Consider the following 56,120-nt stretch of genomic DNA (forward strand, 5'->3'; position numbering starts at 1 on the left):
CTCACCCGGTAGTCCAGATGCAGGCTGCTGCTGACATAGCCGATGTGCTTTTTGATATCCCAGATGGTTTCCCCGCTGCCGCGGCGACGGCCGAACAGGGTGAGATCGTTGCTGTATCCCTGCGGGTGATCCCCGGTGATCAGGCTCAGCAGCGTGGATTTACCCGCTCCGTTGGGGCCGACGATCTGCCAGTGCTCACCAGGATTAACCGTCCAGCTGAGGTGATTAAGAATAGGGCGATCGTCGTAAGCAACCACCCCATCGCGCAGCACAATGCGCGGCTGGTCAGGGTCCAGCCCGTGGCGTGCTGAAGGCGCATCCGGCTCCGGCAGGGCAATACCGTCCAGTTTCTCGCTGTGCGCCAGCTGCGCAATCAGCGCCTGCCGAAGCAGTACGGCTTTCTCGCCGGTTTCGGTCAGGCTACAGTCCGCCAGCACGCCCGCATACTGTACGAAATCCGGAATCTCATCAAAGCGGTTAAGAACCAGCACAAGCGTGTATCCCTGCTGGTTAAGCGACGCCAGCAACGCTGCCAGCTGCGCGCGGGACTGCACATCCAGTCCGTCAAACGGTTCATCCAGGATCAGGAGTTCCGGCTCGCTCATCAGCGCCTGACACAGCAGCGTTTTGCGCGTTTCACCGGTTGAAAGGTATTTAAAGCGGCGATTAAGCAGGGCGGTAATGCCAAATTGCTCCGCCAGCTGCTGACAGCGGGCAGGATCTTTTATCTCATCCTGGATAATTTCCGCCGTCGTGCGGCCAGTATCTTCTTCGCCGGGGCTGAGCAAATCGGTATTGTTACGCTGCCACTCATCGCTGACCAGCTTTTGCAGCTGTTCGAAGGAAAGGCGCGTCACCCGGGTAAAAGTGCACCGACGTTCACCCTTCAGTTGGGTTAATTCGCCTGCCAGAGCGCGGGCCAGCGCGGATTTTCCGCTGCCATTCGTGCCCACAAACGCCCAGCTTTCTCCGGCGCGAAGGGTTAACTCTGGCAGCGATAAGGTACGGGTATCGCTAAGACGAAACGTGCCTTGCGAAATATGCAATGATGACATGTGTTATCCCATTTTTTGCAGCAACAGATGTCAGGGATACTCAGTGTAAGCAGGGTTGTCAATGCGCTTAGCACAATGTGGCGATAATTACCCTGTCTGCATTGAAATATGCGGTCACCACAGCACCTTCGTCTAATTCGGTCGCGTCGTTCACCGGAACGGTGGCGCAGAGCAACTGTCCATCCGGCAGGGTCATCAGCACTTCACATTGTTCTGCGCCGCGCTCGATGTGGCTGATACACCCGCGTAGCTGGTTGTCGGCCTCTGCGGCCTGCTCAGGGTTGAGTGCGATGCTGATCCAGGGCGCTTTGAGTAATACCAGCACCTCCTGACCTTCGTTCAGCCCAAGGCGTTGACCACTTTGCGCGGTGATGGCGGCTTTCAGACGCGTCGTACCGTCCGCGAGCAGGATCTCTATATGCTCCTGCACCTGCGAATGATCGCGCCCCGTCACCGTACCAAACCACTGGTTGCGGGCGCTGGTCTGCAAAGAGAAACGGGAGATGGCGCCCAGCAGGCTGTCAAGCGGCAGGTTGTCGTCATCGCTCAGCACATCAAATGCTTTTTGCTGGATCTGCGCCAGTAAATCGTAGAGCTGGATCAGACGTTGCCCGTAACGCGTCAACACGGCGCCGCCGCCGCCTTTCCCGCCGGTGGCGCGCTCAACCAGCGTGTGTTCGCTCAGGGTGTTCATGTCGTTAATCGCATCCCAGGCGCTTTTATAGCTTATGCCGGCGTTTTTGGCTCCCTGGCTAATCGAGCCAGTTTGTTCTATTTGTTTTAACAGGGCGATGCGTCGCGGATCGGCGAAAAGCTTCTGCTGAAGTCGTAGGGTGAGGAGAATTTCGGCCTGCATAACAGTGTCCCGGTAAAAAGGCTATTGTGACCCAAATGCCCGGGGGCGGAAAGCGCACCGCACAAAAGGGGATGTTTTTCTTACTTTTCAGGGTAGAATAAGCCGTTCACAAGATCTGGAGAAAACCATGTTAGAGTTGTTGAAAAGTCTGGTATTCGCGGTAATCATGGTGCCAGTAGTGATGGCTATCATCCTCGGTGCCATCTACGGCCTGGGTGAAGTGTTCAATGTCTTTTCGAACATTGGTCATCGTCGTGACCAGCCTAAAAAGCAGCAATGATTTCCTCCAAAACGCCCGGCCAGCCCGGGCGTTTTGCTCTCAAGTTTATTCCTTTCCCGCCGATATCTTTTACAACGTTCCTTGAGTTTACGCATTAATGGGTACGATTTAGCGCTAGGAACGCCTGCGATATGTCGTTATATTTATTTGTATATAACGACACGCACAGGAGCTTCAAATGGCACGTTCATGGGTACGCCTTTTCGCAGGGGCAACGCTGACTCTCTCACTCACCGCCCACGCACTGGCGGATGAAGGAAAAATCACGGTCTTTGCGGCGGCGTCGCTGACTAACGCGATGCAGGATATTGCTGCGGTATACAAAAAAGAGAAAAACGTCGAGGTGGTCTCGTCGTTTGCCTCCTCGTCCACGCTGGCCCGCCAGATTGAAGCGGGGGCACCCGCGGATCTGTTCATCTCTGCCGATCAGAAATGGATGGATTACGCGGTGGAGAAAAAATCTGTTGATACGGCTACCCGCGAAACGCTGCTGGGAAATAGCCTGGTGGTGGTCGCGCCCACAAACAGCAAGCAGGACGACATCGCCATCAACAAACAGACGGACTGGACCCGTCTGCTCAACGGTGGCCGTCTGGCGGTAGGCGATCCGGAGCATGTTCCTGCCGGGATTTATGCGAAAGAAGCGCTACAAAAACTGGGTGCATGGGAGACCTTATCGCCGAAGCTGGCTCCCGCAGAAGATGTGCGTGGCGCGCTGGCGCTGGTGGAGCGTAACGAAGCACCACTCGGGATCGTTTACGGCTCCGATGCCGTCGCCAGTAAAGGTGTGAAGGTGGTGGGCACCTTCCCGGAAGACTCGCATAAGAAAGTAGAATATCCTGTGGCGATAGTTGATGGACATAAAAATGCGACCGTGACGGCCTTTGTTGACTACCTGAAGGGGCCGGAAGCGTCCGCGATCTTTAAACGTTACGGATTTACGACTCACGAATGATATTGACCGAACCTGAATGGCAGGCCGTGCTGCTGAGCCTGAAAGTCTCTTCCCTGGCGGTTGCGCTGAGTTTGCCCTTTGGGGTGTTCTTTGCCTGGTTACTGGTTCGCGTGAAGTTTCCAGGCAAAGCCCTGCTCGACAGTGTTCTCCATCTTCCGCTTGTCTTACCGCCTGTGGTGGTCGGATATCTGCTGCTGATCTCCATGGGGCGGCGCGGTTTTATCGGCGAATGGCTGTACGACTGGTTCGGACTGACCTTTGCTTTCAGCTGGCGCGGCGCGGTTCTGGCCGCGGCAGTAATGTCCTTCCCGCTGATGGTGCGCGCTATCCGCCTGGCGCTGGAAGGGGTGGATATCCGGTTAGAACAGGCCGCCCGCACGCTGGGCGCAGGCCGCTGGCGGGTATTCCTGACCATTACGCTTCCGCTCACGTTACCGGGCATTATCGTCGGTACGGTGTTAGCCTTCGCCCGCTCGTTGGGTGAGTTTGGCGCGACCATCACCTTTGTGTCGAACATTCCCGGCGAGACGCGGACCATCCCGTCGGCCATGTATACCCTGATTCAGACCCCGGGCGGCGAAGGTGCGGCGGCCCGGCTGTGTATTATTTCGATTGTGCTCGCTCTGGTCTCGCTGCTGGTGTCTGAGTGGCTGGCGCGCCTCAGCCGTGAACGGATGGGGAAATCGTGATGCTGGAACTCAACTTTACGCAAACCCTGGGCAGCCACACCCTGACGCTGAACGAAACGCTGCCTGCCAGCGGTATCACCGCCATTTTTGGCGTGTCCGGGGCGGGGAAAACGTCGCTGATTAATGCGATTAGCGGCCTGACGCGTCCCCAGTCTGGCCGTATTGTGTTAAATAACCGCGTCTTGAATGACGCGGAGAAGAAGGTCTGCCTGTCACCGGACAAACGCCGTATCGGCTATGTGTTTCAGGATGCGCGCCTGTTTCCGCACTACAGCGTTCGCGGGAACCTGCGTTACGGCATGGCAAAAAACATGGCCGGACAGTTCGATAAGCTAGTGGCGCTGCTGGGCATCGAACCGCTGCTGGATCGTCTGCCGTCGTCGCTGTCGGGTGGTGAAAAACAGCGCGTGGCGATTGGCCGCGCCCTGTTAACCGCGCCGGAACTGTTGCTGCTGGATGAGCCGCTGGCCTCGCTGGATATTCCGCGCAAGCGCGAGCTGCTGCCGTATCTGCAACGTCTGGCGCGGGAAATCAATGTGCCAATGCTCTACGTCAGCCATTCGCTGGATGAGATTTTACATCTGGCCGACAAAGTGCTGGTGCTGGAAGCGGGCAGGGTGAAGGCATTCGGCAATCTGGAGGAGGTGTGGGGCAGCAGCGTTATGCATCCATGGCTGCCAAAGGAGCAGCAGAGCAGCATTCTGAAGGTGAGCGTGCTGGAGCACCATCCGCACTACGCGATGACCGCGCTGGCGCTGGGCGATCAGCATTTGTGGGTGAATAAAATCGATACCCCGATTCAGTCCACGTTACGGATCCGCATTCAGGCGTCGGATGTCTCCCTGGTCCTGCAACCGCCGCTGCAAACCAGTATCCGCAATATTTTGCGCGCAAAAGTGGCGCAGTGTTTTGATGATAATGGCCAGGTGGAAGTGCAGCTGGAAGTAGGCAACAGAACGCTGTGGGCGCGCATCAGCCCGTGGGCCAGGGATGAGCTGGGCATCAAGCCTGGCCTGTGGCTTTACGCGCAAATCAAGAGCGTTTCCATAACCGCCTGATTACAGCAGGTGGGTATAAATATACTGCGCGATGCTGTCGGTGGTGTTATCGCCAATCACCACGTCAGCGCGCGCTTTCACCGCGTCATCGGCATTACCCATCGCCACGCCCGTTCCGGACGCTTCCAGCATGCTGATGTCGTTATAGTTATCGCCGAAGGCAATTACGTCCTGCATTGATCCGCCCTGCGATTCGACGAACTGGGTCAGACGCTTTCCTTTGCTGTTGCCTTTGCGGGCGATATCCACCTGATCGTGCCAGGACCATTCACATTCCAGACCCAGCGTATGCTCGACATGTTTTGCGAAGGTATTCAGTTTGGCGGTGTCTTCATCGGTCAGGGCAAATTTCCAGATTGCGTCGACGTCTTCCGCCGCCTGGCGCAGGGAGGAAACCTGAGTGAACACCGGACGCTGCGCTTCCGGCAGAGACAGAGCCCAGTTGCTGGTGCGGATCACATGGCCGGTTGGGCGTTCATACACCATGGCGTTGTCCACATACATCAGGCCGTGAATGGCATGCTCATCCAGTAAATCAATCAATTGCAGCGCCTGCGTAACGGGAAGCGGATCGGAGGCTAAAACCTTTTTTGCCTGATAATCATACAAATAGGTGCCATTACAACAAATTGCAGGTGTATCTAAGCCCAGTGCCTGATAAAAAGGATGAATGGCTACGTGATGTCGACCCGTTACGATGAGAAGTTGATACCCCGCTTCCTGGGCTCGTTTGAGGGCCTCAAGAGAAGAGGGGAGCAGGGTTTTCTGAGGGGTAAGCAGTGTTCCGTCTAAATCCAGGGCAATCACTCGCGAGGTCATTTTTTCTTCCGGGTTAATGTTGAATTTAAGGTCTGTCGGGATGGTACACCGAGAGCGAAACCCTGCAAAATCCCGGACTACAATTCAGCATTCACCGTTAAAAATAATCAGGAGTATTCATGAAACAAACCGTTTATACCGCCAGTCCTGAAAGTCAGCAGATCCATGTCTGGCGTTTGAATACAGAAGGTTCGCTTACGCTGGTTCAGGTTGTTGATGTGCCAGGCCAGGTGCAGCCGATGGTCGTCAGCCCGGATAAACGTTTTCTTTATGTCGGCGTACGCCCGGAATTCCGCGTACTGGCATACCGTATCTCCCCGGATGACGGCGCGCTGACCTATACCGCAGAAGCCCCGCTGCCGGGCAGCCCGACCCATATTTCCACTGACCATAAAGGCAACTTTATCTTCAGCGGCTCCTACAATGCAGGCTGCGTGAGCGTCACCCGCCTGGAAGACGGTATTCCCGTTGAAACCGTCGACGTGGTAGAAGGGCTAGAAGGTTGCCACTCCGCCAACATTTCGCCGGATAACCGCACGCTGTGGGTGCCAGCGCTTAAGCAGGACCGCATCTGCCTGTTCACCCTGAGCGATGACGGCCATCTGGTCGCGCAGAGCCCGGCGGAAGTCACCACCGTGGAAGGCGCAGGCCCGCGCCACATGGTCTTCCACCCGAATCAGCAGTATGCCTATGTCGTTAACGAGCTGAACAGCTCGGTAGACGTGTGGGAGCTGAACGATCCTAACGGGCAGATCGAGTGCGTACAGACGCTGGACATGATGCCATCTGATTTCTCCGACACACGCTGGGCGGCAGACATTCACATTACGCCGGATGGCCGTCACCTGTATGCCTGTGACCGTACCTCCAGTCTGATCACCATCTTCAGCGTCTCTGAAGACGGCAGCGTTCTGGCAGTTGAAGGCTTCCAGCCGACAGAAACCCAGCCGCGCGGCTTTAATGTCGATCACAGCGGCAAATACCTGATTGCGGCGGGGCAGAAATCCCACCACATTGCGCTCTATGAAATCCAGGGCGTGCAGGGTCTACTGGAAGAGAAAGGACGCTATGCGGTCGGACAAGGGCCGATGTGGGTTGTGATTAACGCTCATTGATCCGTAGACGAAAAAAAACCTCGCAAATGCGAGGTTTTTTTATGCGCGGTTAATGCATGAGGTAGGCCGGGTAAGGCGCAGCCGCCACCCGGCAGCAGGCATTTTACTGCTTCGGCTCAGCAACCACTTTGCTACCCAGACCGCGGTTGTTGTATTCCCACATGCGGTTAAAGTTAGCGTCGTTCAGGTTACGCTGCACGTTGTCTTTATCATCCATCGTGCCGGTGTTGCCGGAGAAAGGACGTTTCGAGATCGCCGCATCCGCCCACGGTTTCGCCATGTTAAAGCCTTCGTTAATCACGCTGTCGCGGATCACGACCTGGCCGTTAGTGGCGGAGTCCACGTCCAGAGAGCGACCAAGCTGCGCCACGCCATCGCCAGCAGCAGTAAAGCGGCTATTCACGGCCAGGAAGCCATAGAACAGGTTAGACTGCGTGGCCGGTGCAAAGACGTAACCTTCCTGCTGCGTACGTGAATTCACCACGCGGAAGTCGGTGTTATCAAATACCACCGCGCCGCGGCCGGAGACCATATCCACGTCGCCTTCAATGTAGCTGTTGGTGACCAGAGTACGCGTCAGACGGTTGTTCTGAAGGGTATTCTGCACGCCGCTGTTGGTCACGAAGAAGGTGTTCTGGCGGCCCAGGATATTGACGTTGTTAATCTGTACCTTGTCGCCATCGCTACGCAGCGCCACGGCCTGATGATTACCTGCGTCAACGCTGTCGCCCAGGGTGTTCTGAATGGTCAGGTTCTGCAATTGCAGGCCATTGTTCTGTGACCAGAATACCGCCGAACACATCACGCCAATGGTGGCGGCACGCTTGCGCTGGCAGTTATCAAACATATACCACGCCGGTTTACCTGGCATGTATTTACCGGCCGGGTTCACCAGATGGCGCCAGGTGGTGCTGTCGATCTCTGAATCAATCGCCAGGCCAATTTTTACGTCGACCGCTTTTTCGCCCAGGCCGTAAAGCGTAATGCTTCCCGGTGCCGCCGGAACATAAACGGTTCCTTCGTATTCACCCGGCAGGATGGCAATGTACTGACGAGATGCGCTGTGTTTGGTAATTGCGGCATCAACGGCTGCCTGAATAGAGGTGTGTGTAACGCCCTCTGCCCCGGCCGGGCCGACAACGAAGTCTGGCTGTTTCGGCAGGTTAATAGAAGAAGGCGTCCACGGGGCTGCATTGGGATCCATAGCCGAGAAATAGTGCGCACGGGTGAAGTTCTTCGCTTCAGCCGCTGACAGGATCGGACGGGAAGCGGTGCCCGGAGCAACCTGCTCAGAAGGTTGCTGATCCGGTGGTGTTGAACTGCAAGCGGATAAAGTCACGCCAAAGGCGAGTGCCAACGCCAGACGGGAAATCCTGGAAATATTCAAGGTAATGCTCCTGGGTATGCAAGTCTTATCTGGATAGACGAAATAGCCTGCTTTTTTATACTAAGTTGAGCGAAACGGGAAGATAAAAACCGGAAAAGTTGCATTTTTGCCCGCAGGCGACGGGAAAGTCATCACAAATAAATAACATTTTCCCCCAATGCGGTTGACAGCAGGCGGCAGATGAAAATAAATGTCTATACAACCCATGACAAGTGGAAGGCACATGCAGCAGCTTCATCCCGATGATGTGATATGGCGAAATGCGCGACTGGCAACCCTGGCGACAGGTGAGGCGGAGCCCTACGGCCTGACAGAACAACATGCCCTCGTTGTGCGCGGCCAGACGATTCTGGCCATTATTCCTGAATCCGAGATCCCCTCCGGGCATCGTCAGTGTGTCGATCTCGACGGGCGTCTGGTTACCCCCGGCCTGATCGATTGCCACACCCATCTGGTGTTCGGCGGCGATCGCGCAGCGGAATGGGAGCAACGGCTTAACGGCGTGTCATATCAGACCATTAGCGCGCAGGGCGGCGGAATTAACGCCACGGTCACGGCCACCCGCAACAGTTCGCCGGAAACGCTCCTGACGGTGGCGCAGCAGCGACTCCAGCGGCTGATGAATGAAGGCGTAACGACAGTTGAAATCAAATCAGGATACGGACTGAATGCCGAAGCCGAAGAGAAAATGCTGCTGGTTGCCCGCCAGCTCAGCCTGAATAATCTGGTCGATATCAGCCCGACGCTGCTGGCCGCGCACGCCGTTCCTGCCGAGTACCGACAGGATCCGGATGCCTATCTGGCGCTGGTCTGTGAGCAGATCATGCCCACGCTGTGGCAAAAAGAGTTATTTGAAGCGGTGGACGTGTTTTGTGAAAACGTCGGCTTTACCCCGGCGCAAACCGAGCGCCTGTTCCGGGCCGCCGCCGCGCTCGGGATCCCGGTAAAAGGGCATGTAGAACAACTGTCGAATCTCGGCGGCGCGGCGCTGGTCAGCCAGTATAAAGGGCTGTCGGCCGATCATATTGAGTATCTCGATGATGCAGGTATTCAGGCGATGGCGCAAAGCGGCACGGTGGCGGTATTGCTCCCCGGCGCGTTCTATTTTCTTCAGGAGCGCCAGCGTCCACCGGTGGCGCAGCTGAGAGAGCAGGGCGTGCCGATGGCGGTGGCTACCGACTACAATCCGGGCACCAGCCCGTTTGCCAGCCTGCATCTGGCAATGAACATGGCCTGCGTCCAGTTTGGCCTCACGCCGGAAGAGGCCTGGGCTGGCGTGACGCGGCATGCGGCGCAGGCGCTAGGACGTGGTGCGACGCACGGGCAGTTAAAGCCCGGTTATGTGGCTGATTTCGTCGTCTGGGAGGCGAATCATCCGGTTGAGATGGTTTACGAGCCGGGGCGGAATCCTTTGTATCAACGCGTGTTTCGGGGGCAGGTAGCATGAAACTGTGGCATCCCGTTTCTCCGCAGGTCTGGCAGGGTCGTGACGACAGCGCCGAGTCCAGCACCGCGAAACGTCTCTTCCAGACCATACAGCAGCGCGAACACTTTTCTCCCGCGCCGTCAGGCATCGCCCTGCTGGGCTTTGAATGTGATGAAGGGGTTAAGCGTAACCAGGGCAGGCCCGGTGCTGCACAGGCGCCCGATGTGTTGCGTGGCGCGCTGGCGAATATGGCGAGCCATCAGGGGCATGCGCGCCTCGTGGATATGGGCGCTATTTATGTTGAAGGCCACGCGCTGGAGGCGGCACAGCAGGCGCTGAGCGAGGCCATAACCGCGTGCCAGCAATCCGGGATGCGTACTCTGGTTTTCGGTGGTGGACATGAAACCGCCTGGGCGCACGGGCGCGGCGTGCTGGACGCCTTTCCGAACGATCGCCTTGCGGTGATCAACCTGGATGCGCACCTCGATTTACGCAAGGCCGAACGGGCAACGTCCGGCACGCCGTTCCGCCAGCTGGCGCACTACTGCGCGTCTCAGTCGCGGGTGTTTCACTACGCCTGCCTGGGGGTAAGCCGTGCGGCGAATACTCAGGCGCTGTGGGAGGAAGCTGAGCGGTTGAACGTGACGCTGGTTGAAGATCTCGATTTTCGCCGGGATGCGCTATCCGTGCTGGATAGCGTGCTTGCGCAGGCAGACCGGGTTTATCTCACCGTTGACCTTGATGTGCTGCCTGCCGCAGAAATGCCCGCCGTGTCCGCCCCTGCGGCGTTGGGGATCCCGGCGCTGGATCTGTTCCCGGTGATTGAGCGTATCTGCCGAAGCGGTAAACTACAGGCGGCGGATCTGGTGGAATTCAATCCGCACTACGATCGGGACGGACAGGGCGCTAAGCTCGCCGCCCGACTGGCCTGGCAAATTGCTCACTGGTGGGCATAACAACATTCAAGGAGTCATGATGTTTTCACGCTCGCCCCTGCCGCAGCCGAGCCCTCCCGCGCCTTTTTACGAAAAGGTGAAGCAGGCGATCAGCGAAAAAATCGCCGCCGGCGTCTGGCGCCCGCATGACCGCATTCCGTCCGAGGCCGAGCTGGTGGCGCAGTTTGGCTTTAGCCGAATGACCATCAACCGCGCACTGCGTGAACTGACCGATGAAGGGTTGCTGGTGCGTTTGCAGGGTGTCGGAACCTTTGTCGCCGAGCCAAAAGGACAGTCGGCGCTGTTTGAAATCCGCAGCATTGCCGATGAAATTGCCGCCCGCAACCATCAGCACCACTGCGAGGTGTTGGTGCTTGAAGAGACGCAGGCCAGCGCCGAACAGGCCATCGAGCTGAACGTTACCGAGGGCACCCGGATTTTCCATTCGGTGATGGTGCATTATGAGAACGACATTCCGGTCCAGATTGAAGATCGCTGCGTCAACGCGGAGCGGATACCGGATTACCTGAGCCAGGATTACACCCAAACCACACCGCATGCGTATCTCTCGCTCGTCGCCCCGCTGACGGAAGGGGAGCATATCGTGGAAGCCGTGCGCGCCACGCCGCAGGAGTGCGAGCTGTTGCGTATTAAAGAGCACGATCCCTGTCTGCTGATCCGCCGTCGTACCTGGTCGTCCTCGCAAATTGTGTCGCATGCGAAGCTGCTATTCCCGGGGAATCGCTACCGGTTGCAGGGCCACTTTATGTCATAAGTTTTATAAGCGTGATCGCTAACGCAATATAGCAAAATTGTATCTTTTTTGTTAAATCCGACCTTGTGTGTGCTTGTCTATACAAGTATATCTAAATGCATCACCTGTCCCTTATGAGGAACACACAATGTCGTCAGATAAATACCGCAAGCAGGATGTCCGCGCCGCGCGCGGCACCACGCTCACCGCAAAAAGCTGGCTCACCGAAGCACCGCTGCGCATGTTGATGAACAACCTTGATCCTGAGGTAGCAGAAAATCCCCACGAGCTGGTGGTCTACGGCGGCATTGGCCGCGCCGCGCGCAACTGGGCGTGCTATGACGCGATTGTCGAGTCTTTGACGAATCTCGAAAACGACGAAACGCTGCTGGTGCAATCCGGCAAACCGGTTGGCGTATTCAAAACCCATAAAAATGCGCCCCGCGTGCTGATTGCCAACTCCAACCTGGTGCCGCACTGGGCGACGTGGGAACACTTCAACGAGCTGGACGCAAAAGGGCTGGCCATGTACGGCCAGATGACCGCGGGTAGCTGGATCTACATCGGCAGCCAGGGGATTGTGCAGGGCACGTATGAAACCTTCGTGGAAGCGGGCCGTCAGCACTATAACGGATCACTGAAAGGCCGCTGGGTGCTCACCGCCGGACTGGGCGGCATGGGCGGCGCGCAGCCGCTGGCCGCGACGCTGGCGGGCGCGTGCTCCCTGAACATTGAGTGCCAGCAGAGCCGCATCGATTTCCGTCTGCGTACCCGCTATGTCGATGAACAGGCCGACAACCTCGATGACGCGCTGGCGCGCATCAAAAAGTACACCGCTGAAGGCAAAGCCGTGTCGGTTGCCCTGTGCGGCAACGCGGCGGATATTCTGCCGGAACTGGTGGCGCGCGGCGTGCGTCCGGATCTGGTCACCGACCAGACCAGCGCTCACGATCCGCTCCACGGCTATCTGCCAAAAGGCTGGACGTGGGAAGACTACCAGCAAAAAGCGGAAACCGATCCAGAGGGCACGGTACTGGCGGCTAAACGCGCCATGGCGGAACACGTCTCCGCGATGCTGGCCTTCAGTAAGATGGGTATTCCGACCTTTGATTACGGGAATAACATCCGCCAGATGGCGAAAGAGATGGGGGTGACTAACGCCTTTGACTTCCCCGGCTTCGTGCCCGCCTATATTCGTCCTCTGTTCTGCCGCGGCATTGGGCCGTTCCGCTGGGTTGCCCTGTCCGGCGACCCGGAGGATATCTACAAAACTGACGCCAGAGTGAAAGAGATTGTTGCCGACGACGAACACCTGCATCGCTGGCTGGATATGGCGCGCGAACGCATTAACTTCCAGGGCCTGCCGGCGCGTATCTGCTGGGTCGGGCTGGAGTGGCGGCAAAAACTCGGCCTCGCCTTTAACGAAATGGTGCGCAGCGGCGAAGTCTCCGCGCCGATCGTCATTGGCCGCGACCACCTGGATTCCGGCTCTGTCGCCAGTCCGAACCGTGAAACCGAAGCCATGCGCGACGGCTCGGATGCGGTCTCCGACTGGCCGCTGCTGAATGCCCTGCTGAACACCGCCAGCGGCGCGACCTGGGTGTCGCTGCACCACGGCGGCGGCGTCGGGATGGGCTTCTCCCAGCACTCCGGGATGGTCATCGTCTGTGACGGAACTGATGAAGCGGCCGCGCGTATCGCTCGCGTGCTGCACAACGACCCGGCAACCGGCGTGATGCGTCACGCGGATGCGGGTTACGAGATTGCCATTGATTGTGCCAAAGAGCAGGGCCTGAACCTGCCGATGATCCCCGCCACACAAGGAAAGCCTGCATGAACGCGTTAACACTTACTCCCGGCTCGCTGACGCTCAAACAGCTGCGTCACGTCTGGCGTCATCCGGTGACACTCTCCCTTGATGAAAGCGCCCACCGTGCCATTAACGACAGCGTGGCCTGCGTGGAGGCGATTGTGGCGGAAGGGCGCACCGCCTACGGCATCAACACCGGGTTTGGCCTGCTGGCGCAGACCCGCATCGCCACGCACGATCTGGAGAATTTACAGCGTTCGCTGGTGCTGTCGCACGCGGCGGGGGTTGGCCAGCCGCTGGACGATGAGATCGTCCGCCTGATGATGGTGTTGAAAATCAACAGCCTGGCGCGTGGGTTTTCCGGCATTCGTCTGAGCGTGATCCAGGCGCTGATGGCGCTGGTCAATGCGGAAGTTTATCCGTGGATCCCGGCGAAGGGCTCCATCGGCGCCTCCGGCGATCTGGCGCCGCTGGCGCATATGTCGCTGCTCCTGCTGGGTGAAGGCCAGGCGCGCTGGCAAGGGGAGTGGCTGCCTGCGAAAGAGGCGCTGAAAAAAGCTGGCTTAACGCCGATCACCCTCGCGGCAAAAGAGGGGCTGGCGCTGCTCAACGGCACGCAGGCGTCGACCGCTTTCGCGCTGCGCGGTCTGTTTGAAGCGGAAGATCTGTTCGCCTCGGCGGTGGTGTGCGGTGCACTGACCACTGAGGCGGTGCTCGGCTCGCGTCGTCCGTTCGATGCCCGCATCCACGAGGTGCGCGGCCAGCGCGGGCAGATTGATGCCGCTGCGATGTACCGCCACGTACTTACCGATACCAGCGACATTGCCGATTCGCATCACAACTGTGAGAAGGTGCAGGATCCGTATTCCCTGCGCTGCCAGCCGCAGGTGATGGGCGCATGCCTGACGCAGCTGCGCCAGGCGGCAGAAGTGCTGCTGGTGGAGGCCAATGCGGTGTCCGATAACCCACTGGTATTTGCTCAGGAAAACGAGGTGGTTTCTGGCGGTAACTTCCACGCCGAGCCGGTGGCGATGGCCGCAGATAATATCGCCCTGGCGATTGCCGAAATCGGGGCGCTGTCTGAGCGTCGAATCGCGCTGATGATGGATAAGCACATGTCCCAGTTGCCACCGTTCCTGGTGCGTAACGGCGGCGTGAACTCGGGCTTCATGATAGCCCAGGTCACCGCCGCGGCACTGGCAAGCGAGAACAAAGCCCTGTCGCATCCGCACAGCGTGGACAGCCTGCCAACCTCAGCCAACCAGGAAGATCACGTTTCGATGGCCCCGGCTGCCGGGCGTCGTCTGTGGGAGATGGCCTCTAACACCCGCGGCGTGCTGGCGGTGGAGTGGCTGGCGGCGTGTCAGGGTATTGATTTGCGCGAAGGGCTAACATCCAGCCCGCTACTGGAGCAGGCGCGCCAGGAACTGCGCGAGCACGTTACGCACTACGATGACGACCGCTTCTTTGCGCCGGATATTGATAAGGCGATGCAGCTTCTGGAAGAAGGGCGGCTGGTGGGGCTGTTACCTTCGGTACTGTGATTTTTACCCTCACCCTAACCCTCTCCCACAGGGAGAGGGAATTGTTAGGTTTTCTCCCTCTCCCTGTGGGAGAGGGCCGGGGTGAGGGCATCAGCCCGCACGATTACGAATACATCGCCGTAATCGACGCGCTGCCCAGCGAATGGAAATGCACGTTAAAGCCTACCATCGCGCCGCTCGCCCCTTCGTCGACCTCAATCTTGTCCACATCCAGCGCGTGCACGGTGAAGATATAGCGGTGCGTTTCCCCTTTTGGCGGCGCCGCGCCGCCGTAGCCCGCTTTGCCAAAGTCAGTGCGCGTCTGAATCGCACCGTCAGGCAGAGCAACCAGATCGGAACCGGAGCCCTGCGGCAGCACGCGCGTGTCGGCGGGCAGGTTTGCCACGATCCAGTGCCACCAGCCCGACCCGGTTGGCGCATCCGGATCGTAGCAGGTCACGACAAAACTTTTGGTTCCCGCTGGCACATCGTCCCACGCCAGATGGGGAGAGATATTATCCCCCTGATAACCCATCCCGTTAAACACGTGACGTTCCGGCAGCTTTTCGCCGTCGCGCAAATCTTTACTGATGATTTTCATCCGATTTCCCTCGTTACTCACTCATTCAGAAAGTGTAACGCATGGGGTTAAATCGCGAAATGCGCTGAAGTGTTAACGGCTTCAACCACTGCCCCGGTCAGCTTGCGGAGCTGATCCGCAGAAATGGTGTACGGCGGCATGAGGTAAATCAGCTTACCGAAAGGTCGCACCCACACGCCCTGGTCAACGAAGAAGCGCTGCAACGCGGCCATGTTCACCGGATGCGTTGTCTCGATTACCCCGATGGCGCCCAGTACGCGGACGTCCGCGACGTATTCCGCCTCCGCCGCCGCGCTTAACTGCTGCTTCAGCTGCGCCTCAATCGCCGCCACCTGCGTCTGCCATGCGCCGCTTTCCAGAATGGCGAGGCTTTCGCTTGCCACGGCGCAGGCCAGCGGGTTGCCCATAAACGTCGGGCCGTGCATAAAGCAGCCCGCGTCGCCGTCGCTGATGGTATCGGCAACCTGGCGGGTGGTAAGCGTGGCGGAGAGAGTCATGGTGCCGCCGGTGAGCGCTTTCCCCAGGCACAGAATATCCGGCGCGATCCCCGCATGCTCGCAGGCGAACAATTTCCCGGTGCGGCCAAAGCCGGTGGCGATCTCATCGGCAATCAACAGGATCCCTTCGCGGTCGCACATCTTCCGAATGCGCTTCAGCCACTCGGGATGGTACATCCGCATTCCGCCCGCGCCCTGCACAATCGGTTCGAGAATAACGGCGGCAATCTCGTGGCGATGGGCCGCCATCAGCCGCGCGAAGCCCACCATGTCCATCTCGTTCCATTCGCCGTCGAAGCGGCTCTGCGGGGCTGGCGCAAACAGGTTTTCCGGCAGATAGCCTTTCCACAGGCTGTGCATGGAGTTGTCCGGATCACATACCGACATCGCGCCGAAAGTGTCGCCGTGATAGCCGTTGCGGAAGGTAAGGAACCGCTGGCGCGTTTCGCCCTTCGCATGCCAGTACTGCAACGCCATTTTCATCGCCACTTCCACGGCCACCGAGCCGGAGTCGGCCAGGAAAACGCACTCCAGCGATTCAGGCGTCATCGCTACCAGGCGACGGCATAAATCCACCGCGGGCTGATGCGTGATCCCGCCAAACATCACGTGTGACATCTGGTCAATCTGCGCTTTCATCGCCGCGTTCAGTCGCGGGTGGTTGTAGCCATGGATCGCCGCCCACCAGGAGGACATCCCGTCAACAAGCCGCTCGCCGCTGGCAAGATGCAGCTCGCAGCCGTGGGCCGAGGCTACCGGATAGACGGGAAGGGGGCGGGTCGTGGAGGTGTAAGGGTGCCAGATATGCTGCTTGTCGAAGGCGAGATCGTCCTGGGTCATAATCGACTTGTAAACCATTTTGAAAAGTTTTAGGTTTACAAGTATAAACCGAACCGACAATTAACAAAACCCTTTGGAGAAGCCCGATGGCTCACCACGCACGCTGGACGATGTCGCAAGTCACTGAATTATTCAACAAACCTTTCCTGGAGCTGATGTTTGAGGCGCAACAGGTGCACCGCCAGCACTTCGATCCGCGTCATGTTCAGGTCAGCACGCTGCTGTCGATCAAAACCGGGGCTTGCCCGGAAGACTGCAAATATTGCCCGCAAAGCGCGCGCTATAAAACCGGTCTCGAATCCGAGCGCCTGATGGAAGTCGAGCAGGTGCTCGACTCCGCGCGCAAGGCCAAAAACGCTGGCTCGACCCGCTTCTGCATGGGCGCGGCGTGGAAAAATCCGCATGACCGCGACATGCCCTATCTGGAGCAGATGGTGAAGGGGGTGAAGGAGATGGGGCTTGAAGCCTGCATGACCCTTGGTACGCTGAACGAAGAGCAGGCGCAGCGTCTCTCGGCGGCGGGGCTGGATTACTATAACCACAACCTCGATACCTCGCCGGAATTCTACGGCAACATCATCACCACGCGCACCTATCAGGAGCGTCTGGACACGCTGGATAAAGTGCGTGATGCGGGGATCAAGGTCTGTTCCGGCGGGATCGTGGGACTGGGAGAGACGGTAAAAGATCGTGCCGGCCTGCTGTTACAGCTGGCAAACCTGCCGACCCCGCCGGAAAGCGTGCCCATCAACATGCTGGTGAAGGTAAAAGGGACGCCGCTGGCGGATAACGAGGACGTGGATGCCTTCGATTTCATCCGCACCATCGCGGTGGCGCGCATCATGATGCCGACCTCTTACGTTCGCCTCTCTGCCGGTCGCGAGCAGATGAGCGAGCAGACCCAGGCGATGTGCTTCATGGCCGGGGCCAACTCCATCTTCTACGGCTGCAAACTGCTGACCACGCCAAACCCGGAAGAGGACAAAGATGTCCAGCTGTTCCGCAAGCTGGGGCTGAACCCACACCAGACCGAGGTACAGGCGGGGGATAACGAGCAACAGCAGCAGCTGGAGCAGCAGATTTTTAACGCCGACACCGACCAGTTCTACAACGCGGCAGCCGTATGACCTGGCAGGCACGTATCAGGACCGCGCTCGACGAGCGGCGGGCGGCGGATGCGTTTCGGGTGCGCAGGGTAGTGGAAAACGGTGCAGGCCGTTTTCTCTCCCGGGAAGGAGAGCGGTTCTGTAATTTCTCCAGCAACGATTATCTGGGCCTGAGCCAGCACCCGCAGATCGTTCGCGCCTGGCAGCAGGGCGCGGATCGTTACGGCGTGGGCAGCGGTGGCTCCGGGCACGTCAGCGGCTACACCACGGCGCATCAGGCGCTGGAGGAAGAGCTGGCCGACTGGCTGGGCTACCCGCGGGCGCTGCTGTTTATCTCCGGTTTTGCCGCGAATCAGGCGGTGATTGCCGCCCTGATGGGCAAAGACGACCGCATCATCGCGGACCGCCTGAGCCACGCGTCCCTGCTTGAAGCGGCCAGTCTCAGCCCGGCGCAGCTGCGGCGTTTTGCCCATAACGATGCCTCTCAGCTGAACGTCCTGCTGGGTAAACCCTGTTCTGGGCTTCAGCTGGCGGTGACGGAAGGGGTATTCAGCATGGACGGCGACAGCGCGCCCCTTGCCACTTTGCATGACGTCGCAAAACAGCAGAACGCCTGGCTGCTGGTCGACGATGCCCACGGCATTGGCGTCACCGGCGAGGAGGGGCGCGGAAGCGCGCACCAGCAACGCGTCAGGCCGGAACTGCTGGTGGTCACCTTCGGCAAAGGCTTTGGCGTCAGCGGCGCCGCGGTGTTGTGCAGCGAGCCGGTGGCCGATTACCTGGTGCAGTTCGCCCGGCACCTGATCTACAGCACCAGCATGCCCCCGGCGCAGGCCGTGGCGCTCTCTGCGTCGCTTGCGGTGATCCGCGGCGAAGACGGCGCTGAACGCCGGGCGCGCCTGGCCGACCATATTCAGCGTTTTCGCCGGGGGGTAAGCGCACTGCCTTACCGGCTTACCGACTCGCACAGCGCCATTCAACCCGTGATTGTGGGTGAAAACCATCGGGCGCTGATGCTGGCACAGGCGCTACGAGAACGCGGGCAGTGGGTCACGGCGATCCGCCCACCCACCGTGCCGCCAGGCACCGCGCGCTTGCGTCTGACGCTCACGGCAGCGCACGAGCCGCAGGATATCGATACGCTTCTGGAGGCACTGTATGTCTCCTGTCAATAAACAGGCCGTTGCCGCCGCGTTTGGCCGGGCAGCGCAAAGCTATTCACAGCACGATGAGCTGCAACGCCTGAGCGCCCGCGGGCTGCTGGCCGCGCTTGGTGAGGGGCGTTTTGCGCAGGTGCTCGACGCTGGCTGCGGGCCTGGCGGCAATAGCCGCTACTGGCGCGCAACGGGTAGCCACGTCACGGCGCTGGATTTATCCGCGCAGATGCTGGATGAGGCCCGCCAGCAGCAGTCAGCAGACCGTTATCTGGTGGCCGATATCGAGGCCATCCCGCTGGAGGATGCGCTGTTTGACCTTGTCTGGAGCCATCTGGCGGTGCAGTGGTGCGCCAGCCTGCCGCAGGCCCTACGCGAGCTATACCGCGTGGCGCGGCCCGGCGGAGCGGTGGCCTTTACCACCTTGCTGGAAAGTTCGTTGCCAGAGCTGAATCAGGCGTGGAGGGCAGTGGATGCGCAGCCGCACGCCAACCGGTTTCTCTCGCACCAACAGGTCACTCAGGCGCTGGCAGGCTGGCGCTATCGCAGCGTGGTCCAGACCGTCACCCTCGAATTTAGCGATGCGTTAAGCGCCATGCGATCGCTTAAGGGCATAGGCGCGACGCACCTGCACGCCGGACGGGAGAAGAAACCCCTTACCCGCGGCCAACTCCAGCGTCTCGAGCTGGCCTGGCCGCAGGAGCGGGGCCGGTTCCCGCTCTCTTATCATCTTTTTCATGGGATTATTGAACGTGACTGAACGTTATTTTGTTACCGGCACGGACACTGAAGTCGGTAAAACGGTTGCCAGCGCCGCGCTGTTGCAGGCGGCGCGTCTGCTGGGGAAAACAACGGCCGGGTATAAGCCCGTAGCCTCCGGCAGCGAGATGACGCCGGAAGGCTTACGTAATACCGATGCGCTGGCGCTACAGCGTAACAGCAGCCTTACGCTGGCCTATTCTGCGGTGAACCCCTATACCTTTGCTGAACCCACCTCGCCGCACATCGTCAGCGTCGATGAAGATCGTCCGATTGATTTTTCGGTGCTCTCTTCCGGGTTACGCGTCCTGGAAACGCAGGCCGACTGGGTGCTGGTGGAGGGGGCTGGCGGCTGGTTTACCCCGCTGTCCGACGAGCAGACATTTGCTGACTGGGTGCAGGCCGAGCAGCTTCCGGTCATTCTGGTGGTCGGCGTGAAGCTTGGCTGTATCAATCACGCCATGCTGACCGCCCAGGCCGTGCAGCAGGCCGGGTTGCGTCTGGCAGGGTGGATTGCCAATGACGTGGTAGCGCCGGGTAAACGTCATGCCGAGTATCTGGCGACGCTGAAGCGGGGGCTGCCTGCGCCGTGCCTCGGCGAGATCCCGTGGCTTGCCGACGGTGCAGAGCAGGCGGAAACCGGACGCTATCTCGACCTCAGCGCCTTATGTCCCGCGCCATCCAGTGCGCAATAAGGTCGTCATCCAGCTCGTTAACGTGGCCCTGTGCCACGTTACGTCCGCGATAGAGCATGCAGAAACGATCCGCTACCCGGCGGATAAACGACAGCTGTTGCTCCGCTAACAGCACCGTCATTCCCAGCTCCCGATTCAACCGCACCAGCAACTGCCCCAGCCTGCGCGCGAAACCGTGCCCTGCGCCATGCATGGGCTCATCCAGAATCAACACGCGCGGACGATTAACCAGCGCACTGGCGAGGGCCAGCTGATACTGGTCGTCAGGGGACAGCGCAGAGGCACGGCTCTGTCGCAGCGGATAGAGCTCCGGAAACAGGGCATACACGTCACTTTTTGATGCCGGGTCGGGTTTCCCCGTCGCCCGCATAGCGATATGCAGATTTTCATCGACGGTGAGCTGGGAAAATATTCGCCGATCCTGCGGGACGTAGCCTATCGTCGGCGGCGCCGGGAATGCTGACGCAGGGTTGAGCAAGTTATGCGGCGGCGCGCCAGCCTCATGCCAGATGATGGTGCCGCTCTCGACGGGCACCTTTCCGGTAATGCAGTTCATAAGCGTGGATTTGCCCATGCCAGGCAGGCCAACAATGCCCGTACAGATGCCTTGCGGGAAATCGATATTCACGTTCCATAGCGTATGTTGGCTTCCGTAAAACTGATTTACAGCACGCAGACTCAACATCTTTCTCTCCTTAAAAATGTGTGGGGTGATGCACAGAGTGATGTCTGCAAAACGCCTGCCAGGAACTTCATAATGATTAAAAAAAGGTCATTTTTAGGAATAACTCACTTTCAAAAGCTGAACGTTTATACGAATTGCACACTCCCGGTGCTGCGTATGTCGAATTGTGGTGCAGGAGAAATGACAGAATTGTGATTAAGATCTCGCCAGTCGCTTATGAAAAAATGAACGTTTTCCAGGCAAAAAAGAGTGATAAAAATTTTTTACTGCCGCTTCGTGGGAAAAACCGGGAATTTGCTGGAGTGCATGCTGTACGGGCTGGAGGCAGTTATCCACTATTCCTGTGGATAACCTTGTGCATTAGAGTTAGAAAACCCGCGATAAGCGAGAGAATACGCGGGTTACAACCAAATTGATGCGAAACGCGGCTTAATAAATTAGTCTTTATTTTTTAACGAATTAGATAAAAGCAATTCCCTCAACGCCAGCGAGACCTGTTGCCATAAAACTTTCATAACCGCCCTTGACAAATGTTAAAAAAGTAATAGTTCTGGGGATAACCCCCTGAGGCTGGTGTTTTATTTTGTCACAGTCGAAATTTGGCTCGCGAACGCACTAATCCTCTCTGCGCTACGCTAAATATCCTGACACGCTACTGGTTTTTCATCCAGTGTTTTTTACTGGCAATCCTGGCCACAACGAGTAAAATTACTCACCTGCCGCTTATTCTGTCATCAGGTCGTCGCCCATGAGTAAACCGTTTAAACTGAATTCTGCTTTCCGTCCTTCCGGGGATCAGCCCGAGGCTATTCGTCGCCTGGAAGAGGGACTGGAGGACGGGCTGGCGCACCAGACCCTGCTGGGGGTTACCGGTTCGGGCAAAACCTTCACCATTGCCAACGTCATTGCCGATCTCCAGCGTCCGACGATGGTTCTCGCGCCGAACAAAACGCTGGCGGCGCAGCTGTATGGTGAGATGAAAGAGTTCTTCCCGGAAAACGCGGTGGAGTATTTCGTCTCCTACTACGACTACTACCAGCCGGAAGCCTACGTTCCCAGCTCCGACACGTTTATCGAGAAAGATGCCTCGGTGAACGAACATATCGAGCAGATGCGTTTGTCGGCGACCAAGGCGCTGCTGGAGCGTCGTGATGTGGTGGTGGTGGCCTCGGTGTCGGCGATCTACGGCCTGGGCGATCCGGATCTCTATCTCAAGATGATGCTGCACCTGACGCAGGGGATGATCATCGATCAGCGTGCGATTTTGCGCCGTCTGGCGGAGTTGCAGTACACCCGTAACGATCAGGCGTTCCAGCGCGGGACCTTCCGCGTGCGCGGCGAGGTGATTGATATCTTCCCGGCGGAGTCGGACGATATGGCGCTGCGCGTGGAGCTGTTCGACGAAGAGGTTGAACGCCTGTCGCTGTTCGATCCGTTGACCGGTCACGTCGAGTCGGTGATCCAGCGCTTCACCATCTACCCAAAAACGCACTATGTAACGCCGCGCGAGCGTATTGTGCAGGCGATGGAAGAGATCAAAACCGAGCTGGCGGACCGCCGCAAGGTGCTGCTGGCGAACAATAAGCTGCTGGAAGAGCAGCGCCTGAGCCAGCGTACCCAGTTCGATCTGGAGATGATGAACGAGCTGGGCTACTGCTCCGGCATCGAAAACTACTCGCGCTACCTCTCCGGGCGCGGGCCGGGCGAAGCGCCGCCGACGCTGTTTGACTACCTTCCGGCGGACGGCCTGCTGGTGATCGATGAATCCCACGTTACGATCCCGCAGATCGGCGGGATGTACCGCGGTGACCGCGCGCGTAAAGAGACGCTGGTGGAGTACGGGTTCCGACTGCCGTCAGCGCTGGACAACCGTCCGATGAAGTTTGAAGAATTTGAGGCGCTTGCTCCGCAGACCATCTACGTATCGGCGACGCCGGGCAACTACGAGCTGGAAAAATCCGGTGATGACGTGGTGGACCAGGTGGTGCGTCCGACCGGGCTGCTGGATCCGATTATCGAGGTGCGTCCGGTGGCGACGCAGGTGGACGATCTGCTCTCGGAAATACGTGCCCGCTCCGCCATCAACGAGCGCGTGCTGGTTACCACGCTCACCAAACGTATGGCGGAAGATTTGACGGAGTATCTGGAAGAACACGGTGAGAAGGTGCGGTATCTGCACTCGGATATCGATACCGTGGAGCGTATGGAGATCATCCGCGATCTGCGTCTGGGCGAGTTCGACGTGCTGGTCGGTATTAACCTTCTGCGAGAAGGGCTGGATATGCCTGAGGTGTCGCTGGTGGCGATTCTGGACGCGGACAAAGAGGGCTTCCTGCGTTCCGAGCGCTCGCTGATCCAGACCATTGGCCGCGCCGCGCGTAACGTCAACGGGAAGGCGATCCTGTACGGGGATAAAATCACCCCGTCGATGGCCAAAGCGATTGGCGAAACGGAACGTCGTCGCGAGAAGCAGCAGCGCTACAACGAAGAGCACGGCATCACGCCGCAGGGGTTGAACAAGAAGGTGGTGGATATCCTGGCGCTGGGTCAGAACATTGCGAAGACCAAAGCGAAAGGCCGCGGCAAGGCCCGTTCAGTGGTGGAAGAGGATACTGTCGCGCTGACGCCGAAAGCGTTGCAGCAGAAGATCCACGAGCTGGAAGGGCAGATGATGCAGCATGCGCAGAACCTGGAGTTCGAAGAGGCCGCGCAAATCCGCGATCAGCTGCATCAGCTGCGGGATCTGTTTATTGCGGCATCGTAGTTTTTTGCCCGGTGGCGTTTTCTCCCTCTCCCTGTGGGAGAGGGTTCCCCAGTAATTTGAAAGCAAAAGCGATAACGTTGCCTCAGAAAAACTGAGGGCTTTTAGCGATGCCTCGGTCCGGCTGTAAACCGCTGAGGCGTTTCCTGTAGGCCGGGGCGAGGCGCAGGGATGCGCCGAGAGGGCGGGCTTTACAGGGATGTTACCTCCGCCCGTCCCCGATAAGCCGGAAGGAATAAGCCGAAGGCACCGCGAAGCGGCGATTTCCCGCCGGAAGCCCGGGTCGCCAGGGTGGCGGCGACTGAGCCACCCTGGCACGTTCACCGGCCATGTCGTGACAGAGTAGCAAGGAACATAAAGTGAACGGAATGACCACCAGAGCTGTATGTTCCCCCTCACCCCAGCCCTCTTCCTTAAGGGAGAGGGGGCCGTCTGTGCAGGCATTATTTTGTGGGGAACCCTCAGCCCTGTGGGAGAGGGCCGGGGTGAGGGCATCAGGCCGCACAAAACGAACCTAACCTAATGCCTGAATCGCCTTTTCCAGCGCCTCGCGCAGCAAATGGCGGTCGTGGCGATATTTAATATCGCTGGCTTCCAGCGGCTCCTGCACCACCACGCGATCGCCAATCCCCGATACATCCACTTTCGGCCCGACCACGACACCATCGATAATTTTCTTACCAACGTACTGTTCCATCAGGTCCAGCTTATCCGCCAGCGACAGGCTTGCCGCCGCCGGGCTGAGTTCGCGGCCTAAATTACCGATATAGACCATGGGCGCAGGCGTTCTGCGCAGCGCCTGCGCCAGCTCTTTCACCAGCAGGATCGGCATCAGGCTGGTATAAAAACTTCCCGGCCCAATCAGGATCAGATCGGCCTCGCCAATCGCTTCTACCGCTTCACGCGTTGCGGGTACGCTGGGGTAGGTCATCAGCTCTTTTGGCGGAAGAAGAAGCTGGTCGATATTCACTTCACCATACACTTCGTGATCGTCGGCATCGATCGCCATTAAATCCACCGGCTGTTCGGACATCGGGATCAGGAATGCATCCACCTTTAACAGGTTACGAATTAAATTGATCGCTTCCAGAGGGCGCACGCTCAGGTGATCCAGCGCCTTTAACATCAGATTTCCAAGGTTATGGCCTGAAAGTTCACCATTCCCGCCAAAACGGTACTCAAACATCGCCGAGGCCACGCTAGGCTCCGTGATAAGCTGGTTGAGGCAATTGCGCATGTCACCCCAGGCAATCCCGCCTTCAGCGCGTCGGATCCGCCCGGTTGAGCCGCCGTTGTCCGTTGTTGTCACGATGCCCGTCAGGCGCGAGCCCAGTGACGATAACGACGACATCACTCGTCCCAGACCGTGACCTCCGCCAAGAGCGACCACGCGGTCCAGATCCGCAAAAGTGCGATTGCGCATACCAATTCCTTATCCTGTTAAGCTTGCGTCACAGTAACGCAACTACTCCCAAAAGACGATGCCTCTCACAAACCATAATGACGTATATCAATGCGAAAGCGCTGTTTTTGCGTATTCTGTAGTGAAAATGCACGATAACATCGTTATATATAAATTTATATAGCGAAAAGCGACAATGGCGAAGTGGCGATTTCCACGCTACTATCGCCATAACCACGTTTTCAAAACTGAAAACATACACTCTAGCCCTGGCGCCTGTGTCGAGAGATATGGCGCCCTGGCCGTGGCGGATTTGCCACCAGGGTACAGAAAGAAATGACTGTGCCTCCCGATCTGGAAAGGTGTACATGGCTTCACAACTTACTGATGCTTTCGCGCGTAAGTTTTTCTACTTACGTTTGTCGATTACCGACGTGTGTAACTTCCGTTGCACCTACTGCCTGCCCGATGGCTACAAGCCGGGCAGCGTCACCAATAATGGCTTTCTCTCCGTGGATGAAGTACGCCGCGTCACGCGCGCGTTTTCTGAACTTGGCACGGAAAAAGTGCGTCTTACCGGGGGAGAGCCCTCCCTGCGCCGTGATTTCCCTGACATCATTGCCGCCGTGCGTGAAAACGAACGTATCCGCCAGATTGCGGTGACCACCAACGGTTACCGCATGGCGCGTGACGTGGCGAACTGGCGCGATGCGGGGCTGACGGCGATCAACGTCAGCGTCGATAGCCTGGACGCCCGTCAGTTCCACGCCATTACCGGCCAGGACAAGTTCCAGCAGGTGATGGACGGCATCGATGCCGCGTTCACCGCCGGTTTCGACAAGGTCAAAGTCAATACCGTGTTGATGCGTGATGTGAACCACCATCAGCTGGACACTTTCCTGGCGTGGATCAAACCGCGCCGCATTCAACTGCGTTTTATTGAGCTGATGGAGACCGGGGAGGGTAGCGAGCTGTTCCGTCGCCATCATATCTCCGGCATGGTTCTGCGCGACGAACTGCTGAAACGCGGCTGGATCCACCAGATCCGCCAGCGCAGCGATGGCCCGGCGCAGGTCTTTTGTCATCCGGATTATGAAGGCGAAATCGGCCTGATCATGCCCTATGAAAAAGACTTCTGTGCCAGCTGCAACCGCCTGCGCGTCTCCTCCGTCGGCAAGCTCCATCTTTGCCTGTTCGGGGATGGCGGCGTCGATCTGCGCGATTTGCTGGAAGATGACGCCCAGCAGGACGCGCTTGAAGCACGTATTTCCGAGGCGCTGACGCACAAAAAGCAGACCCATTTCCTGCATCAGGGCAACACCGGCATTACTCAGAACCTGTCCTATATCGGCGGGTAATCAGGCTTTAGAAGGAACCAGAAGATGAGTCAGGTAAGCGCGGAATTTATCCCGACACGCATTGCTATTCTTACCGTTTCCGAACGTCGTGGTGAAGAGGATGATACCTCCGGCCACTGGCTGCGCGAGGCGGCACATGAAGCCGGACACCAGATTGTTGATAAAGCGATCGTCAAAGAAAACCGTTACGCCATTCGCGCTCAGGTCTCACAGTGGATTGCGGGTGATGACGTCCAGGTTGTGCTGATCACTGGCGGCACCGGCTTTACCGCAGGCGACCAGGCACCGGAAGCGCTGCTCCCGCTGTTCGATCGCGAAGTGGAAGGCTTCGGCGAAGTGTTCCGCATGCTCTCCTTTGAAGAGATTGGCACCTCTACGCTTCAGTCCCGTGCCGTCGCGGGGGTGGCGAATAAGACGCTGATCTTCGCCATGCCGGGGTCGACCAAAGCCTGCCGCACCGCGTGGGAAAACATTATTGCCCCGCAGCTGGATGCCCGTACCCGTCCGTGTAATTTCCATCCCCATTTAAAGAAATAAGCTATGTCACAACTGACCCACATTAACGCCGCTGGCGAAGCGCATATGGTGGATGTCTCCGCCAAAACCGAAACGGTGCGCGAGGCGCGTGCTGAAGCGTTCGTCTCCATGCTGCCGGAGACGCTGGCGATGATTATCGACGGTAGTCATCACAAGGGTGATGTGTTTGCCACCGCCCGCATCGCCGGTATTCAGGCCGCTAAACGTACCTGGGACCTCATCCCGCTCTGCCATCCGCTGATGCTCAGCAAAGTGGAGGTAAATTTGCAGGCGCAGCCGGAGCATAACCGCGTGCGTATCGAGTCCCTGTGCCGCTTAACCGGGAAAACCGGCGTGGAGATGGAGGCGTTGACGGCGGCCTCCGTGGCGGCGCTGACCATCTACGACATGTGTAAAGCGGTGCAGAAAGATATGGTGATTGGCCCGGTGCGTCTGCTGGCAAAAAGCGGCGGCAAATCCGGTGATTTTAAGGTGGAAAGCCATGATTAAGGTGCTCTTTTTTGCCCAGGTCCGTGAGCTGGTCAATACCGACAGTCTGACGCTGGACGGCTCTTTCGAAAATGTCGCCGCCCTGCGTGCGCATCTGGCGGCGCAAGGCGACCGCTGGGCGCTGGCGCTGGACGAAGGCAAACTGCTGGCCGCCGTGAACCAGACGCTGGTGGAGTTGACCCACCCGCTGGCCGATGGGGACGAAGTGGCCTTCTTCCCGCCGGTCACAGGGGGTTAAGATGACGGAAACCCGAATCCTGGTCGGCCATGAGCGTTTTAACGTGGGCACGGAATATGACTGGCTGGCCGGGCGCGACGAAGACGGCGCGGTCGTGACGTTTACCGGGAAAGTGCGTAATCATAATCTCGGCGACAGCGTAAAAGCGCTGACGCTGGAGCACTATCCGGGAATGACCGAAAAATCGCTGGCGGCCATTGTCGAAGAGGCGCGAGACCGCTGGCCGCTGGGGCGCGTTACGGTTATCCATCGCATCGGCGAAATGTGGCCCGGCGAAGAGATTGTGTTTGTCGGCGTCACCAGCGCCCATCGCGGGAGTGCTTTTGCGGCGGGGGAGTTCATCATGGATTACCTTAAAACCAAAGCGCCGTTCTGGAAGCGTGAAGCGACGCCGGAAGGTGAGCGCTGGGTGGAATCACGCGACAGCGATAAGCATGCCGCCAGCCGTTGGTAGTTGGTTTACGCGGATGTGTTACTCTTAACGTGTGTGTTTACTTAATCAGGAGTGAATCATGGACCGATTTCCGCGTTCCGATTCGATAGTTCAGCAGACCCGTAGCGGGCTGCAAACCTACATGGCTCAGGTGTATGGCTGGATGACGGTTGGCCTGCTGCTTACCGCGTTTATCGCGTGGTATGCGGCAAACACGCCTGAACTGATGATGTTTATCTTCTCAAGCAAAATCACCTTCTTTGGGCTGATTATTGCGCAACTGGCGCTGGTGTTCGTGCTCTCCGGGCTGGTGCACAAGCTCAGCGCGGGTATGGCGACCACGCTGTTTATGCTCTATTCGGCGCTGACCGGGCTGACGCTTTCCAGTATTTTCATCGTTTACACCTACTCTTCCATCGCCAGCACGTTTGTGGTGACCGGCGGGATGTTCGGTGTGATGAGCCTGTACGGGTACACCACCAAACGTGACCTGAGCGGCTTCGGCAACATGCTGTTTATGGGGCTGATTGGGATTGTGCTGGCGTCGCTGGTGAACCTGTGGCTGAAGAGTGACGCGCTGATGTGGGCGGTGACCTATATCGGGGTGGTGATCTTCGTGGGCTTAACCGCTTACGACACCCAGAAGCTGAAAAACATCGGTGAACAAATTGATGTTCGCGACAGTTCAAACCTGCGCAAATACTCGATTCTGGGCGCGCTGACGCTTTATCTGGACTTCATCAACCTGTTCCTGATGCTGCTGCGTATCTTCGGCAACCGTCGCTAGTTATTTCCCCCTCACCCTAACCCTCTCCCTCAGGGAGAGGGGATTGCACGGTGCGGGCTTTTCTCCCTCTCCCCGTGGGAGAGGGCCGGGGTGAGGGCATCAGACCGCAGCGCTACCCGACACAACTCACTTCGCCAACATCCTCTCGTTCTTCGCGCGCAGCTTCTTCGCCCGACTCTCCAGCACCAGATAACAGACCGTTGCCAGCGCCAGCGGGAGGAAGTAGTAGATCATGCGGTACGCGAGCAGGGCGGCGATAATCGTCCCGTGAGACACATGCTCCCCCGCAAGCAGCGCGATAAACACCGCCTCCAGTACGCCAATACCCGCCGGAATATGCACAATCACCCCGGCAATACTGCTTACCAGCAGCACGCCCAGCACGAAGAAGTAGTTCACATCTTCGCCAATCAACAGCCAGATAATGGCCCCCATCGCCATCCAGTTGGCGCTGGAAACCACCATTTGCAGGACGGCAAACTTCCATGACGGCAGCACCAGCTTCTGGCCTTTAATGGTCATGTGACGACGTTTGGCAAAGGCGCAGGCCCACAGGTAGGCGGCGATGATCAGCAGCAGTACGATGCCCAGGATGCGCAGGGTAGCCTCATCGATGTACCAGTGCGCAGGCAGCTGCACCACGCCGATGGTGAAAATCACCCCGCCCAGCAGGATATACCCCAGCCAGTTGGTGGTGATGCTTAAGGAGAAAATACGCGTGATGGTGCCGCCCGGTAAGCCAAGGCGGGAGTACAGGCGATAGCGCATACCAATCCCGCCCACCCAGGTGCTCAGCGTCAGGTTAAAGGCGTAGCAGATGAATGACACCAGCATAACCTGCCGTTTGGCAAGCTTATGTCCGCAGTAGGCACGTCCCAGCAGGTCATAGCAGCCGTACATCAGGTAGCTCACAATCACCAGCCCAACGGCCCCCAGCAGGACTGTCCGGTTGTAGTTGCGAATAACTTTCCACACCTCTTCCCAGTCCACCTTCTGGGCATACACCACCAGCAGGACCGCGACGGCAATGAAGAACAGCCAGGTCAGGATTTTTTTCGCCAGCCGCCAGCGAGGATGAGATTTCGACATCAGGTTTTCCCTCCATCTTCCGCCTCTACGCGGTCCTGGGTTTCCATTTCGGGTTGCACAGGCGGATCCACCAGCGCCAGTTTCGGCGTATGCGCGGGCAGCCAGCCCACCATGGCCGGGAAGTGGCGCAGGAAGTGGAACACCACCACGCCGATGCCCACGTTCCACCAGCTCCGTTTCGGCACCATGGACTCATCCACACGCACGCAGTCTTTATTGATAAGACCCTGAAGGTTATCGCGCAGGGTCTGATTAAACTGGCGATCGTGGATGATCAGGTTCGCTTCCAGATTGAGCGATAAGCTCAGCGGATCAAGGTTGCTGGAGCCGACGGTCGCCCAGTGGTCATCCATCACGGCGACTTTACCGTGCAGCGGGCGGCGGCGATATTCATAGATCTGCACGCCGCTTTTGACCAGATAGCGATAGAGCAGACGCGCGCCGACCTTCACAATCGGCATATCAGGCTCACCCTGCACGATGAGCTTCACGCTCACGCCGCGTCGGGCCGCGTTGCGCATGGCGTGCAAAATCCGGTAACCGGGGAAGAAATAGGCGTTGGCGATAATCACCTCGCGCTTCGCGTTCGCCAGCATCTTCAGGTAATGACGCTCGATATCGTCCCGGTGCTCCTCGTTATCCCGCCAGACGAACAGCGCCTGCGCCTCGCCGGGCTTGCGGTTCTCTTCCGGGCGATGACGGCGTCGCCACCAGCGGCGAGCGGCCTCTTTGCCGGGTAAGTTTTCCAGCACGAACAGCTGGATGTCCTGAACCACCGGTCCTTCGATACGGATCGCGTAGTCCTGTTTAGCTTCGGGACCGTAATCCGACATATGCTCGGCGGAGTAGTTAATGCCGCCAACGAAGGCCACCGTTTCATCCACCACCACAATTTTGCGGTGCATTCGACGGAACAGGTTGGTGCGCATGCCGAACAGACGCGGGCCGGGATCGTAATAGCGGAACACCACCCCTGCGGCGGTGAGCTCGTTAACAAATTCGTCGCTGAGATCCGGCGAACCATATCCGTCGAGCAGAACCTCGATTTTTACACCGCGACGGGCGGCATGCAGCAGTGCGCTGTGCAACTGCCTGCCCACGTCGTCTTCAAACCAGATAAACGTTTCGAGAAAGACTTTCTGCTGTGCGTGGCTAATCGCCTCAAAAACCGCCGGATAAAAGTTATCGCCATTTTCCAGCAGCGTAATACGGTTACCTTCCTGCCATGTGCATTTCATAAGTGGATCTCCGCGCTGAGTGGGGCATGGTCGGAGAGATGTCGCCAGTTGAGTAAAGCCAGCGCCGTCGGGCTGCTGGCGTGGGCATTTTTTACGTAGATGCGGTCAAGGCGCAGCAGGGGGAAGCGCACCGGAAACGTCCGCGCGGGACGACCGCGTGAGCGGGTAAAGATCTCCTCCAGCCCCGCCTTCACCTTCAGCGGATGGTTGGCCCGCTGTCGCCAGTCGTTGAAATCACCGGCCACCACTACGGGCTCGCCCTCCGGCAGCGCATTGGTCCAGTCTGCCAGCATCTGTAGCTGGGCCTGACGGTGGGCTTCACGTAGGCCAAGATGAACACAGCCCACATGAATGGGAAAATCGAGCGCCGGGGGGGTGATACGACAGTATAACAGCCCGCGTTTTTCGCTCTCGCCAACGGAGACGTCGCGGTTCTCATAATGCTCGATAGGAAAACGCGACAGCACCGCGTTACCGTGATGCCCCTCCGGGTAGACCGCATTGCGCCCGTAGGCGTAATCGCTCCACATGGTATCCGCCAGAAACTCGTAGTGGGGCGTGTCGGGCCAGTTTTCGAAATGCATAGGGTGCACTTCGTGCGCGCCCATGACCTCCTGGAGGCAGACAATATCCGCGCTGACGGTGCGTACTGCGTCGCGCAGCTCCGGTAAAATGAAGCGGCGGTTAAATGCTGTGAAGCCCTTATGAATGTTTATCGTCAGCACCTTAAGCGAGAAATGCTGCGTTTTTTTGCTCATAAACACCTTCCTGGGTGACTATCCCGATGAAAATAAAGTGTAGTAGGCGTCACAAAAAGATGCGGCGTTACGGAATTTTCCGTAAAGTGCGGTAGTCTGAATTAGCAGAGAAAAATCCTTCAGGAGAGAAGCCATGAAGTGGCAACAACGCGTTCGTGTCGCAACCGGTTTGAGTTGCTGGCAGATAATGTTGCATTTACTGGTCGTGGCCGTACTGGTGATGGGCTGGATGAGCGGCACGCTGGTGCGTGTCGGCTTAGGGTTATGCGTGGTTTACGGCGTGACCGTGCTGTCGATGCTGTTTCTACAGCGTCACCACGACGCGCGCTGGCGTGAAGTGGGTGATGTGCTCGAAGAGCTCACCACCACCTGGTATTTTGGTGCGGCAATGATCGTCCTGTGGCTGTTGTCACGCGTGCTGCAAAACAACCTGCTGCTGGCCCTGGCGGGTCTGGCTATCCTCGCAGGGCCTGCGGTGGTGTCATTGCTCACCAAAGAGAAAAAACTACGCGATGTTTCGTCTAAACATCGCATAGGCCACTGAGCCCGTTGTGGCCGCGATGACCAGTAGCGGCCACAAACTTCCCCACACAATATCCAGACTCGCATCCTTCAGATAGATTTGCTTGGTGATATCCGTGAAGTGACGAATCGGGTTTATCCACGTCAAATCCTGTAACCACACCGGCATGTTCTCCACTGGCGAAACGTACCCTGAAAGCAAGATCGCCGGCATCATAAAGACAAACACCCCGATAAACGCCTGCTGCTGCGTTGAGCAGAGCGCGGAAATCAGCAGCCCAAACCCCACCAGCGACAGGCCGTAAATTACCATCGTGAAGTAAAACAGCGCCAGCGATCCGGCAAACGGGATCTGGTACGCCCATATTCCCACCCCCAGCACGATGGTGGCCTGGAACGTCGCGACAATCAGTGCCGGCACCGCCTTGCCGACAAATATCTGCCAGGTGGCGAGCGGTGAGACCAGCAGCTGATCCAGCGTACCTTGCTCACGTTCGCGCGCCACGGACAGCGAGGTGACAATCATCACGCCAATGGTGGTGATCATGGCGATCAGCGACGGCACCACAAACCATTTGTAGTCCAGGTTCGGGTTGTACCAGTTGCGCACCACCAGCTCGCTGTTGTTGGGTTTGGGTTTGCCCGCCATCAGCTCCTGCTGGTAATCCTTCACCACCTGTTGCAAATAGTTCGCCGCAATCTGGGCGCTGTTGGAGTTACGTCCGTCGAGGATCAGCTGCATCGGCGCGGTCTGGAATGTGTCCAGGTTGCGGGAGAAGTCCGCCGGGAAGCGCACCAGCAATAATGCTTTCTGCGTGTCGATGGTGGGCTGGATCGCCTGCGGGCTTTCCAGAAGCAGGACATGGGTAAAGGCTTTGGCGCGGGCGAAACGCTGCGTCAACTCGACGGAATGCTTGCCGTTGTCTTCGTTGTAAACGGCGATGGTGGCGTTGGTGACCTCCAGCGTGGCGGCAAACGGAAACAGTACAACCTGAAGCAGCACCGGCAGCACCAGAATGGCACGGGTCTGCGGCTCGCGCAGCAAGGATTGCAGCTCTTTGCGGATCAATGTCCATAAACGGTGAAACATCGCGTCGTCCTCCTGTCGGGTGGCGCTTGCGCTTACCCGACCTACAAAATCCGATGGCTAATCTAATCTTCTTTTCGTTTTCATCCACGTCAGCCCGATAAACATCACCGCCGACGCCAGCAAAAACAGGGTGTTGATAATCAGCACCACCGGAATATTTCCTGCCAGGAACAGGCTTTGCAGGGTGCTCACAAAGTAGCGCGCCGGAATGATGTACGTCACGGCGCGGATCACCGCCGGCATACTGTCTATCTGGAAGATAAAGCCGGAGAGCATAATCGACGGCAGGAAGGCGGCATTAAGCGCCACCTGCGCGGCGTTAAACTGGTTGCGGGTGATGGTGGAAATTAACAGTCCCATCCCCAGCGTGCTGAGCAAAAACAGGCTGGTAATAAAGAACAGCAGCACCAGCGAGCCGCGGTACGGCACGCCAAGAATAAATACCGAGACCAGCATACACAGCAGCATCGCCAGCATGCCGAGGAAGTAGTAGGGGATCAGCTTGCAGAGCAGCAGCTCGACGCGCGTCACTTCGGTCGAGAGCAGCGCCTCCATGGTGCCGCGCTCCCACTCGCGGGCGATCACCAGCGAGGTCAAAATCGCGCCGATTACCGTCATGATGATGGTCACCGCGCCCGGAATAATAAAGTGCTGGCTGATGGCGGCGGGGTTAAACCAGTAGCGCGTCTGCACGTCAATCAGCGGTTCAAACTTCTCCCCCCGGTCTTCGGCGCGCTGCATCTGCCAGAGCTGCCAGATCCCCTCCGCGTAGCCCTGCACGAAGTTCGCGGTGTTCGGCTCGCTGCCGTCGGTGATCACCTGAATCGGCGCATCGGTTTCAGCGCGCGCCATATTGGCGGCGAAATCGACCGGAATGACGATCAGACCGCGAATTTTCCCGGCCTGCATTTTCTGGATCAATTCCTGCCGGTTGTCGCTGATGGTGGCGTCAATGTAGGGCGAACCGGTCATGGCGTGAGTGAAGTCCAGCGCCTCTTCGCTCTGCTGCTCCAGCAAAATCCCGACCCGCAGCTTGCTGGAGTCGAGGTTAATCCCGTAGCCGAAAATAAACAGCAGCAGCAGGGGGATCACCACCGCAATCAGCCAGCTGCTGGGGTCACGCACAATCTGCCGCGTCTCTTTGACGCACAGGGCGCGCACCCGGCGCCAGGAAAGGACGTTACTGCGCATGAGTATTCTCCTTATCCCAGTCGTGGATGAGGGTAATAAACGCCTGCTCCATGGTCGGGTCTGGCTGCGCGTCGTCGGCGGCCTGCGCTTTCAGGTCATCCGGGGTGCCGTGGGCAATCAGCTTGCCGCGATAGACCAGCCCGATGCGGTCGCAATACTCTGCCTCGTCCATAAAGTGGGTGGTGACCATCACGGTCACGCCTTTTTCCACCATGCTATTGATATGCAACCAGAATTCGCGGCGGGTGAGGGGATCCACGCCTGACGTAGGTTCATCAAGAAACAGGATATCCGGCTCGTGCATCAGTGAGCAGGCCAGCGCCAGCCGCTGTTTGAAGCCAAGTGGCAGCGCGTCGGTAGCGTATGAGGCGATATCGGTCAGGCCGAAGGCGTCGCACATGCGGCCGATCTTCTCATTCTGTGCCCGTCCCCGCAGGCCGTAGACGCCGGAGAAAAAGCGCAGATTTTGCTCCACCGTCAGGTTGCCGTAGAGCGAAAACTTCTGCGCCATATAGCCCAGGTGCTGGCGCGCCTTGCCGGAGCTGACTTTGAGATCCATGTTCAGCACCAGCGCTTTGCCGGAGGTCGGTACCAGCAGGCCGCACATCATTTTAAAGGTGGTGGATTTCCCCGCGCCGTTCGGCCCGAGCAGGCCAAATATCTCGCCGCGCTTCACGGCAAAATTGACGTTATCGGTGGCGGCGAAATCGCCGAATTTTTTGGTGAGCGATTTTGCTTCAATGACCGTTTCGCCCGCCGTGCCTTCCACCGTGTGCAGGATGGCGCCAAGCGGTGATTCTGAGGTTCCCGCCCCGCCCAGCAGATCGATAAACGCATCTTCAAAGCGCGGCGCGGTCTCTGTCATGTCGATCTCAGGCATACCCTGCGCACGGCGGATATCGTCGGCGGTAGTCTCTTTTTTGAGGATCACGCGCACCGAACGGCCCTGAATCATCCCGTCGCTCACCTGCGGCAGCTTCAGTACCCGTTGCAGCAGCTTGCGGTTGGACTCCTGCGCGCTGTGCAGCAGAAAACTGCGCCCGGCCATGGTTTGCGTCAGCTCGGTGGGTTCGCCCTGATAGAGCAGTTCGCCTTCATTCATCAGCAGCACGTCGCGGCACTGCTCTGCTTCATCAAGGTAAGAGGTACTCCAGAGGATCAGCATGCCGTCACCCGCCAGCTCGTGCACCATCTGCCACAGCTCGCGGCGGGAAATCGGGTCCACGCCCACGCCGGGTTCATCCAGCAATAGCACCTTCGGTTCGCCCACCAGCGTGCAGGCCAGCCCCAGCTTCTGCTTCATCCCGCCGGAAAGTTTGCCCGCCAGCCGGTCGGTGAACGGGCCGAGGGAGGTAAACGCCAGCAGACGCTGGAAGGTTTTCTGCCGGGTTTCGCCGGTAACGCTGCGCAGATCGGCATACAGGTTGAGGTTTTCCATTACCGTCAGATCTTCGTACAGACCAAACTTCTGCGGCATATAGCCGAGCATGCCGTGGAGCGCCGCGTCGTCTTTGATCGGATCGAGGCCAAGCACGCTGGCACTGCCTTCATCCGGCTTCAGCAATCCCGCCAGCATCCGCATCAGCGTGGTTTTACCCGCGCCGTCCGGCCCCACCAGCCCGGTCACATAGCCTTTCTGAATCGTACAATTCAGCGGCGCGACCGCCGGTTTAGCCATTCCCGGGAAGCGTTTGACCAGATTGTTGAGCTGGATAACCGCATCATTCATGTCGTTCCCCGTCGTTTAAGGTCACGGTAACAGGCATGCCCTGACGCAGCGCGTCGTCCGCATCGGTGACGATGATGCGCAGGCGATACACCAGGTCGGTACGCAGGTCCGGGGTTTCAACGGTTTTTGGCGTGAACTCGGCGGTAGGGGAGACGAAGCCCACTTTGCCGTGATACGGCTTGTCCGGGCGACCGTCGGTATAGAGCAGCAGTTCGCGGCCCGGCTGCATCTGGCCAAGATTTGGCTCATCAATGTAAGCGCGCACCCACACCGGACGGGTTAAGGAGAGCGTTAACACGGTGCTGCCCGCGCTGAGCATGCTGCCCGGCTCCACGGCGCGGGTCATCAACGTGCCGTCAGACGGGGCGACTAACGTGGTGTCGTGCAGATCCAGCTCCGCCTGGGCTAACTGCGCCTGCGCCTGCTCAAGGCTGGCCTTCGCCTGGGCAATGTCCTGCGCACGGTTACCGGTGCGGTACTGGCTTAACTTATCCTGGGCAGATTTCAGCGTCGCCTGTGCCTGGTCGCGGGATGAGCGCGCGTTTTCCAGGTCGTTGGCGGAAATAGTACGGCTTTTCCATAAGCCTTGCTGACGGTTATAGAAATTCTGCGCATAGTCATAGGCGGCTTTTGCCTGCTTAACGGCAGCGGCCGCCTGGGAGATCTCTTCGTCACGGTAGCCCGCCAGCATCAGGTCGTATTGCGCCTGTGCGACGGAGACGCCTGCTTTTGCCTGCATCAGCGCGTTCTCAAACGGGGCTTTGTCCAGCATTCCCAGCGTCTGCCCGGCTTTGATGGCATCGCCTTCGTCAACGTTCAGCGAGGCCAGCCGTCCGCCGACGCGGAAGCTCATGTTCACGGTGCGGATATCCACGTTGCCGTACAGCGTCAGGCCACGATCCTGCTGGCTCTGATACCACAGCCAGCCACCGATTCCCGCAGCAAGTAACACAACAACCACCAGAATGATGGCGACAGGTTTTTTCATGACTTCTGGCTCCTTTGCGTTAAGCCTTGCAGGATCAGATCAACGTGACGGGTAATGACCTGGCTAATTTGCGCGGCTTTATCCTCATCGAATTGTGTCCAGCCCGTACGTAACAGGATGGTCTCACGCCCCAGACGGAAGGCGAGCACTTCGCCCAGCAGGGCGTGGGTATGCAAAATGGTGTCGGTATCGCTGGCGTCCCGTCCGGTATAGGCGGCGATCAGCCGGGTCAGATGGCTGTGCATCGGGGCGATCACCTGATCGTGCACCAGCTGGTACGCGGTAGTGGGGGAGAGCTGCTCGCGGGAGATAAATTTGCTCAGGTTCAGCGTATCGTCGTGCGTCAGCAGGCGGATCATGTTGTGACAGGCGTTAAGGATCAGCTGGCGGATGGCAGCCCGGTCAGGCTCTGGCTGGCTGAACAGCGCGGTGGCTTCTTCCACGTGTGGGCGAAAGCTGGTGCCGATAAAATCCGCGATCCACTGGGCGCAGGCGAGGTATAAATCCTCTTTTGAGCCAAAATAGTAGGTGATGGCCGCAATATTCTGCCCGGCCTGAGCGGCGATATCCCGCGTGGTGGCATGCAGACCATACTCGCCAAACTGCGCCAGCGCGGCGGCGATAAGCTGACTTTTCGCCTGTTCGCCTTTGGTTGTCGTTGGGGTTGTATTCATAGCAGCATTAAAAATTAATCAATCGATTGATTAAGATTATGCCTGATTTGCGCAAACGTCGAGTCATCGCCGGGGATATTTTATGCGCCACGTCACAAAAGCTGCTACACTCCGCTCCTTCGCGACATTGTGGTTTTTGTCCTTCTATTCGTTATATCTCCCTGAAAACTACACCTGTGATGGTCGGGGCGGTTCGGAGTTTTTATGTCTTTTGATTCCCTTGGTCTGAACCCGGAAATTCTGCGCGCCATCGCAGAGCAGGGCTACGTTGAGCCAACCCCTATCCAGCAGCAGGCCATTCCGGCCGTTTTGCAGGGCCGTGACCTGATGGCAAGCGCGCAGACCGGTACCGGTAAGACCGCAGGCTTTACCCTGCCGCTGCTGGAGCTGTTGGTAAAAAACCAGCCGCACGCCAAAGGCCGTCGTCCGGTGCGTGCGCTGATCCTCACCCCAACCCGCGAACTGGCGGCCCAGATTGGCGAGAACGTGCGTGAATACAGCCGCTACCTCAACATTCGTTCGCTGGTGGTTTTCGGCGGGGTAAGCATTAACCCGCAGATGATGAAGCTGCGCGGCGGCGTGGACGTGCTGGTGGCAACGCCGGGGCGTCTGCTGGATCTGGAACACCAGAACGCGGTGAAGCTCGATAACATCGAAATTCTGGTGCTGGACGAAGCCGACCGTATGCTGGATATGGGCTTCATCCACGATATTCGCCGCGTGCTGGCGAAGCTGCCGACGCGTCGTCAGAACCTGCTCTTCTCGGCAACCTTCTCCGACGAGATCAAGGCACTGGCGGAAAAGCTGCTGCATAACCCGCTGGAAGTGGAAGTCGCGCGCCGCAATACCGCCTCCGAGCAGGTGACGCAGCACGTGCACTTTGTGGATAAGAAGCGCAAGCGGGAACTGCTCTCCCAGATGATCGGCCAGGGCAACTGGCAGCAGGTACTGGTCTTTACCCGCACCAAGCACGGCGCTAACCACCTGGCGGAACAGCTGAATAAAGACGGTATTCGCAGCGCGGCGATCCACGGCAACAAGAGTCAGGGTGCGCGTACCCGCGCGCTGGCTGATTTTAAATCCGGCGACATACGTGTGCTGGTGGCAACCGACATCGCCGCCCGTGGCCTGGACATTGAAGAGCTGCCGCACGTGGTGAACTATGAGCTGCCAAACGTGCCGGAAGACTACGTGCACCGTATCGGCCGTACCGGCCGTGCGGCGGCAACCGGGGAAGCGCTCTCTCTGGTCTGCGTGGATGAACACAAGCTGCTGCGCGACATCGAACGCCTGCTGAAGAAAGAGATCCCGCGCATTGAGACCCCGGGTTATGAAGTGGACCCGTCGATCAAAGCTGAGCCAATTCAGAACGGTCGTCAGGGCGGCGGTCGCGGTCAGGGCGGCGGTGGTCGCGGTCAGCAGCCGCGTCGTGCCGAAGGTGGCGCGCCGAAATCTTCGGGCAAACCGCCGCGTCGTAATAACGACAGCAAACCAGCCGGTGAAAACCCGTGGCGTAGCGGCGAAGGGAAACCGGCAGGCGAGGGGCAGCGCCGACGCCGCCCGCGTAAACCTGCTAACCCGCAGTAATCTGGAAGCCCGGTCGTAAAGCCGGGCTTTTCTTTTTGCGGCAGCGGAGAGAAAGTGCCACAATAGTGGCTGTTTATACAGTATTTCAGGTTTTCCGATGGCTTTAACCGCTGCGCTCAAGGCGCAAATTGGCGCATGGTATAAGGCGCTACAACAGCAGATCCCCGACTTTATCCCCCGAGCCCCGCAGCGGCAGATGATTGCCGACGTGGCCAAAACGCTCGCCGGGGACGACGGACGACATCTGGCGATTGAAGCCCCGACCGGCGTCGGGAAAACCCTGTCGTATCTCATTCCCGGCATTGCCATCGCGCGGGAAGAAGACAAAACGCTGGTGGTCAGTACCGCTAACGTGGCCTTGCAGGATCAGATCTTCAGCAAAGATTTGCCGCTGCTGCGCAAAATTATCCCCGATTTACGGTTCACCGCCGCCTTTGGTCGCGGGCGCTACGTCTGCCCGCGCAATCTGGCGGCGCTGGCCAGCAGTGAACCCTCCCAGCAGGATCTGCTCGCGTTTCTTGATGACGAGCTGACGCCAAACAACAAGGCGGAGCAGGAGCAGTGCGCAAAGCTAAAGGCCGATCTCGACGGCTACAGGTGGGACGGCCTGCGGGATCACACCAGCCAGGCGATCGGCGACGACCTGTGGCGCAGGCTCAGCACCGATAAAGCGAGCTGCCTGAACCGCAACTGTCACTACTACCGCGAGTGCCCGTTCTTTGTCGCCCGGCGTGAGATTCAGGAAGCGGAGGTGGTTGTCGCCAACCATGCGCTGGTTATGGCTGCCCTGGAGAGTGAAGCGGTCCTGCCGGAGCCCAAAAACCTGCTGCTGGTGCTCGATGAAGGTCATCATCTGCCCGACGTGGCGCGGGATGCGCTGGAGATGAGTGCGGAAATTACCGCCCCGTGGTTTCGCCTGCAACTCGATCTGTTCTGCAAGCTGGTGGCAACCTGCATGGAGCAGTTCCGCCCGAAAACCACGCCGCCGCTGGCGATCCCGGAGCGGTTGAGCGAGCACTGTGAAGAGGTGTACGGCCTCATCTCCTCGCTGAATAACATCCTTAACCTGTATCTTCCCGCCACCCAGGAAGCGGAACACCGCTTTGCGATGGGGGAGTTGCCGCAGGAAGTGATGGAGATTTGCCAGCAGCTGGCGAAGCACCTTGAAAAGCTGCGCGGGCTGGCGGAGATGTTCCTGAACGATCTCAGCGAGAAGACCGGTACCCATGACGTGGTGCGTTTGCACCGCATTCTGCTGCAAATGAACCGTGCGCTGGGCATGTTTGAGGCGCAGAGCAAACTCTGGCGGCTGGCCTCGATGGCGCAGGCATCCGGGGCGCCAGTGACAAAGTGGGCCACCCGCGAAGTGCGAGACGGGCAGGTACATCTGTTCTTCCACTGCGTGGGCATCCGCGTGGCCGATCAGCTGGAAAAGCTGATCTGGCGCAGCGTGCCGCACGTGGTAGTGACGTCGGCGACCCTGCGTTCCCTGAACAGCTTCTCAAGGTTGCAGGAAATGAGCGGCCTGAAAGAGAAAGCGGGGGACCGTTTTGTGGCCCTTGACTCGCCGTTCAACCACTGTGAGCAGGGCAAGCTGGTGATCCCGCGCATGAACTATGAGCCGCTTATCGATAACGAAGAGCAGCATATTGCGGAAATGGCGGCCTACTTCCGCGAGCAGGTTGAGAGTAAAAAATACCCCGGCATGCTGGTGCTGTTTGCCAGCGGCCGCGCGATGCAACGCTTCCTGGAGCACGTCACCGACCTGCGCTTACTCCTGCTGGTGCAGGGCGATCAGCCGCGCTATCGGCTGGTGGAAACCCACCGTAAACGCATTGATAACGGCGAGCGCAGCGTGCTGGTGGGGTTACAGTCCTTTGCGGAAGGGCTGGATTTAAAAGGCGACTACCTGACGCAGGTGCATATCCATAAAATCGCTTTTCCGCCCATCGACAGCCCGGTGGTGATCACCGAAGGCGAATGGCTGAAAAGCCTTAACCGTTATCCGTTTGAAGTGCAAAGCCTGCCTGCGGCGTCGTTTAACTTGATCCAGCAGGTCGGGCGCTTGATCCGTAGCCACGCCTGCTGGGGCGAGGTGGTGATTTATGACAAACGTCTGCTCACCAAAAACTACGGCCAGCGGCTGCTGAATGCGCTGCCGATCTTCCCGATTGAGCAGCCAGAAGTGCCGGAGGTAAAAAAACGCCCGGCAAAACCCTCTGCCGGGCGTACAAAAAGCATCCGTGCAAAGAGGCGCGGTCCTACTGGTAAGTGAATGTCACCTGAATCACGCTGCTGAACGTGCCGGCAGTGACGGGCATTGAGGTGGCGTAGTAACGTGCGGACAGAGGAAAGGTTGCCGTGTGGTCGCTCGGATTGATGGCGGCGTTAAAGGCGGCCTGCGGGGCAATCAATATTTTGTCCTGTCGGTCTGCCAGCTCCAGCGCCAGTCCCTTTGCGCTACCGATATTGGCAAATTTGGTCGGATGCACGCTGTCTGCCTGGCCATAGAAAAAGGCCGTGGCAAGTGCTAGCGTGGCTGGGCAGTGCGATACTGACAGGGAAAAGTCTTTCCACTCGCCGGTATCCCCCACGTCTTTAAAACTGCCCGATACCGCCTGGCCTAAGTCCACCGTCAGGTTGCGGCTGGCGCTGTCAATGACGCAGGTATTGGCGTAAATATTTCCCGTCATCTGGATCTGAATGTCGTCTGCCTGGGCCTGGGCCAGTAAGCCCACCGCCAGAAACGCGATTGTCTTTTTCATGTCGGTTACTTATAGGCGAGAGTGATGGTTGCTACGGTGTTGGCGGGGCCGGGCGTCACCACATCGCTGGTCTGCTCGTAGCGAACCTGAAAGGGGATATCCAGCGTTTCATTGGCAACGGCCTGGCTTTGGGTGTTGACGTAGGTGTCAAAGGTCGCGATATGGTCATCAAACAGCATTCTTACCCCGACGCCCGTTGCCATGCCCGTCTGCTTCGTCAGTTTGATCACTCCCTCAAATGCCGTTTCGTACCCGTTAGCACTGGTGATTTTTAGCTCAGGCTGAACGGTTGTGTCACAGTTAACGGTGATATTAAACGTCTGAGCGGGGCTGGATAAAAAACCCACGCTCATAAAATCACTAACGGGAAAATCGCCCAAATTAACGGTGAGATTTTTTGGCGAAACAGAGCAGGTGACCTGATGCAAAATGACGTTACCTGCATACGCAATATGGTTAGGGCTGCCGATCCCTTCATGGCCAAAAACGCCAATGCCGAATTCGGTCTGAGACTGGACCAGCGTGCCGGATGTCACGGCGTCGCTTGTTTTCACCAGTTCAAGCGTGACGTCAAAGTTAAACGACTGTGTGCCATCGGTAGAAACATAGGCAACAGGCGTTCCGCGTGAATCGCACTGTACTCCGCCTGCTCCACTGATTCGCTGACCCTGATCGTTCATTAGTGCGACCCCAATCCCCGGTACGCCGGAATCATAAACGCCCCTGAGCCCAGGAATTTCCGCTCCGGTGCCGTAGTAGCAGGAAACAATTTCCAGACCGCTGTCGATACCCTGATCGCAGTGCCCGGCAACATGAACGCTTTGCTCTGTACCCGGGATAGTTGCGCCAACGGCCAGCGTCGTCGGGACAGAGATGGAGGCCACGTTAATCATTTTGGGCAGATCCGGCGTGGTGCAGGTCGCCTTCGCATGCGGCATAAATAACGCGGCGGTTCCCAAAACCAGTAATAAAAAGCACTGTTTAATCATTTGCATAATCGTTAGCCTGAACGGTAATCAATGACACTGCGCGGCAGCGTTAATGATGCTGGTTTTCTCTTTCTCATCCGTTAGCGCATAGTCAGCGACGCAGTGCTCGCTCGCCTCCTGTCCCCAGGAAACGTTGAGATGCCCTTGCTGTGGCAGACCCGAGAGGTAAGTCTGGCCGTCATTTCCGACAATAAATTCGCTGTCCTTATCCCCGGTGGTGACCGTTGCGCCGAAGGGCAGCGGTTTACCATTTTGTGTAAGCGTCATCAGGACCCGATTACCCACGCGGGTAGTAAAGCTGGCGCGCACCACGGCCCCGCGGGTTGGCGTCACAATTTGCGCCGCGTGGGTGACATCGGCATCCTCCGGCAGCGTTTCGGTATCCAGTGCGATGGTGTTATGGCGATACGCGGTCACGAACGGCACGACGGTATAGCCGCGGAAGTCAGTCTCCACGCCTGTCTGGTTGATGATATGGGTGCCGTGCGTACCTGGCGCCTTCACCAGTGCGATGGTTTCACCGAGTGGCTGGCTCAGGGTTATCCCGTTAGCATGGGCAACCGCGCCGCCCTGCAAACCAACGTTCAGGGTCTGCTGATACTTATCCTGACTGACGCCTGCGCTCACTTCGCCGTAGGTCGCTTTGTAATCGGCGTTGATGCTGGTGGAGTTACCGCTGCCGGTGCTGCTCAGCCCTTCCTGGATATTCCAGTTCAGGTTGTCTTCTTTCAGCGCCGTACCGTTAAGACCGATGTTCTGCGTGGTGCCGTCTTTGGTGTTGTTCAGGTTGTACGTGGCCCAGGTATTATGCATCCAGCGATCCAGCGGAACCGAAACGCTCAGCGAGAACTGGTTGTCGTTTGTTACCTCATTACCGTCTTCATCGCTGTCGTGGGTGTTTTTGTTCAAGCTGTAGCTGAGGCTGTAGCTCACGCCGTGCCAGCTGTTGTTGTAGCTGACGCTCAGGGAGGTCATGTTCTGGCTCTGGCTCCAGTAAGTTTCCTTCACCATGCTCAGCGTCACCGACCCCCAACCTTCTGGCAGCGTCTGGTCAATGGTGGCTTCTGTACGGGCGCGGCGCTGCTGGGGAGCAGACCAGTCGTCGGCGCGGGTATACGACTCCATAGTGTCGTCCAGGGTGTAAAACCCCTTGCTGTTATAGCGATAGCCCGCAAGCGAAAAGTTGGTGCCTGAACCGGCGAAATCTTTGCTGTAGCGTACGCGCCACGACTGGCCCTTGCTGGACTGCTGTTTATTCAGCAGGGCTCTGGCGCGCGTCACGTCAATGGAGAACGCCCCCATATCGCCCATGTTTTTCCCGGCGCCGAGCGCCTGGGACTGATAGTGGCTGCTCTGCTGCACGCCGCCGTAGGCCGTGAAGCCGTGAGGTAAACCGTAGATGGCGCTTCCCTGGGCAAACGGGGTCTTTTCAACGTCTTTGTCATAAGAGCGATAACGCCCGGCGGTTACGCTGTAGCGCAGGTTTTTTTCACGCTGCAATACCGGCACGGAGGCAAACGGCACCACGAAATGGCTCTCGCTGCCGTCTGTTTCTTTCACCGTAACCTGGAGGTCACCGCTGCTGCCGGTGGGGTAGAGGTCGTTAATTTCGAATGCGCCCGGCGCGACCGTGTTCTGATAAATCACGTACCCGTTCTGGCGGACCATCACCAGCGCGTTGCTGTGGGCGGTGCCGCGAATAATAGGGGCATAGCCTTTTTCACTGTCCGGCAGCATGTCGCTGTCGGATTTCAGCTCCACGCCGGTGTAGGGGACGCTGTCAAAAACGTCGGAAGGTGAGGTGCTTTGCCCCACCGTCACGTCACTTTTCATTGCCACAATGTCGCGTTGCGCATAGGTATAAACGGAGGTGAATTTCTGTTCCTCCTCGTGGCCCGTGGTGCTGCGATTCCAGGTGGAGTAGTTACGAACGCGCCATGCCCCGAGGTTGAAGCCGGGACGCAGGTTAACGTACTGGCTGCTGCTATCCTCTTCACCCTGCTGGCGCGCATGGCTCTGGCTGGCGTTGACGCTGTAATTAAGCAGGCCCGCGTTGATCCCTTCGTCAAACTCTTTCGGGTCGATGTAACCGCGTGGCACCTGTCCGAGCGCCTTTTGCGGAATGCTCAGCAGCAGCTGCTGATTGCGCACGCGAAAGGTCGCGGATGCCGAAGGGATGGCGTGTAGATCGGCGCACTGACCTTCTGCCCTCAGCTGCGGATATTTTTGCGTTTTGATCCCGAGGCTCTTTAATTCGTCCAGTGTAAAACAGGGCTGAAGCGTGCTGGTGCCCTGCGGATCTTTAACTATGTTAAAGGTCACGTCACGGGTATCAATTTTATTGTTATTGATAAATACCGCGACCTGATATTTACCTGGCGCCTGACCGGGACCTTTTTCATAGACAGACAGATCGGTCTTTTCCTGCTGTGGGTTATCAATGTCCAGCAGGGCTGGGTTAAAATAATCATCAGCCAAAACCTGCTGCGCAAAGATCGCCATTGCCAGGCAACAAAAAGTCATCAGCAATGACGAAAATCGGCAGGTGAACGGCTTTTTATGGCGGTACATGATGATTTTATTACCGGGCAATATTATTAATGAACGTGTTTAGACCATGTCTGGCTGATGCTGCCGTAATCAGTAATAATGGAATACGCGACGGTCGAGCCTCCGACATTGCCAGGTAAAGCAAAATGCGTTTCAGTTTTTGGCACAGCCCAGGTGGCTTTCGTGATTTTCTGACCATTCAGGGTGACGGCCTGAAAATTCATATAGAAAGGCGTGGGATTGTTCACCACTAAATCATTCCCTTCGCGATGCCATTCAAGTTTATCGGCCATATCTTCTGGTTTGCCTTTTACCGCTGACGGGCGATAGAGCAATTTAATTCGGGTGTTAATGGCAATTTGCAGCGTATTTACACCCTCAACATGCTTTGAGGAAGGGATCGCTTTAATATTCAGCCAGTACAGAGATTCCCTGTCTTGCGGTAAATTTCCTCCCGTACGCACCACGCGCAGGACGTTATCCTCTTTCGCATCCAGTCGGAAAAGCGGCGGGGTGATCAGGAACGGGGCTTTGGCCAGGTTTTTACCGCCGGAATCGACCCAGGACTGCACCAGATAATCTGTGGTATCTGGATTTGAAAGACCAAGAGATGATTCCTTTTTATCGCCCTGATAGACCAGACGGGTGCCATTGATCACGACACCCGCCTGTGCCGAGGCCGCTACCAGTAAAAGAGTGCTCAGTAAATAACCGTGGCGCATAAAAATTTCTCAATAAATAGAAGAGATATTAATGCCCGCAAGAGCATTAATATCTCAGGATTGATAAGATCAGTTATAAATAACGGTGAAGGTCGATACGGAGTTGGCAGGGCCTGCGGTAATGGCGGCCTGAGTTTGAATATAACGTGCACCGAACTCCAGGTCGTTAACCTCCGTACCGGAGGCTAAAGGATATTGCTTCGAAGGGGTATACAGGGTGACAGGCTGCCCGGAAGCATCCATTAGCTGAATAGCCACACCAGTAGCCGCATCGGTATCGGGCGTTAATGCCAGCGTGGCATTATTATCCGCATCCGGGGTACCACCGAAGTTAATCGCAGCCGAGGTTACGGTTTCCGGACAATTGGTTAACTTAATATCAAACTTCGTGAGTGTGCTGGTAGAGCCTGCGCCGGTAAATACCGTTTTAGATACTTTTCCTAACTGAACATCTAATGGATTACTTAATCCATTCACGACCTGGCAAGCAGAATCGATAATTTCTCCGGTGAAATTAATCTGCCCTTCACCGTTGGTTGCCGCAAATGCGGATGCAGAACATCCCACCGTTGCGGCGATAAACAACCCTAATGCAACCTTGTTCATAGTAAATCCCGATGTGTTTCTGGTAAAAACGTTGCCTGGACGTTTTTACCGTTGACCCTTAATAACTTTCCGATGTTTATTTAATCAAAAAAAGGGCAGGTACGAATCTTTTGTTCCAATCACAAATAATGCAAATAGTGCTTGAGTTTATTTTTTTACCTGAAAACAGCAGGTTGATAATGATCACAAAACACTATCGGGTGCGTGTTCATCGGGCTATATTGTTAACAAGATGATGCTGTCAGGAGAAATGTCGTGGATTACCGCAAAATTATCAAAGAGGTAGGGCGTGGGAAAAACCATGCTCGCGATCTGGACCAGGAAACGGCCCGTGCGTTGTACACGCATATGCTGAATGGCGACGTGCCGGATCTGGAAATGGGCGGCATTCTGATTGCGCTGCGTATCAAAGGGGAAGGTGAGGCGGAGATGCGCGGTTTTTATGAGGCCATGCAGTCGCAGACGATGCGTTTAACCCCGCCCGTCACGAAGCCGATGCCGATTGTGATCCCGACCTACAATGGCGCGCGTAAGCAGGCAAACCTCACGCCGCTGCTGGCTATTCTGTTGCAGAAACTCGGTTTCCCGGTGGTGGTGCATGGCGTGAGCGAAGATCCGACGCGCGTGCTGACAGAAACCATTCTGGAATTATTAGGCATCGAACCCACTCTCCATGCTGGCCAGGCGCAGGCAAAGCTGGAGGGGAACCAGCCGGTCTATATTCCCGTGCGCGCGCTCTGCCCGCCGCTGGAAAAGCAGCTGGACATGCGCTGGCGCATGGGGGTACGTAACAGCGCCCACACCCTGGCGAAGCTGGCGACGCCGTTTGCCGAAGACGCCGCGCTGCGTCTTTCCAGCGTCTCCCATCCGGAGTACGTGACGCGGGTCGGACAATTCTTTGCCGAAATCGGCGGGCGAGCGCTGCTGATGCACGGGACTGAAGGGGAGGTTTACGCCAACCCGCAGCGTTGTCCACAACTGATGCTGATTGAGCCTGCCGGGACGCGGGTCGTGCTCGAACGTGGGGAAGAGAACAGTGATGTGATCCTGCCTGAGTCGAAAGATCCGCAAGTCACCGCGCACTGGATCGTACAGTGTCTGGCCGGAAAGGTGCCGGTTCCGCAGTCTATCAAGCTGCAAATGGCCTGCTGTCTGCTGGCGGCAGGGGAAGTCGCGTCCGTGGACGCCGGGTTGCAGCGCGTGGCGCAGTCGTTTTAAGCAAAAAAAAGCCCGTCCAGTGGCGGACGGGCAAACAAGGGTAACAACAACAGGGTCAATGAGGGTTGGAGCATCTCACCAGAGGGTAGGGTGAGGGTGGAGCATAATTCGTTCGATTACTTGTAGATAACCGCAGTACCGCTCAGTTTGTTATTACCGTTAGTGGAGGTGATGGTGTATCCACTTGCGCCGGCAGCGGCCGCTTTTTCCGCCAGTTTGGCTTCCAGACCGTCCAGCGTGGTCGCGCCTTCAGCACTCACCACCCCGATTTTGTTCAGATCCTGTGCCTGAGTAGAGGAGACAGGCTCCACGGCGAAAGCGCCGAAAGACAGAGCGGACAGGGCAACAGCAGCAACAGCATATTTGATGGTTTTCATAGGTCAATTCTCGCAGGTTATTCTGTTAAAGGGACGATGTTCCGTCGATGTGATAAGTATCACGGTTTTTAGTGGAAGATAAAATCGAAGAGAATTGACGTGGTTGCTCAAAAAAATTGAATGACAAATAACTTATTGATTATTAATAAATTCAGAAGCGCAATTGACACTTCTTGTGAATGCGCTTTACAGAAGCCATCGGAAGGGCACGTTTTGCTACGCGTTTCGCTAAAAGTCGTGAGCGTAAAGTAAACTGCTGGCGCGGTTAACTTCGGTAAAGGAAAGTCAACGTAACTGGCTGTCTTTCGATCCTCTACGATTATATCCTGAATGTGACGCATTTTTTGAATCTTTCTCCTGCTGACAGGCAATGCATAGCCGTACGCCAGGAATGGCTTTACGCCGTGCTTCAGGAATCGGATCCCCGCACTCTTCGCATTCCGTCAAACTTTCGCCGCGCGGAATTTCACCGCGAGCACGCGCGACCGCATCTTCAATGGTACTGTTGATCTGTTCGTTAACGGCGTCGTCATTCGCCCAGCCGGAAGCCATCATGTTCTCCTGATCTGTTTAAGCCATTCATCTTAATATGGGGTTAAAAAACGCACAGTCAAGGCGAAGGAAGGAAATGAGAACTGCATCTGCCTTGCAGATGCAGTGTGGGAAAAGAGGGCGTTATTTATAGATGGTCGCGGTGCCGTACATATGGTTATCGCCACCGGCGGCGTTCACCACGAAGCCTTTAGCCCCTTCCTGACGCGCTTTTTCGGCCAGCTTGTCCTGAAGGTCATCAAGGTTGCTTGCCCGGCTGACAGAGACCGTCCCGGCCGCACGTAGCTGGCTGGTGTCGTTGCTGTCGGTCAGAGGTTGAACGGACCAGGCTGAGAACGATGCGCCTGCCAGCGCACCCGCAATAATAAAGGTCAGATACTTTTTCATAATCACATCCTCAGGGGGAAACAACAGGTGATTCCTCTTAAGTTTAGAAGCCTGACGCGTGTGATTTAGCGCAAAAATTTGATGATGATCTGCTTATTTTTTGAACGATAAATTCTGACAATTTGCTGACAGATCATAGACATACAGGTTGCTGATTTTCGTCGGTTTTTTGTGTAGCGCAGACAGATATTTACCCCCGCGCCGTCACAGGGTATCTTACGCGGCTGTCTAAAGGAGAATGCCATGACTTCCCAAAAGCCGGGATTGCACCCGCGTAACCGCCACCGTAGCCGCTACGACATGAAAGCCCTGTGCCTGAGCTGCCCGGAATTGCAGGATTTTATTGTTCAGACACCAGCCGGTGAACCGTCGGTAAACTTTGCCGATCCGCTGGCGGTTAAGACGCTGAACAAAGCGCTGCTGGCCCATTTTTATGGCGTTACGCACTGGGACATCCCGGATGGCTTTCTCTGCCCACCGGTGCCAGGACGTGCGGATTATGTCCATCATCTTGCCGATCTGCTGGCGGATGACAATGGCGGCGTGGTGCCGAAACAGGCCACCGTGCTTGATATCGGTACGGGCGCGAACCTGATCTACCCCCTGATAGGCGCACATGAGTACCAGTGGCGGTTTACCGGCAGCGAGATCGGCGCCGAAGCCTTCGCCAGCGCGCAGGCCATTATCAACGCTAACCCGGGGTTAAGCCGGGCCGTTCGTTTGCGTCGTCAAAAGGATGCCGCTGCTATTTTCAACGGCATTATTCATAAGAACGAACAATATGATGCCACCCTGTGCAACCCGCCCTTCCACGACTCCGCCGCCTCCGCACGTGCGGGAAGTGAACGCAAGCGGCGTAACCTGGGCCAGGCTGAAGACGGCGCGCTGAACTTTGGCGGCCAGCAGCAGGAGCTGTGGTGCGAGGGAGGGGAAGTGGCATTTATTTTGCGCATGATTGCCGAGAGTAAGGGCTTCGGTCGTCAGGTGAAATGGTTTACCACGCTGGTCTCCCGCGGCGATAACCTGCCGCCGCTTTACCGCGCGCTGACCGACGTCGGCGCGGTGAAAGTGGTCAAAAAAGAGATGGCGCAGGGCCAGAAGCAGAGCCGCTTTATCGCCTGGACCTTTATGGACGATAACAAACGCCGCAAATAGCCCCCCATCGCAGGCCGGGTAAGGCGAAGCCGCCACCCGGCTCGGTTACAGCGTCGGCTCTTGCGGAGGGAGCGGCGAAGCGGGCGGCGATAATACCTGATACGTCTGCACCGGCGCTCTCACGTTCGCCAGATCGAAGTGTTTTTTCACCATGCTGTCGAGGGCGAAGCGCACCGTCCACTGCTTCAGCGGCTGGGTGGTGAACGACACGCGCAGGGTAAAGGCAGTGTTCGTTAGCCCGACGATGCCCGCGAACGACGGTTCACCAATCACCAGTCCGCGAATATCCTCCATCTCCATCAGTTCGCTCACCGCATCCCGCAGCGCCTGCTTCGCCTTATCTGCATCCTCATGACGATCGACATCATAATTCGCCACCACCGAACCAATGCCGCGCACAAAGTTGGCAAAGGTGGTGATCGATGACCACGGAATAATGTGGTACGCGCCGGTATCCTGACGTACGCCGACGGAGCGAATGGACATCCTCTCCACCGTGCCGGTGAGCGGTCCGATGGTCACCAGATCCCCGGTGTTCATCCCGTTCTCAAACTGGATAAAAATGCCGGTGATAATATCCTTCACCAGCGTCTGCGAACCAAAGGAGATCGCCAGCCCCAGGGCACCGGCACCCGCCAGCAGCGGGGCGATATTCACGCCGATTTCCGACAGCACAATCATGATGGTGATGGTGCTGATAATCACCGCCAGCGCGTTGCGGCACAGGGTCAGCAGCGTGCGGGCGCGGGCGCTCGGCAGCGGCCTGCCGTGGACATCCGACACCAGACGGTTTTCGATAAGGCTTGCCAGCAGCGTCCAGCCGACGGCGGAGAAGAACAGGATCAGCGCGATACGAATAAGAATATCAACGGTCTTTTCCCCCGCGCCGTTATGCAGCCAGTTCCAGAAATCAAACAGACCCCACGCGTTCAGCAGCAGCATAATTGCCACGCAGACCGTCAGAATACGCGCCACCTTCAGGGATACCGTCATCCAGCCATTTACCCGCTTTTGCAGTTCCGGGTAGTTACGCTGAACCTGCGGCGACAGGGTGATCGTTTTCGACAGCCAGCGGGAGAGCAGGCCAGAGACAAAGGCCGCGATGCCGATAATCGCCAGGCTTTTGAACGTCGCCCCCATCATAAATTTCAGGCTATTGCCTGGATCGAACAGGGAGAAGAAACAGAGCACAATAAAATAGGCGCTGGCCAGCCAGTGCCACACCAGCGCAAAGGCGCGAATAAAGAGGCTGAAAAAGGAGAGGGAGCGATCGGCCAGGTGCAGCAGGCTGTCGGTGATCGCTTTTTTATTGTGGAAGATGAGGTACAGCGCCCAGACGGTAATGCACAGCATGATCAGCACGTTCGCCAGCGCCCCGAACTGCACGTTAACCTGGTTGGAAATAATCGGCACGGCAACCAGCAGGCCATAACCGATCAACCCGCTCAGCACGCTGAGCCGCACCGCCCAGTATTTGGCGCTCTGATCCGAAATGGCGAAGGGGCGAAGGTCCGGCACGCGCGGGCAGAAGATCAACCGCAGGAGGGCTTTAAAGAACTCAATCAGGGCAAACGCATTGAGGAACAGTCCCTGCTGAAACGCGATGGTTTTGTTTCCGGTATTAAGGCGGTCGGCCAGCATCTGGCCGACAAACAGCGTCAGGGCCAGCAGCAGCAAATCGATGACAAACGCCCCGGTAATCATTGCCGGAAGATGCAGCCAGCTGCTTTTATGCTGATTCTTTTTGCGCCCCCACTCGCCCATTTTCCGGTAAAGCGGCCAAACAGACAGGCGCAACAGCCAGTAAAAAATGAAGACGGCGCCGGCCAGAATAGCAAATTGGGTAGCGGCTGCGGAAAAGGTGTGAGGATTAAAAGGCTTATGTGAGGTGCCAACCAGGTTGCGATAGAGCTGGGCAAAACGCGACGACAGGGCTTCCCCGTAGCGCCGACTGATGTCGGTGACGTTTTCCAGCACCGTTTTTTCTTCTTCGGCTTCCGGCGGCGCAATAGCAGGAACCGGATCCTGAGGCGGCGTGGCGGCCACTTTCCTCAGCTGATCGATCAACTCCTGTCGGGACGTGTCGTTCTCAAGCACGTCGGCAAGCGCGCCGTAGGCGGCTTTTTTCTTTTCAGCGTCTGGCTCTGGCGGCGCATTTTGCTGAGTGGCGGTGGCTCCGGTGGTGACGCCGGGAAGGGTTACAGCAAGTGATGGCGCGCTAAACAGGCTAAACAGTAGCAACAGGATCCACGGCACGGCGTCCTCCGACAAAAATATCGTGCAAAATGATAAGTATAGAGCGCGGAGAGCGGAGGGGAGTTTTTGGGAACAATCCGGCATAAAAAAGCCGGGCATGCCCGGCTCTGTGTGTGGCTATCAGGAGACGTGTTGCAGGAACTCCTGGAGGCGCTGGCTTGGTGGGTTCGCAATCAGCGCCTGCGGATTCCCGTCTTCCGCGATACGGCCCTTATCAATGAAGATCAGACGGGACGCCACCTTTTCGGCAAAGCCGATTTCGTGGGTAACGATCACCATCGTCATGCCTTCTTCCGCCAGATCCTGCATAACTTTCAGCACTTCGTGACGCAGCTCCGGGTCGAGTGCCGACGTTGGCTCATCAAACAGCATCATCTTTGGCTTCACCGCCAGCGCACGGGCAATGGCCACGCGCTGCTGCTGGCCGCCGGACAGTTCGGAAGGATAGTGGTGGGCACGCTCCGCCAGACCAACCTTCGCCAGCAGATCTTTTGCCAGCGCTTCCGCTGCCGCTTTGCTGGCCCCGCGCACGCGCAGAGGACCGAACATCACGTTTTCCAGCGCCGTGAGGTGCGGGAACAGGTAGAACTGCTGGAACACCATGCCCGCTTCCTGACGGATCAGGCGCTCATCCACTTTCGGGTCATTGACCTTCAGACCATCGACGATCAAATCGCCGCTGGTGATCTCCTCAAGCTTGTTAATGCAGCGCAGCAGGGTGGATTTACCGGAACCGGACGGCCCGATGATCACCACCACTTCGCCTTGCCTGATGTTCAAATCGATATTGTGCAGCACCTGGGTTGGGCCAAAGTGCTTGGAAACGTTTTTAAATTCAATCACAGGATTTTCATCCTTCTTTCAAGACGACGCAGAACAAAGCTCAGGACAAGCGTGATAATCAGATAGACAACGGCGACCGCACTCCAGATTTCCAGAGCGCGGAAGTTACCCGCGATGATCTCCTGGCCCTGACGGGTCAGTTCGGCCACGCCGATAACAATAAACAGCGAGGTGTCTTTAATGCTGATGATCCACTGGTTACCCAGCGGCGGCAGCATGCGGCGCAGCGCCAGCGGCAGGATCACGTGACGAATGGTTTCGCGACGGGAAAGACCTAACGCCAGGCCGGCTTCGCTGAAGCCTTTATGAATCGACAGCACCGCACCGCGGGTAATTTCCGCAATGTAGGCGCCGGAGTTGATCATGATGGTGACAACGGCGGCGCTGAACGGGTCGATGCGCAGGTCGGTGAAGGCCATCGGCAGGGCGAAGTAGATGAACATGACCTGCACCACAATGGGGGTGCCGCGGATCACTTCGATGAAAACCAGTGCGATGTGGTTTGCAATCCAGCCGCCGTAGGTGCGGGCGAAACCGGCCACCAGACCGATAATCAACCCGCCAACCAGACCGAGGACCGAAATCCACAGGGTCATTTTAGCGCCTTCAAGCAAGAGAGGAATGGCAGGCCAGATGGCGCTCCAGTCAAACTGCATGATGTATTCCTGTATACCGTGGTGAAAAACAAAAAACGTAGGCCCGGTAAGCGGAAGCGCCACCGGGCGTTACAAACCTGAAGTCAGGTGAAATTATTTAGGCTCGGTACCGAACCATTTTTTGTAGATTTCGTTATAGGTGCCGTTCTCTTTCAGGGTTTTCAGCGCGCCGTTAACTTTGTTACGCAGGTCGTCGCTGCCTTTCGGGAACGCAATACCGTACTGCTGAGCTTCCAGGGAATCACCTACCGCTTTGAACTTGCCATTACCGGCGGTTTTGATGAAGTAAAGGATGTTAGGCGTGTCGTGCAGCACCGCGTCAGCGCGGTTGGTGCCCAGTTCCATGTAAGCGTTGTCGATGTTCGGGAACTGACGCAGGTCTTTGGTTTTGATGTTGGCTTTCGCGTAATCAACGGAGCCGGTTCCGCTCTTCACGGCGACCACTTTACCGTCGAGATCTTTCACGCTTTTCACGTCGTTGTTATCCGCTTTCACCATCACCAGCAGGCCGCTTTTGTAATAGCCGTCAGAGAAGTCGATGGCTTTTTTACGCTCTTCGGTAATGGTGATGCCTGCCAGCGCCAGGTCAACGTTTTTGGTTTGCAGTGCCGGGATAATGCCGCTGAAATCCATTGGCTTCAGGGTGTAATCCAGTTTGAGTTCTTTTGCGACAGCGGCCCACAGATCCACGTCAAAACCAACGTATTTATCACCCTGTTTGAATTCAAACGGTACGAACGCCGTGTCAGTCGCCACAACCAGTTTGTCGGCAGCCTGCGAGGACACCGCAAACGCCAGGGTAAGTGCAGCCAGTGAAACTTTTAATACAGACTTCATAGCATTTCCTTTTATATCCACGGGGCGATCCCCTGCGAGAACCTGAGGCACAATGAAAAAATCGTGCCAATTTTACAAGCTGTTGTTTTGCAAAGGGGATGATGTCACGCATTGCACAAAAAGCGTGGCAATTCTGCCAGGTTGCACCAGAATGGAGCACCGTTTTGGTGCGCTTCGTTAAGGTCTTCTGACAGGGGGATATTTAGCGCAGAATCTGACGAAAAAACAATCTTCCGTTAACGGTTGTGTGAGGTGATTATTACATTTTATTCACTTTTGCGGCCGTTGCGGGCAAAAGTGCGCACCATAAATGTGCAAAACCCCCGCCAGGGGCGAG

The 56,120-nt window shown here is 57.4% G+C and carries 54 protein-coding genes and 1 riboswitch (1 of these 55 running past the window's edge); of the genes, 26 read left to right on the forward strand and 28 right to left on the reverse strand.

Going from position 1 to position 56,120, the window contains the following annotated elements; all coding sequences use genetic code 11:
• Positions 1-1,055, reverse strand: the 5' portion of a protein-coding gene (gene modF / locus RS584_RS06580) for a molybdate ABC transporter ATP-binding protein ModF (RefSeq protein ID WP_315749126.1). 418 nt of this gene lie to the left of the window's left edge; 1,055 of the gene's 1,473 nt are visible here — the first part of the coding sequence; it begins with the start codon at positions 1,053-1,055; the stop codon falls past the left edge of the window.
• A 67-nt stretch (positions 1,056-1,122) separates the two neighbouring features.
• Positions 1,123-1,911: a molybdenum-dependent transcriptional regulator gene (modE, locus tag RS584_RS06585; protein WP_045337861.1), complete on the reverse strand. Its 789-nt coding sequence runs from the start codon at positions 1,909-1,911 to the stop codon at positions 1,123-1,125.
• Between the two features lie 127 nt (positions 1,912-2,038).
• On the opposite strand from modE, the gene RS584_RS06590 reads away from it, so the two are divergent.
• From RS584_RS06590 to modC, 4 genes are all read left to right on the forward strand, one after another.
• Complete coding sequence (locus tag RS584_RS06590) at positions 2,039-2,191, forward strand: AcrZ family multidrug efflux pump-associated protein (protein WP_003858549.1); 153 nt, start codon at positions 2,039-2,041, stop codon at positions 2,189-2,191.
• A 178-nt stretch (positions 2,192-2,369) separates the two neighbouring features.
• Positions 2,370-3,146 carry a molybdate ABC transporter substrate-binding protein gene (gene modA / locus RS584_RS06595; protein ID WP_017384951.1) on the forward strand — a complete coding sequence of 259 codons (777 nt, stop codon included), beginning with the start codon at positions 2,370-2,372 and terminating at the stop codon, positions 3,144-3,146.
• Positions 3,143-3,835 carry a molybdate ABC transporter permease subunit gene (modB, locus tag RS584_RS06600; RefSeq protein WP_003858545.1) on the forward strand — a complete coding sequence of 231 codons (693 nt, stop codon included), beginning with the start codon at positions 3,143-3,145 and terminating at the stop codon, positions 3,833-3,835. The genes modA and modB overlap by 4 nt, the downstream gene beginning before the upstream one ends.
• Positions 3,835-4,893, forward strand: coding sequence for a molybdenum ABC transporter ATP-binding protein ModC (gene modC / locus RS584_RS06605; RefSeq protein WP_017694124.1), 1,059 nt, complete (start codon positions 3,835-3,837; stop codon positions 4,891-4,893). Before modB ends, modC begins: the two co-directional genes overlap by 1 nt.
• Here modC and RS584_RS06610 read toward each other — a convergent pair whose 3' ends face one another.
• Positions 4,894-5,712, reverse strand: a complete 819-nt coding sequence (locus RS584_RS06610; protein WP_017384949.1) for a pyridoxal phosphatase — start codon at positions 5,710-5,712, stop codon at positions 4,894-4,896.
• A 119-nt stretch (positions 5,713-5,831) separates the two neighbouring features.
• On the opposite strand from RS584_RS06610, the gene pgl reads away from it, so the two are divergent.
• Complete coding sequence (gene pgl / locus RS584_RS06615; RefSeq protein ID WP_015571095.1) at positions 5,832-6,827, forward strand: 6-phosphogluconolactonase; 996 nt, start codon at positions 5,832-5,834, stop codon at positions 6,825-6,827.
• A 103-nt stretch (positions 6,828-6,930) separates the two neighbouring features.
• Here pgl and RS584_RS06620 read toward each other — a convergent pair whose 3' ends face one another.
• Positions 6,931-8,214 (reverse strand): putative acyl-CoA thioester hydrolase, encoded by a 1,284-nt coding sequence (locus RS584_RS06620; RefSeq protein WP_045343747.1) that lies wholly within the window; start codon positions 8,212-8,214, stop codon positions 6,931-6,933.
• 223 nt (positions 8,215-8,437) lie between these two features.
• Between RS584_RS06620 and hutI the strand changes: the two genes are divergently transcribed.
• The 5 genes from hutI to hutH all read left to right on the forward strand — a co-directional run bounded on the left by hutI (position 8,438) and on the right by hutH (position 14,683).
• Complete coding sequence (gene hutI / locus RS584_RS06625; protein ID WP_315749127.1) at positions 8,438-9,661, forward strand: imidazolonepropionase; 1,224 nt, start codon at positions 8,438-8,440, stop codon at positions 9,659-9,661.
• Positions 9,658-10,596: a formimidoylglutamase gene (gene hutG, locus RS584_RS06630; protein ID WP_045615145.1), complete on the forward strand. Its 939-nt coding sequence runs from the start codon at positions 9,658-9,660 to the stop codon at positions 10,594-10,596. The genes hutI and hutG overlap by 4 nt, the downstream gene beginning before the upstream one ends.
• A 19-nt stretch (positions 10,597-10,615) precedes the next feature.
• Positions 10,616-11,350 carry a histidine utilization repressor gene (locus RS584_RS06635; RefSeq protein ID WP_017384945.1) on the forward strand — a complete coding sequence of 245 codons (735 nt, stop codon included), beginning with the start codon at positions 10,616-10,618 and terminating at the stop codon, positions 11,348-11,350.
• A 127-nt stretch (positions 11,351-11,477) separates the two neighbouring features.
• Entirely contained in the window at positions 11,478-13,166 is a 1,689-nt protein-coding gene (gene hutU / locus RS584_RS06640) for a urocanate hydratase (protein WP_032671286.1), read from the forward strand.
• A complete protein-coding gene (gene hutH / locus RS584_RS06645; protein ID WP_315749128.1) occupies positions 13,163-14,683 on the forward strand; it encodes a histidine ammonia-lyase in 1,521 nt (506 codons plus the stop codon). Before hutU ends, hutH begins: the two co-directional genes overlap by 4 nt.
• A 103-nt stretch (positions 14,684-14,786) precedes the next feature.
• Here the strand turns inward: hutH and RS584_RS06650 are convergent, their stop codons facing one another.
• The gene (locus tag RS584_RS06650) at positions 14,787-15,263 is read right to left on the reverse strand and encodes a kinase inhibitor (protein ID WP_003858531.1); all 477 of its coding nucleotides are present in this window, start codon (positions 15,261-15,263) and stop codon (positions 14,787-14,789) included.
• Between the two features lie 47 nt (positions 15,264-15,310).
• The gene (bioA, locus tag RS584_RS06655) at positions 15,311-16,600 is read right to left on the reverse strand and encodes an adenosylmethionine--8-amino-7-oxononanoate transaminase (RefSeq protein ID WP_410493171.1); all 1,290 of its coding nucleotides are present in this window, start codon (positions 16,598-16,600) and stop codon (positions 15,311-15,313) included.
• A gap of 86 nt (positions 16,601-16,686) precedes the next feature.
• Here bioA and bioB point away from each other — a divergent pair, with 86 nt between their 5' ends.
• From bioB to bioD, 4 genes are read left to right on the forward strand one after another with little or no spacing between them, the layout of a single operon-like run.
• Entirely contained in the window at positions 16,687-17,727 is a 1,041-nt protein-coding gene (gene bioB / locus RS584_RS06660; protein WP_023303328.1) for a biotin synthase BioB, read from the forward strand.
• Complete coding sequence (gene bioF, locus RS584_RS06665; RefSeq protein WP_032102637.1) at positions 17,724-18,881, forward strand: 8-amino-7-oxononanoate synthase; 1,158 nt, start codon at positions 17,724-17,726, stop codon at positions 18,879-18,881. The genes bioB and bioF overlap by 4 nt, the downstream gene beginning before the upstream one ends.
• Entirely contained in the window at positions 18,865-19,620 is a 756-nt protein-coding gene (bioC, locus tag RS584_RS06670; RefSeq protein WP_015571087.1) for a malonyl-ACP O-methyltransferase BioC, read from the forward strand. Before bioF ends, bioC begins: the two co-directional genes overlap by 17 nt.
• Positions 19,613-20,314 (forward strand): dethiobiotin synthase, encoded by a 702-nt coding sequence (gene bioD, locus RS584_RS06675; RefSeq protein WP_315749129.1) that lies wholly within the window; start codon positions 19,613-19,615, stop codon positions 20,312-20,314. Before bioC ends, bioD begins: the two co-directional genes overlap by 8 nt.
• On the opposite strand, the gene RS584_RS06680 is transcribed toward bioD, so the two are convergent.
• Entirely contained in the window at positions 20,277-20,999 is a 723-nt protein-coding gene (locus RS584_RS06680; RefSeq protein WP_015571086.1) for an ABC transporter ATP-binding protein, read from the reverse strand. The genes bioD and RS584_RS06680 overlap by 38 nt on opposite strands.
• A 748-nt stretch (positions 21,000-21,747) precedes the next feature.
• On the opposite strand from RS584_RS06680, the gene uvrB reads away from it, so the two are divergent.
• On the forward strand, positions 21,748-23,763 hold the full coding sequence (uvrB, locus tag RS584_RS06685; RefSeq protein ID WP_015571085.1) for an excinuclease ABC subunit UvrB: 2,016 nt from the start codon (positions 21,748-21,750) through the stop codon (positions 23,761-23,763).
• 511 nt (positions 23,764-24,274) lie between these two features.
• Here uvrB and yvcK read toward each other — a convergent pair.
• Positions 24,275-25,183 (reverse strand): uridine diphosphate-N-acetylglucosamine-binding protein YvcK, encoded by a 909-nt coding sequence (gene yvcK / locus RS584_RS06690; RefSeq protein ID WP_023299636.1) that lies wholly within the window; start codon positions 25,181-25,183, stop codon positions 24,275-24,277.
• A 226-nt stretch (positions 25,184-25,409) separates the two neighbouring features.
• A riboswitch (molybdenum cofactor riboswitch) is annotated at positions 25,410-25,543 on the forward strand.
• Here yvcK and moaA point away from each other — a divergent pair.
• The 6 genes from moaA (at position 25,531) to RS584_RS06720 (ending at position 29,004) form a co-directional block, all read left to right on the forward strand.
• Complete coding sequence (moaA, locus tag RS584_RS06695; RefSeq protein ID WP_017384935.1) at positions 25,531-26,520, forward strand: GTP 3',8-cyclase MoaA; 990 nt, start codon at positions 25,531-25,533, stop codon at positions 26,518-26,520. It overlaps the preceding riboswitch by 13 nt.
• A gap of 24 nt (positions 26,521-26,544) precedes the next feature.
• Positions 26,545-27,057 carry a molybdenum cofactor biosynthesis protein B gene (gene moaB, locus RS584_RS06700; protein WP_015571084.1) on the forward strand — a complete coding sequence of 171 codons (513 nt, stop codon included), beginning with the start codon at positions 26,545-26,547 and terminating at the stop codon, positions 27,055-27,057.
• A 3-nt stretch (positions 27,058-27,060) separates the two neighbouring features.
• Entirely contained in the window at positions 27,061-27,546 is a 486-nt protein-coding gene (gene moaC, locus RS584_RS06705) for a cyclic pyranopterin monophosphate synthase MoaC (protein WP_032670297.1), read from the forward strand.
• Positions 27,539-27,784: a molybdopterin synthase sulfur carrier subunit gene (moaD, locus tag RS584_RS06710; protein WP_003858510.1), complete on the forward strand. Its 246-nt coding sequence runs from the start codon at positions 27,539-27,541 to the stop codon at positions 27,782-27,784. The genes moaC and moaD overlap by 8 nt, the downstream gene beginning before the upstream one ends.
• 1 nt (position 27,785) lies before the next feature.
• A complete protein-coding gene (gene moaE, locus RS584_RS06715) occupies positions 27,786-28,238 on the forward strand; it encodes a molybdopterin synthase catalytic subunit MoaE (protein WP_180250912.1) in 453 nt (150 codons plus the stop codon).
• A 58-nt stretch (positions 28,239-28,296) separates the two neighbouring features.
• Complete coding sequence (locus RS584_RS06720; protein WP_015571081.1) at positions 28,297-29,004, forward strand: Bax inhibitor-1 family protein; 708 nt, start codon at positions 28,297-28,299, stop codon at positions 29,002-29,004.
• 126 nt (positions 29,005-29,130) lie between these two features.
• On the opposite strand, the gene RS584_RS06725 is transcribed toward RS584_RS06720, so the two are convergent.
• Genes RS584_RS06725 through RS584_RS06735 form a run of 3 tightly spaced genes read right to left on the reverse strand, consistent with a single transcriptional unit; the run spans position 29,131 to position 32,089 of the window.
• Positions 29,131-30,093 (reverse strand): YbhN family protein, encoded by a 963-nt coding sequence (locus tag RS584_RS06725; protein WP_015571080.1) that lies wholly within the window; start codon positions 30,091-30,093, stop codon positions 29,131-29,133.
• The gene (clsB, locus tag RS584_RS06730) at positions 30,093-31,331 is read right to left on the reverse strand and encodes a cardiolipin synthase ClsB (RefSeq protein WP_015571079.1); all 1,239 of its coding nucleotides are present in this window, start codon (positions 31,329-31,331) and stop codon (positions 30,093-30,095) included. The genes RS584_RS06725 and clsB overlap by 1 nt, the downstream gene beginning before the upstream one ends.
• The gene (locus RS584_RS06735; RefSeq protein WP_017384933.1) at positions 31,328-32,089 is read right to left on the reverse strand and encodes an endonuclease/exonuclease/phosphatase family protein; all 762 of its coding nucleotides are present in this window, start codon (positions 32,087-32,089) and stop codon (positions 31,328-31,330) included. The genes clsB and RS584_RS06735 overlap by 4 nt, the downstream gene beginning before the upstream one ends.
• A 133-nt stretch (positions 32,090-32,222) precedes the next feature.
• Here RS584_RS06735 and RS584_RS06740 point away from each other — a divergent pair, with 133 nt between their 5' ends.
• Positions 32,223-32,633 (forward strand): YbhQ family protein, encoded by a 411-nt coding sequence (locus RS584_RS06740; protein WP_003858499.1) that lies wholly within the window; start codon positions 32,223-32,225, stop codon positions 32,631-32,633.
• On the opposite strand, the gene RS584_RS06745 is transcribed toward RS584_RS06740, so the two are convergent.
• The 5 genes from RS584_RS06745 to cecR are packed head-to-tail and all read right to left on the reverse strand — an operon-like array spanning position 32,595 to position 38,283.
• The gene (locus tag RS584_RS06745; RefSeq protein ID WP_315749130.1) at positions 32,595-33,701 is read right to left on the reverse strand and encodes an ABC transporter permease; all 1,107 of its coding nucleotides are present in this window, start codon (positions 33,699-33,701) and stop codon (positions 32,595-32,597) included. The two genes, RS584_RS06740 and RS584_RS06745, sit on opposite strands and share 39 nt — an antisense overlap.
• A 57-nt stretch (positions 33,702-33,758) precedes the next feature.
• Positions 33,759-34,892 carry an ABC transporter permease gene (locus RS584_RS06750; protein WP_315749131.1) on the reverse strand — a complete coding sequence of 378 codons (1,134 nt, stop codon included), beginning with the start codon at positions 34,890-34,892 and terminating at the stop codon, positions 33,759-33,761.
• Positions 34,882-36,621, reverse strand: coding sequence for an ATP-binding cassette domain-containing protein (locus tag RS584_RS06755; RefSeq protein WP_315749132.1), 1,740 nt, complete (start codon positions 36,619-36,621; stop codon positions 34,882-34,884). The genes RS584_RS06750 and RS584_RS06755 overlap by 11 nt, the downstream gene beginning before the upstream one ends.
• Positions 36,614-37,609, reverse strand: a complete 996-nt coding sequence (hlyD, locus tag RS584_RS06760) for a secretion protein HlyD (RefSeq protein WP_023296152.1) — start codon at positions 37,607-37,609, stop codon at positions 36,614-36,616. Before hlyD ends, RS584_RS06755 begins: the two co-directional genes overlap by 8 nt.
• Positions 37,606-38,283, reverse strand: a complete 678-nt coding sequence (cecR, locus tag RS584_RS06765) for a transcriptional regulator CecR (protein WP_315749133.1) — start codon at positions 38,281-38,283, stop codon at positions 37,606-37,608. Before cecR ends, hlyD begins: the two co-directional genes overlap by 4 nt.
• 204 nt (positions 38,284-38,487) lie before the next feature.
• Between cecR and rhlE the strand changes: the two genes are divergently transcribed.
• Together rhlE and dinG are read left to right on the forward strand one after the other, a co-directional pair.
• Positions 38,488-39,870 (forward strand): ATP-dependent RNA helicase RhlE, encoded by a 1,383-nt coding sequence (rhlE, locus tag RS584_RS06770; RefSeq protein ID WP_017693771.1) that lies wholly within the window; start codon positions 38,488-38,490, stop codon positions 39,868-39,870.
• Positions 39,871-39,967: 97 nt separating this feature from the next.
• Entirely contained in the window at positions 39,968-42,145 is a 2,178-nt protein-coding gene (gene dinG / locus RS584_RS06775) for an ATP-dependent DNA helicase DinG (RefSeq protein ID WP_315749134.1), read from the forward strand.
• Here dinG and RS584_RS06780 read toward each other — a convergent pair.
• The 5 genes from RS584_RS06780 to RS584_RS06800 form a co-directional block, all read right to left on the reverse strand.
• On the reverse strand, positions 42,132-42,635 hold the full coding sequence (locus RS584_RS06780; RefSeq protein ID WP_193041685.1) for a fimbrial protein: 504 nt from the start codon (positions 42,633-42,635) through the stop codon (positions 42,132-42,134). The two genes, dinG and RS584_RS06780, sit on opposite strands and share 14 nt — an antisense overlap.
• Positions 42,636-42,640: 5 nt before the next feature.
• Positions 42,641-43,630 (reverse strand): fimbrial protein, encoded by a 990-nt coding sequence (locus RS584_RS06785; protein WP_315749135.1) that lies wholly within the window; start codon positions 43,628-43,630, stop codon positions 42,641-42,643.
• A 21-nt stretch (positions 43,631-43,651) separates the two neighbouring features.
• On the reverse strand, positions 43,652-46,195 hold the full coding sequence (locus RS584_RS06790) for a fimbria/pilus outer membrane usher protein (RefSeq protein ID WP_315749136.1): 2,544 nt from the start codon (positions 46,193-46,195) through the stop codon (positions 43,652-43,654).
• A 26-nt stretch (positions 46,196-46,221) separates the two neighbouring features.
• Positions 46,222-46,896 (reverse strand): molecular chaperone, encoded by a 675-nt coding sequence (locus RS584_RS06795; RefSeq protein ID WP_315749137.1) that lies wholly within the window; start codon positions 46,894-46,896, stop codon positions 46,222-46,224.
• Positions 46,897-46,965: 69 nt separating this feature from the next.
• Positions 46,966-47,502: a fimbrial protein gene (locus RS584_RS06800; protein WP_165747236.1), complete on the reverse strand. Its 537-nt coding sequence runs from the start codon at positions 47,500-47,502 to the stop codon at positions 46,966-46,968.
• Positions 47,503-47,757: 255 nt separating this feature from the next.
• Here RS584_RS06800 and ybiB point away from each other — a divergent pair, with 255 nt between their 5' ends.
• Entirely contained in the window at positions 47,758-48,720 is a 963-nt protein-coding gene (ybiB, locus tag RS584_RS06805) for a DNA-binding protein YbiB (RefSeq protein ID WP_017384921.1), read from the forward strand.
• A 116-nt stretch (positions 48,721-48,836) separates the two neighbouring features.
• Here ybiB and ybiJ read toward each other — a convergent pair whose 3' ends face one another.
• The 3 genes from ybiJ to mcbA all read right to left on the reverse strand — a co-directional run bounded on the left by ybiJ (position 48,837) and on the right by mcbA (position 50,036).
• Entirely contained in the window at positions 48,837-49,097 is a 261-nt protein-coding gene (gene ybiJ / locus RS584_RS06810) for a DUF1471 family protein YbiJ (RefSeq protein WP_003858474.1), read from the reverse strand.
• Positions 49,098-49,382: 285 nt separating this feature from the next.
• Complete coding sequence (locus RS584_RS06815; RefSeq protein ID WP_047364645.1) at positions 49,383-49,649, reverse strand: DksA/TraR family C4-type zinc finger protein; 267 nt, start codon at positions 49,647-49,649, stop codon at positions 49,383-49,385.
• Positions 49,650-49,772: 123 nt separating this feature from the next.
• Positions 49,773-50,036 (reverse strand): DUF1471 family periplasmic protein McbA, encoded by a 264-nt coding sequence (mcbA, locus tag RS584_RS06820; RefSeq protein WP_003858470.1) that lies wholly within the window; start codon positions 50,034-50,036, stop codon positions 49,773-49,775.
• 243 nt (positions 50,037-50,279) lie between these two features.
• Here mcbA and rlmF point away from each other — a divergent pair, with 243 nt between their 5' ends.
• On the forward strand, positions 50,280-51,191 hold the full coding sequence (gene rlmF / locus RS584_RS06825; protein WP_032647782.1) for a 23S rRNA (adenine(1618)-N(6))-methyltransferase RlmF: 912 nt from the start codon (positions 50,280-50,282) through the stop codon (positions 51,189-51,191).
• Between the two features lie 45 nt (positions 51,192-51,236).
• Here rlmF and ybiO read toward each other — a convergent pair whose 3' ends face one another.
• The 4 genes from ybiO to glnH form a co-directional block, all read right to left on the reverse strand.
• Positions 51,237-53,447 (reverse strand): mechanosensitive channel protein, encoded by a 2,211-nt coding sequence (gene ybiO / locus RS584_RS06830; protein WP_315749929.1) that lies wholly within the window; start codon positions 53,445-53,447, stop codon positions 51,237-51,239.
• A 120-nt stretch (positions 53,448-53,567) separates the two neighbouring features.
• Positions 53,568-54,290 (reverse strand): glutamine ABC transporter ATP-binding protein GlnQ, encoded by a 723-nt coding sequence (glnQ, locus tag RS584_RS06835; protein ID WP_006809503.1) that lies wholly within the window; start codon positions 54,288-54,290, stop codon positions 53,568-53,570.
• Entirely contained in the window at positions 54,287-54,946 is a 660-nt protein-coding gene (gene glnP / locus RS584_RS06840; protein WP_003858462.1) for a glutamine ABC transporter permease GlnP, read from the reverse strand. The genes glnQ and glnP overlap by 4 nt, the downstream gene beginning before the upstream one ends.
• A gap of 93 nt (positions 54,947-55,039) precedes the next feature.
• Entirely contained in the window at positions 55,040-55,783 is a 744-nt protein-coding gene (gene glnH, locus RS584_RS06845) for a glutamine ABC transporter substrate-binding protein GlnH (protein ID WP_003858455.1), read from the reverse strand.
• Between the last annotated feature and the right edge of the window lie 337 nt (positions 55,784-56,120).

The sequence above is a fragment of the Enterobacter sp. DTU_2021_1002640_1_SI_PRY_ASU_LCPMC_013 genome (genome assembly GCF_032389435.1).
Classification (GTDB): Bacteria; Pseudomonadota; Gammaproteobacteria; order Enterobacterales; family Enterobacteriaceae; genus Enterobacter; species Enterobacter hormaechei_C.

What these genes read in the sequence shown, in the direction of transcription:
- modE (WP_045337861.1), bottom strand. Translation starts at nt 1,911, where the DNA reads ATGCAGGCCGAAATTCTCCTCACCCTACGACTTCAGCAGAAGCTTTTC.
- RS584_RS06590 (WP_003858549.1), top strand. Translation starts at nt 2,039, where the DNA reads ATGTTAGAGTTGTTGAAAAGTCTGGTATTCGCGGTAATCATGGTGCCA.
- modA (WP_017384951.1), top strand. Translation starts at nt 2,370, where the DNA reads ATGGCACGTTCATGGGTACGCCTTTTCGCAGGGGCAACGCTGACTCTC.
- modB (WP_003858545.1), top strand. Translation starts at nt 3,143, where the DNA reads ATGATATTGACCGAACCTGAATGGCAGGCCGTGCTGCTGAGCCTGAAA.
- modC (WP_017694124.1), top strand. Translation starts at nt 3,835, where the DNA reads ATGCTGGAACTCAACTTTACGCAAACCCTGGGCAGCCACACCCTGACG.
- RS584_RS06610 (WP_017384949.1), bottom strand. Translation starts at nt 5,712, where the DNA reads ATGACCTCGCGAGTGATTGCCCTGGATTTAGACGGAACACTGCTTACC.
- pgl (WP_015571095.1), top strand. Translation starts at nt 5,832, where the DNA reads ATGAAACAAACCGTTTATACCGCCAGTCCTGAAAGTCAGCAGATCCAT.
- hutI (WP_315749127.1), top strand. Translation starts at nt 8,438, where the DNA reads ATGCAGCAGCTTCATCCCGATGATGTGATATGGCGAAATGCGCGACTG.
- hutG (WP_045615145.1), top strand. Translation starts at nt 9,658, where the DNA reads ATGAAACTGTGGCATCCCGTTTCTCCGCAGGTCTGGCAGGGTCGTGAC.
- RS584_RS06635 (WP_017384945.1), top strand. Translation starts at nt 10,616, where the DNA reads ATGTTTTCACGCTCGCCCCTGCCGCAGCCGAGCCCTCCCGCGCCTTTT.
- hutU (WP_032671286.1), top strand. Translation starts at nt 11,478, where the DNA reads ATGTCGTCAGATAAATACCGCAAGCAGGATGTCCGCGCCGCGCGCGGC.
- hutH (WP_315749128.1), top strand. Translation starts at nt 13,163, where the DNA reads ATGAACGCGTTAACACTTACTCCCGGCTCGCTGACGCTCAAACAGCTG.
- RS584_RS06650 (WP_003858531.1), bottom strand. Translation starts at nt 15,263, where the DNA reads ATGAAAATCATCAGTAAAGATTTGCGCGACGGCGAAAAGCTGCCGGAA.
- bioA (WP_410493171.1), bottom strand. Translation starts at nt 16,600, where the DNA reads ATGACCCAGGACGATCTCGCCTTCGACAAGCAGCATATCTGGCACCCT.
- bioB (WP_023303328.1), top strand. Translation starts at nt 16,687, where the DNA reads ATGGCTCACCACGCACGCTGGACGATGTCGCAAGTCACTGAATTATTC.
- bioF (WP_032102637.1), top strand. Translation starts at nt 17,724, where the DNA reads ATGACCTGGCAGGCACGTATCAGGACCGCGCTCGACGAGCGGCGGGCG.
- bioC (WP_015571087.1), top strand. Translation starts at nt 18,865, where the DNA reads ATGTCTCCTGTCAATAAACAGGCCGTTGCCGCCGCGTTTGGCCGGGCA.
- RS584_RS06680 (WP_015571086.1), bottom strand. Translation starts at nt 20,999, where the DNA reads ATGTTGAGTCTGCGTGCTGTAAATCAGTTTTACGGAAGCCAACATACG.
- uvrB (WP_015571085.1), top strand. Translation starts at nt 21,748, where the DNA reads ATGAGTAAACCGTTTAAACTGAATTCTGCTTTCCGTCCTTCCGGGGAT.
- yvcK (WP_023299636.1), bottom strand. Translation starts at nt 25,183, where the DNA reads ATGCGCAATCGCACTTTTGCGGATCTGGACCGCGTGGTCGCTCTTGGC.
- moaA (WP_017384935.1), top strand. Translation starts at nt 25,531, where the DNA reads ATGGCTTCACAACTTACTGATGCTTTCGCGCGTAAGTTTTTCTACTTA.
- moaB (WP_015571084.1), top strand. Translation starts at nt 26,545, where the DNA reads ATGAGTCAGGTAAGCGCGGAATTTATCCCGACACGCATTGCTATTCTT.
- moaC (WP_032670297.1), top strand. Translation starts at nt 27,061, where the DNA reads ATGTCACAACTGACCCACATTAACGCCGCTGGCGAAGCGCATATGGTG.
- moaD (WP_003858510.1), top strand. Translation starts at nt 27,539, where the DNA reads ATGATTAAGGTGCTCTTTTTTGCCCAGGTCCGTGAGCTGGTCAATACC.
- moaE (WP_180250912.1), top strand. Translation starts at nt 27,786, where the DNA reads ATGACGGAAACCCGAATCCTGGTCGGCCATGAGCGTTTTAACGTGGGC.
- RS584_RS06720 (WP_015571081.1), top strand. Translation starts at nt 28,297, where the DNA reads ATGGACCGATTTCCGCGTTCCGATTCGATAGTTCAGCAGACCCGTAGC.
- RS584_RS06725 (WP_015571080.1), bottom strand. Translation starts at nt 30,093, where the DNA reads ATGTCGAAATCTCATCCTCGCTGGCGGCTGGCGAAAAAAATCCTGACC.
- clsB (WP_015571079.1), bottom strand. Translation starts at nt 31,331, where the DNA reads ATGAAATGCACATGGCAGGAAGGTAACCGTATTACGCTGCTGGAAAAT.
- RS584_RS06735 (WP_017384933.1), bottom strand. Translation starts at nt 32,089, where the DNA reads ATGAGCAAAAAAACGCAGCATTTCTCGCTTAAGGTGCTGACGATAAAC.
- RS584_RS06740 (WP_003858499.1), top strand. Translation starts at nt 32,223, where the DNA reads ATGAAGTGGCAACAACGCGTTCGTGTCGCAACCGGTTTGAGTTGCTGG.
- RS584_RS06745 (WP_315749130.1), bottom strand. Translation starts at nt 33,701, where the DNA reads ATGTTTCACCGTTTATGGACATTGATCCGCAAAGAGCTGCAATCCTTG.
- RS584_RS06750 (WP_315749131.1), bottom strand. Translation starts at nt 34,892, where the DNA reads ATGCGCAGTAACGTCCTTTCCTGGCGCCGGGTGCGCGCCCTGTGCGTC.
- RS584_RS06755 (WP_315749132.1), bottom strand. Translation starts at nt 36,621, where the DNA reads ATGAATGATGCGGTTATCCAGCTCAACAATCTGGTCAAACGCTTCCCG.
- hlyD (WP_023296152.1), bottom strand. Translation starts at nt 37,609, where the DNA reads ATGAAAAAACCTGTCGCCATCATTCTGGTGGTTGTTGTGTTACTTGCT.
- cecR (WP_315749133.1), bottom strand. Translation starts at nt 38,283, where the DNA reads ATGAATACAACCCCAACGACAACCAAAGGCGAACAGGCGAAAAGTCAG.
- rhlE (WP_017693771.1), top strand. Translation starts at nt 38,488, where the DNA reads ATGTCTTTTGATTCCCTTGGTCTGAACCCGGAAATTCTGCGCGCCATC.
- dinG (WP_315749134.1), top strand. Translation starts at nt 39,968, where the DNA reads ATGGCTTTAACCGCTGCGCTCAAGGCGCAAATTGGCGCATGGTATAAG.
- RS584_RS06780 (WP_193041685.1), bottom strand. Translation starts at nt 42,635, where the DNA reads ATGAAAAAGACAATCGCGTTTCTGGCGGTGGGCTTACTGGCCCAGGCC.
- RS584_RS06785 (WP_315749135.1), bottom strand. Translation starts at nt 43,630, where the DNA reads ATGCAAATGATTAAACAGTGCTTTTTATTACTGGTTTTGGGAACCGCC.
- RS584_RS06790 (WP_315749136.1), bottom strand. Translation starts at nt 46,195, where the DNA reads ATGTACCGCCATAAAAAGCCGTTCACCTGCCGATTTTCGTCATTGCTG.
- RS584_RS06795 (WP_315749137.1), bottom strand. Translation starts at nt 46,896, where the DNA reads ATGCGCCACGGTTATTTACTGAGCACTCTTTTACTGGTAGCGGCCTCG.
- RS584_RS06800 (WP_165747236.1), bottom strand. Translation starts at nt 47,502, where the DNA reads ATGAACAAGGTTGCATTAGGGTTGTTTATCGCCGCAACGGTGGGATGT.
- ybiJ (WP_003858474.1), bottom strand. Translation starts at nt 49,097, where the DNA reads ATGAAAACCATCAAATATGCTGTTGCTGCTGTTGCCCTGTCCGCTCTG.
- RS584_RS06815 (WP_047364645.1), bottom strand. Translation starts at nt 49,649, where the DNA reads ATGGCTTCCGGCTGGGCGAATGACGACGCCGTTAACGAACAGATCAAC.
- mcbA (WP_003858470.1), bottom strand. Translation starts at nt 50,036, where the DNA reads ATGAAAAAGTATCTGACCTTTATTATTGCGGGTGCGCTGGCAGGCGCA.
- rlmF (WP_032647782.1), top strand. Translation starts at nt 50,280, where the DNA reads ATGACTTCCCAAAAGCCGGGATTGCACCCGCGTAACCGCCACCGTAGC.
- glnP (WP_003858462.1), bottom strand. Translation starts at nt 54,946, where the DNA reads ATGCAGTTTGACTGGAGCGCCATCTGGCCTGCCATTCCTCTCTTGCTT.
- glnH (WP_003858455.1), bottom strand. Translation starts at nt 55,783, where the DNA reads ATGAAGTCTGTATTAAAAGTTTCACTGGCTGCACTTACCCTGGCGTTT.